Raw genomic sequence first — 54,836 nt, 5'->3', positions numbered from 1 at the left:
GTTCCAAGCTTCGGGCATGAACGCGCTCGCCCAGACCGTCCTGGTCCGTGTCCCGTCGGCCCTGCACGAACCGGTGCGCCTGTTCCACGGCGCCGCCGTCGAGCGCCCGGAGTGGGAGGCGCTCTCACTCCTGGAACGCCGGCGCCTGTTCGTCCGCGCACGGTACGGGTCCCTGGAGTCCGAGTGCGTCGTCTCGGGGACCTCGGCCGCGGCACTCTGGGGGTTGCCCGACTTCGACGCTGCCGACTGGAGGTTGCACGTGATCGACGTCCGGCTCGACAAGACGCACACCGGTCGGGGCGTCGTCCGTCACACCGGGCGGATCCGGAACGGCGAGCGCGTCGTGGTCGACGGGATCCCGACGACGTCCCTCGAGCGGACGGTCCTCGACATCGCACGTCGGCAGTCGTTCACCCACGCCGTCGTCGTCCTCCACCACGTGCTCCGGTTCGACATGCTCCGTCGCGAAGGACTCACCGGCGCATTCGACGCCCTCGGACGCGTGCGTGGATGCCGACAGGCCGCTGCGGCGATCGCCTTCGCGCTGGCCGAATCCCCGGGGGAGTCGATCAGCCGCGTCACCGCCCATCTCCTCGGGATTCCTGCCCCGGAGTTGCAGCACGAGTTCGAGACGCCGCGCGGCAGGTTCAGAACGGACTTCTGGTGGCCCGACGCCGGCGTGATCGGGGAGTTCGACGGTCGCCTGAAGTACGACGTCCCCCGAGCCCTCTGGGACGAGAAGACCCGTGAGGACACCCTCCGTCGACTGCCGGAGGTGCACGGGTTCGCGCGGTGGACGATGCGGGAGGCCGCGGATGCACGAGCACCGGCTGCGGTGCTGTCGGCTGCTGGGCTCCCTCTGTTCCGTGCAGCGCCGATCAGCGCACGTCGCCAGCCGGACTCGTGAGCAGCGGCCGGCGGAGAGCGCAAGACGCCGTCATGTGGGTTGGACGCCGCCGAGTCCCCGAAACGCCGCCGAATTCAGCGGTGTTTCGCGAGCACCGCGGCGTCGAAGTAACACGACGGCGTCTTGACCCCGCGCCCCCCGCAGTGCTGCGTTCCGCGGCGGTAGTGTCACCGCATGGTCAGCGCCGTCTCACACACCACGATCGACTCCCGCGACGCCTACGCCCAGTCCGAGTGGTGGAAGCAGGTGCTCGGGTACGTCGACCTGCCCGACGACCCGAACGCCCCCGGGCACGAGGAGTGCGAGATCACGGCACCCGACCGGTCCCACACGGTGCTCTTCATCCAGGTGCCCGAGGCGAAGACCGTGAAGAACCGGATCCACTTCGACCTGCGCCCCACCGACCGCACCCGCGATGAAGAGGTCGAGCGGCTCCGCGGCATCGGTGCCGTGGAGCTCGCCGACCTGCGCCACCCGGACGGCGGATGGGTGGTCTTCGCCGACCCGGAGGGCAACGAGTTCTGCGTCCTGCGGTCCCAGGCCGAACTCGACGAGGAAGCCGACCAGCCGAGCTGACCGGCCCGCCGGCCGGCCTGCTGGCCGGACCGCCGGCCGGCCTCCTGACCGGACCGCCGGCCGGCCTGCTGACCGGACCGCCGGCCGAGCTCCTACGCCGAACGCCAGTCGTTCGACGTGATGTGCGAGCCGCCGTGCGGGCCCATCTGCAGCATCCCGCCGTCCACCGGCAGGGACACCCCCGTGATGTAGGACGACGCGCGTGAGGCCAGGAACGCCACGGCTGCCGCGATCTCCCACGCGTTGCCCGGACGGCCGAGCGGTACACCGGGGCGGTCGATGGTGTGCGGGTCCTCGTCCTCGGCGCCGGTCATCCGGGTGGCGATCTCACCGGGGGCGACGGCGTTCACGGTGATGCCGTGCTCGGCGAGCTCGATCGCCATGGTCTTCAGCAGGCCGCCGAGCCCGTGCTTCGCGGCGTCGTAGGCGCTCGAGCCGTAGCGGGGCTGGTGCTCGTGCACGCTCGTGATGCCGATGATCCGGCCGCCGGTGCCCGCCTGCGCCATGTGCTTCGCCGCGGCCTGCATCGTGACGAAGGCCCCGTCGAGGTCGGTCGAGACGGTGTGGCGCCACTGGTCGAGGGTCATCTCGAGGAACGGCGCGTTGTCGCCGGTGCCGGCGTCGGCCACGAAGACGTCGACGCCGCCCAGCTGAGAGACCAGGCGGTCGATGACGGCCGCCGCGCCGGCGAGGTCGGAGACGTCGATCTGCTCGACGAAGGCCTGGCGGCCGGTCTTCCGGACCTCTTCCGCGGTCTCCTCGGCCCGGTCGGGCTCGGACAGGTAGGTGATGCCGACGTCCATGCCGGCTTCGGCGAGCGCGACGGCGGTCGCACGGCCGATCCCGGATTCGGAGCCGGTGACGATGGCTTTGGTGGGCTGGAAGTCGCTCATGCGGGGGAACGTACGCCGGGCCTCCCGGACGCCCTGCCGGACCATCCGCCTGGCGCAGGTCGGGTCGCCACCCCGGCACCGTCACGAACGTGCCGATCCCTGTCGCCGCGCACAGGAACGTCACGGCTCGGTAACGAAACACCTTTGCGTACCGCCCCGTCACACGGGCGAAACACATGGACCCTACGTTTCTCGACATCCAGTGGAGGCGTCGCATTCACCCGAAGCGGCACAGCCTCCGCGCAGAGAAAGGGCTCCACGGATGATCAGAACCACCCGTGCCACCGCGGCACTGGCGTTGGCGGGCGCAGCAGCCGTCCTCCTCGCCGCGTGTTCCACCACCGGCAGTGCTTCCCCCTCGAGCTCGGCGTCGAGCGATGCGAAGAAGGATCCCGCCGCCAGCTGCAAGGCCCCGGACACCCCCGGCACGGACGCGCTGAAGATCGGCACGATCCTGCCCCTGACCGGTTCGCTGGCCTACCTCAACCCGCCGGCCGAGTCCGGTGTCGGCCTGGCCGTCAAGGACATCAACGCCGCGGGCGGCGTCCTCGACAAGGACGTCACGATCGACCCGGCGACCGACTCCGGTGACAGCAACGACATGACCGTGTCGAGCTCCGCCGCGACGAAGCTCGTCAACGCGAAGGTCCCGGTCGCGATCGGCGCCGAGTCCTCGTCCGTCACGTTGAACGTCATCGACCAGCTGACGAGCAACTGCATCGTCGAGATCTCGCCCGCGAACACCGCGTCCGACCTCTCCGGCTACTCGTCGTACTACTACCGGACCGCACCGCCGGACTCGGTGCAGGGTTCCGCGCTCGGTCAGCTCGTGACCGGTGACGGCAACGCGAAGGTCGCCTTCCTGGTCTTCAACGACACCTACGGCACCGGCCTCCGCAACTCGGTGCAGTCGGCCGTCGAGGCCTCCGGTGGCCAGGTCGTCTACGGCGGCAAGGGCGAGGGCCAGGAGTTCCCGCCCGGCCAGACCACGTTCTCGTCCGAGGTGACCGCTGCCCTGGCCGCGAAGCCCGACGCGATCGTCGTCCTCGCCTTCGACGAGACGAAGTCGATCATTCCGGAGCTCGTCTCCCAGGGGAACGAAGCGAAGATCTACATGTCCGACGGCAACACGGCGGACTACTCGAAGGACTTCGACAAGGGCACCCTCAGCGGCGCCCAGGGCACCATCCCCGGCGCCTCGCCGAAGGACGACTTCAAGAAGCAGCTCGCCGCCTTCTACAAGGACTCGTCGGGCAAGACGCTCGCCGACTACTCGTACGCGGCGGAGTCCTACGACGCCACCGTCCTCGCGGCCCTCGCCGCGGTGAAGGGCAAGGGCACCGACTCCGGCACGATCCAGGCGAACATGGCTGCCGTGTCCGGTGCTGACGGCGGCACCGAGTGCGCCACGTTCAAGGAGTGCAAGACCCTCCTGGACGACGGCGAGGACATCCACTACACCGGCCCGTCCGGCATCGGTCCGTTCGACGACAACAACGACCCGTCGAGCGCCTACATCGGCATCTACAAGTTCGACGGCGACAACAAGCCCGTCTACCAGAGCGCCATCCAGGGTGCGGTGAAGAAGTAGGGCACAGCCCAGCACCGCTCGCGAAAGCGACAGTCCCCCGCGGAACCTCCGCGGGGGACTGTCGCTTTCGCTTCGGTGTCGGGGACGACCGGCAGGATGTGTCGCCTTCGCAGGACGGAGCGACGGGCGGCCTGGAGGCCCGTGGGGCCCGGGTCAGACCGGCTCGGCCGCGGCGGGTGCGAGCGCCAGGCGACGAGACGCCCGTGCGGCGGCGAACGAGTCCGCCGTCAGCACCACGAGCGCGAGCCACACGATGCCGAAGCCGAACCAGCGGCCCGCTGACATCTCCTCGTGCTGCACCAGCACTCCGACGAGCAGCTGCATCACGGGCGCCAGGTACTGGGTCAGGCCGAGGGTCGACAGGCTCACCCGACGGGCCGACGACGCGAACAGCAGCAGCGGCACCGCGGTCGCCGGCCCGGTCAGCACGGTGATGACCACGTGTCCCCAGCCCTCGCTCGTGAACGTCACCCCGCCGCCGAGCCCGGTCGCCCCGAGCACCACCAGCGCCACGACTGCGATCGGCAGCAGCCACACGGTCTCGAGTGTCAGGCCGCTCAGGGCGTCCACGGTGCCGCCGACGCGCTTCTTCACCAGGCCGTACAGCCCGAACGAGAACGCCAGGGCCAGCGAGATCCACGGCATCTGCCCGTACCCGATGGCGATGACGACGACGGCGACGACGCTCAGCCCGACGGCGGTCCACTGCGCCGGACGCAGGCGTTCACGCAGGACCACGACGCCGAGCGCGATCGTGACGAGTGGGTTGATGAAGTAGCCGAGCGCGGCCTCGACGGTGTGGCCGGTGGTCGTCGCGAGGACGTAAACGGTCCAGTTGACCAGGATCAGGACGGCGGCGAGCCCCATCACGAGCATCACGCGGCGCTGGGCCATCAGGGTGCGGGTGCGGAGCCACGACCGGGTGACGGCGATCGCGACCGCGCAGAACACCAGGCCGAAGACGATCCGCCACGACACGATCTCGAACGCCGCCGCGGGGGCCATGGCCGCGAACAGCAGGGGCATCAGACCCCAGAGCCCGTACGCCACGATGGCCTGCACCACGCCGACGGATGCCTCGCTGCGGACAGGTCGCGCGGGACTCGGTTCACTCACGGAACCATCCTAGGAACGACCGCCGACCCGTGGGACGCGCGCCGGGCCTCCAGGCGGGCTGATCAGGACCCCAATGCCCGGGTGACGGGCCCCGGGAAACACGTCACGCCCCGTCGGCCCGAAGGCCGGACGGGGCGTGACGTGTCGAGTACTCGACTCAGTGAACGATGACCGCGAGGACGTCGCGGGCCGACAGGACCAGCAGGTCCTCGCCCGAGTACTTGACCTCGGTTCCGCCGTACTTGGAGTAGATGACCTTGTCACCCACGGCGACGTCGAGCGGGACGCGGTTGCCGTTGTCGTCGATGCGACCCGGACCCACGGCGACGACCTCGCCCTCCTGGGGCTTCTCCTTCGCGGTGTCGGGGATGACCAGACCGGAAGCGGTGGTCTGCTCCGCCTCGACCTGGCGGATGACGATGCGATCCTCGAGCGGCTTGATGCTGACGGCCACGGTGACCTCTTCTTTCTCGGTACGGACTCGGTACAGATGAAAACCGGGTTGGCACTTCGCACAGGAGAGTGCCAACGCCAACTCTAGGGGGCCTCTGGCACTCGGTCAATCCGAGTGCCAGCAGATCCGGAGAACACGCAGCACCTGCGAGGATCGACGCATGGACGCCGCCGAACTCACCGCACTGCTGACCTCCGACGGGATGGCCCTGCTCGACCGTACCCCCGGCGTCTCCGACGGCGGCGAGATCGTCCGCGTGGTGTCCCGGCTGCGCGCCGAGGGCCACGATCCCCGGCTCGTCGCGGCCGTCCTCACCCAGGCGAAGCTGCGGCTGAAGGCCCGCGGCAAGTTCGGCGACTTCGCGTCCCGCATGCTCTTCACCGAGGCCGGGCTCGAGCAGGCCACCCGGCTGCAGGTCGCGGCCCAGCACGCGGGACGCTTCGCCGCGGCCGGGCTGACCCGTGTCGCCGACCTCGGCTGCGGCATCGGCGGGGACGCCATGGCGATGGCGGCGCTCGACCTCGACGTCACCGCCGTCGATCGCGACGAGGTGACCGCGGCCGTCGCGACCCACAACCTGGCGGTCTGGCCGAACGCGCGGGTGGAACTCGGTGATGCCGCGTCCTTCGACCTGTCCTCGGTGGACGGCGTGTGGATGGACCCCGCACGACGCACCTCCGGCCACTCGGACACCCGCCGGCTCGCCGACCCGGACGACTGGTCGCCCTCGCTCGACACCGTGTTCGCCGCGGCGACGACGACGCCGACCGGCGTGAAGCTCGGTCCGGGCATCGACCGCGACCTGATCCCGGACACCGCCGAGGCGCAGTGGACCTCCGTCGACCGCGAGGTCGTGGAGCTCGCCCTGTGGTTCGGCCCCCTCGCCCGCCCCGGGATCCGCCGCGCTGCCACCGTCATCGGCGCACACGGCATCGCCGAGATGACCGGAGCGGCCGACGCCGACGACGCCGAGGTCGGACCGCTCGGCGCCCACCTGTACGAGCCCGACGGCGCCGTGATCCGCGCACGGCTGATCGGCGACCTGGCACGCAGCCTCGACGGGCACATGTTGTCCGACGGCATCGCCTACGTCACGTCCGACCGCGCCGTCACGACCCCCTTCGCGCAGGGCTTCCGGGTGCTCGACACGATGCCGCTCGACGTCAAGCGACTGGCTGCGCGGCTCGCCGCCGACAGCATCGGCACCGTCGAGATCAAGAAGCGCGGCGTCGACGTCGACCCCGCCCAGTTCCGCAAGCGGCTGCGGTTGCGCGGGTCGGGTCGCGTCACGCTCGTGCTCACCCGCCTGGAGGGACGCCACACGGCGATCCTGTGCGAGCGGCTCACCGACACGGTCGGCTGACGGCCGGGGGCCGCGCGGTGCTCCGTCAGCGTCAGTTGACGAAGGCGCCGGAGCTCGAGCTGTAGTCGGAGTAGTCCGAGTAGTCCGACGCGTTCGCGATCGAGATCCACACCAGGGCGACGATCAGGATGAACAGGCCCGTCAGGATCCAGCCACCGATGATGCCGGCGAGCGCGAGGCCACGGCCGCCCTCACCGCTCTGCTTGATCTTGCCGAGGGCGATGTGGCCCATGATCGCGCCGGCCGGGCTCGTCAGGATGATGATCGGCCAGATGATGATGCCGCCGAACGCGAAGACGATCGACAGGATCGACAGGACGTTCGTCTTCGGGCGCTGCGCGTAGGGCTGGTAGGTGTACGGGTTCGACGCGTAGGGCTGCTGCTGACCGTACGGGTTCTGCTGCTGACCGTACGGGTTCTGCGGGGCGCCGTAGGCATTCTGCTGCTGCTGAGCCGCGTACGGGTTCTGCTGCTGTGCGTACGGGTTCGACTGGGACTGCGGTGCCGCGTACGGGTCCTGCTGCTGCGGCTGACCGTACGGGTTCGACTGCTGCGGCGCCGCGTACGGGTTCTGCTGCTGCGGAGCGCCGTACGGGTTCTGCGGCTGCTGCGGCGCCGCGTACGGGTCCTGCTGCTGGCCGTACGGGTGCTGGGGTGCTTCCGGGGCCGACGGGGCCTGCGGTGCGTCAGGAGCCTGCGGGGCGTCCGGGGCGGGCGTGCCGTCGGGCTGTCCGTTCACTGGTCCGTTCGGCGTCTCGCCCGGCTTCGGCCACTCGTTCTGATCGGACACCGTCCACCCCTCTCGGCGTCCGGTCTCTCCGACGCCAGGTTGAATCCTCCCACAGGCTCCCGAAGAAGGACCGGGGCAGAACTGGTCAGACCTGGACGGTCGTCACCGGCAGGGTCGAGTCCGCGGCGATGCCGAGGTCGCTCGGCGCGTGCCCCTCGGCGACCAGACGGGCTCCGACGGCGGCGATCATCGCGCCGTTGTCGGTGCACAGGTCGAACGGCGGGATCCGCAGCCGCACGCCCGCCGCCGCGCAACGCTCCTCGGCGACCTGGCGCAGTCGGGCGTTCGCGACGACCCCTCCACCGAGCAGCAGCCGGTCGACGCCGGTGTCGCGGCACGCGTTCAGGGCCTTGGTCAGCAGGACGTCGACCACGGCCTCGCGGAAGCTCGCGGCGACGTCGGCCACCGGCACCTCGCGGCCCTCGTCGCGGCAGCGCTCGACCCACCGTGCGACAGCGGTCTTGAGCCCCGAGAACGAGAAGTCGTACCGGTGCGCGGCCATGTCCTTCGGCAGCGTCAGTCCCCGGGGGAACCGGATCGCCGTCGGGTCGCCATCGGCCGCGGCTCGGTCGATCTGAGGGCCGCCGGGGTAGGGCAGCCCGAGCAGCCGCGCGACCTTGTCGAACGCCTCGCCCGCCGCGTCGTCGATCGTCTCGCCGAGCAGTTCGACGTCGCCGACCAGGTCCCGCACCAGCAGCAGCGACGTGTGGCCACCGGAGACCAGCAGCGCGATCGTCGGCAGCTCGATCTCGCTGCCGTCCTCACGCAGCACGTCGGCGCCGACGTGCCCGACCAGGTGGTTCACGCCGTACAGGGGCTTGCCGGTGGCCACGGCGAGCGCCTTCGCAGCGCCCACCCCGACCATGAGCGCCCCCGCCAGGCCCGGCCCGGCGGTGACCGCGACCGCGTCGAGTTCGTCGAGGGTGACGCCGGCGCGGTCGAGCGCCTCGTGCAGCGTCGGTGTCATCGCCTCCAGGTGGGCCCGTGCGGCGACCTCGGGCACGACCCCGCCGTACCGCGCGTGCTCGTCCATGCTCGAGGCGATCACGTTCGCCAGCAGGGTGCTCCCCCGCACGATGCCGACGCCGGTCTCGTCGCAGCTCGTCTCGATGCCGAGCACCAGTGGTTCAGTCGCGCTCACCGAGGGCCTCCTGTCCGATGGGTCCGACGCCCGACGACCGCTCGGCGTCCGGGCCGGGCAGTTCCGCCCGCATCACCCACGCGTCGACGCCGTCCGGTTGGTAGTAGCGCGGCCGGGTCGCGATGTGCTCGAACCCGAACGCCGTGTACATCGCCTGCGCCACGGGGTTGTCCGCGCGCACCTCGAGGAACACCTCGCGCACACCGCGGCGCCGGGCCTCGTCGAGCAGCTCCGTGAACAGGACCCGCCCGAGCCCCTTGCCGCGCTGGTCCGCGGCGACGGCGATGGTCTGCACGTCGGCCACCGGGTTGCCCGCGAGCGACGAGAGCCCGGCGTACCCGACGACCTGCGGCGCGGAGGCGTCGTCGACCGTCTCGATCACGACGTAGTACCCGTGCGGTGAGTACAGCTCGCCCGACATCTGAGACGCCGACCAGGCGTCCGTCGGGAACGAGACGTGCTCGAGCCACATGATGTCGTCGAGGTCCTGCGGGTGTGCTCGCCGCAGGCGGAGCCCGTCCGGCAGGCTCACTGCTTCACCCGCTTCGGCGCACCCGGCACCGTGACGTCGGGATCGCGCAGGTACAGGGGCGTGTCCTGGTCGAACGCCGCACCGGACGCGAGCCGGTCCGCGGCGAGCGAGCCGAGCCTCCAGGCCGGGATGGACGCGACCGTCAGGCGGTCCCAGCCCACCGCTTCGGGCCGGGAGGCACGGATCGCGTCGTCGAGATCGGCGGGCTTGGCGAGTCCGGGGCCGGCCACGCGGACGCCGTCGGCGTCGTAGGCGCTCCAGTAGACCTCGCGGCGTCGGGCGTCCGTGAGGACGACGAACGGCCCGTCGATGCCCGAGTCGCGCTGGTCGAGGGCCACGGCGTCGTGGCTGACGAGGGGCAGGACGGGGACGCCGCGGGCTGCGGCGAAGGTGCGGGCGGCGGCGATGCCGACGCGCAGGCCGGTGAAGGGGCCGGGGCCCATGCCGGCGACGACGCCGGTGACGTCGGCTCCGCTGATGCCGGCGTCGGCGAGGGTCTCGGCGAGGAACGGGCCGATCACCTCGGCATGCCGGCGGCTGTCCTCGGTGTCGCGGGTCGCGAGGGCCAGGCCGGTGGCCGGGTCGACGACGGCGACGGAGGTCCCGGCGGAGGTGTCGATCGCGAGCAGCACCCGTCCATCGTAGGCGGCTGCGACGGGCCGGACCGGCGGTCGGGCTACTCGAACCGGACCGTGCCCGTCGTCGAGGCCTCGGATGCATCCTGGAGGTGCCGCAAGCGTGAACGGATCGCGCCGTCCTGACGACGCAGGACGACGGCGACGTCAGGTACCGACATCCCGGCTGCGAGCATCGACTCCAACCCGGCATCCTCCTGCGGTGTCCACGGCGCGTAAGCGGCGGGTCGATCCAGCCGGGCGGCATCGACCTGCGGGTTGCCGGTCGGCGCCGCGCGCACCGTCATCGGCGAAGACACGTCGTCGGTACCCGTCGTCGTGACCCCCGTCACCGACGGACCTTGCTCCGGATCGGTCGCCCTCACTGCCAAGCGGGCGACCGCCGTGATGGGGTGGCGTGCCGCGACCACACCCGCGGACGACCGGAACACCAGCTCGGCGCCGTCGCGGTCGACGGTGCTGACCTCGAGATCGCTGAAGCCCCCGTTGTCGAAGACGATGCGCATCGCTCCCCCGTTCGCGCTGACCAGACCTGCTGCGAGGGTATCGGTCACTGCCCGTGCCGGTCGACGACCGCACGACGGACGGCGTCCACGGCGGCGGTGACCGCTCGCCCACGCGCCGAGGCGTCGTCGGACTCCGAGTCGTGCACGAACGCGGTGACGCCACGCCGAGCCCCGCAGAAGTCGACGATCCCGTGCACGACCTGCGTTCGGAGGGCCTCGCCGTACCCGTGCCGCTCGTACACGCCGGCGTCGTCACCCGCGATCGGGACCAGGTGGACGGTCAACCGTCCGAGGTTCCGGCGCATCGCGCCCTCGGCCTCGACGTCGAACGCCCACCCGTTCACGAACACCCGGTCCACCCACCCCTTGAGCAGCGCCGGCATCGACCACCACCAGACCGGGAACACGAGCACCAGGTCGGTTGCACGGTCGATCCGCTGCTGCTCGGCCACGATGTCGGGCGGGGCGACCGCCCCGGTCCGGTACGTCTGCCGGTCAGCCAGCGTGAACCCTGGGTCGAACCCTTCGTCGGCGAGGTCGGCGAGTTCTGCGGAACCCGACGGCAGCGCGTCGCGCAGCCGATGCGCGACGTGGTGCGTGAGCGACTCGGGGTCGGGGTGGGCGGTCACGATGAGCGTCTGCACACCTCATCTTCTCGAGGGTCCCTGGGCGGCGGCGGGATGGTCAGCCGGAAGTCTGCTCCCGGGCCCATGCGACCTCGTGGTCCAACTGCCCGGTCCGACGGAACAGGCGGACCTGGTGCGTGTCCGGCAGCACGGCAGCCAGTGCCTGTCGGTCGGCGGGCGTGAAGCCGAGCGACTGTCAGAACGGACAACGGACCGGAGCGACGCGAGAACGGCCGCACCGTCGGCTCGTCGAGGCCAGCGAGGGTCAGGTCCGCCCCGACGAGGAACGCACGGAGCGCCTCCACGTCGCCCGCGTCGACGGGCTGCAGGGTCAGAGGGCCGCGCCTTCCCAACGCGGGCCGATGGCGGTCACGACGACACGGCGGGGCTCGTCGGGCACGTCGTCCGGGTCCGTGTCGTGAGCGGCTGCGTCGTCGGCACCGGTGGTACGCGTGATCTCGACGTCGAGCACGCTGTCGCTGATGCCGTCGACCATGCCGCGACCCCACTCGACGACGACGATGGCGGCGTCCCAGTCGAGGTCGAGGTCGTCGAGCTCGACCGGGTCGGACAGGCGGTAGGCGTCGACGTGCACCAGGTCCGGGCCAGCGGTCGTCGGGTGCGTCCGGGCGAGGACGAAGGTCGGGCTGGACACCTGGCCGCGCGCGCCGAGTGCAGCCCCGAGCCCGCGCGTCAGGGTCGTCTTGCCGGCACCGAGCGGTCCGGTCAGCACGACGAGGTCCCCCGCGTGCAGCACCGCGGCCAACCGGGCGCCGAGCTCCCCCATCGCCTCGGTGCCGTCGACGGTGGTGTCGAGCAGGACGTGCGCCGACTCGGTCACGGCCGCTCGCCCCGCAGGTACTCCCCGACCCGTCCCTCGATGTCGTGGCCCTCATAGGACCGGGGCACACGGCTGCCGATCCGGCAGACGATCTCCTCGCCGATGGTCTCGAGCGCCGCGCCCCACTCGAGCACGGTCATCTCGTCGTGCTCGCCGGTGCCGAACAGCACGACGGTGTCACCGGTCTGCACGTCGTCCTCGCCGACGTCCACCAGGAACTGGTCCATCGCGACGCGGCCGGCGATCGGGTAGCGCTTGCCGCCGATCGCGACCTGGATGCGGCCCTGCGCCAGACGCGGGACCCCGTCGGCGTACCCGACGGGCACGAGGGCCAGGGTCGTCTCGGTCGCGGTGCGGTACGTGTAGTCGTAGGAGACGCCGGTGTCGACGGGGACGCGCTTCGTCTTCGCGACCGACGCGGTCAGGGTCATCACCGGCTCGAGGCCGAGGTCGGCCGCCGAGACGCCGTCGGCTCCGGGGATGCCGAACAGGTTCGCACCCATCCGGACCATGTCCTTCCGGAACTCCTTGCGCTCCAGCCCCGCGAGCGACGCGGCGACGTGCTCCATCGGGACGTCGAGCCCCAGGTCCTCGGCGATCTCGATCGCGGCGTCGAACACGGCGACCGCGGCGCTGTCCTCGTGGTCGGACGCCTCGGCCAGGTGCGTGTACGCGGCGACGACCTCGATGCGGCCGTTCCGCTGGGCGTCCCGGGCGAGCTCGACGAGCGTCGGCCAGTCCGCCGGGGTCGCGCCGTCGCGGTGCAGGCCGGAGTCGACGCCGAGGTGCACCCGGGCCGGTCGCTGGTCGACGGCGTCGATGATGCGCCGCAGCTCGGCGACGTTCGAGACGCCGAGGTCGACGGCCGAGTCGATGGCGTCACGGAAGTCCAGGTCGGGGTCGTGCTGCCAGGTGAACAGGTGGACGTCCTCGCCGACGCCGATCGCGCGCAGGCGCAGGGCGGCGGACACCGTCAGCACACCGATCCAGCGGATCCCGGCGTCGACGGCGGCGAGCGCGATCGGCTCGAGGCCGTGCCCGTACGCGTCGGCCTTCATGATCGCCATCACGGCGACCGGGTCCATCCACTCGCGGACACGGTCGAGGTTGGCACGGTAGGCGTCGAGGTCGATGCGCGCCTGACGCAGCGGTGCGGAGCTCACGTCGTCCTCCGTTCCACGCTGCGGCCGATCCGGGCGACCACCTCGTAGTTGATCGTGCCGATGGCGTCGGCCCAGTCCTCGACGGCGGGGTCGCCGTTCGCGGGGTCGCCCCACAGCACCGCCTCGTCGCCGACCTGGACGTCGGCGTCGCCGATGTCGACGTGCATGGCGTTCATCGCGACGCGTCCGACCACCGGGAACGTCCGGTCGCCGATCCGCACCGAGACCCGGTTGCCGAAGTCGCGGTCGAAGCCGTCCGCGTAGCCCAGGCCGATCACGGCGAGACGGGTGTCCGTCTCGGCGCGCCAGGTGTAGCCGTAGGAGACGCCGTCGCCCGCAGCGACCGGCACGGTGCGGAGCACGGCGGCGGTGACCCGCATCGCCGGGCGCAGCCCCAGGTCGGCCGAGGTGCGACCGTCGAAGGGGCTCAGTCCGTACAGGGCGAGTCCGACGCGGGACAGGTCGTGGCGGGTCTCCGGTACGGCGATGCTCGCGGCACTCGCGGCGAGGTGCACCACGTCCGGCACGATGCCGTTCGCGGCCAGGCCGTCCAGCGCCCGCTGCAGTGCGGCGTCCTGGTCGAGGTCGTCGGTGCGCGACGCGTTCGACAGGTGGGACATGAGCCCCTCGACCCGGGTGCGGTTGCCGGCTCGGGCCAGGGCGCCGGCGGTCGCGAAGAGCTCGGCCCACTCGGACTCGACCGCACCGTTGCGGCTCAGGCCGGTGTCGACGCACAGGTGCACGGCGCGGACGTCGGAGTCGGCTGCTGCGGAGAGCTGCTCGACGCTCGACACCGCGGGCGTGACGTCGAACTGGGCGGCGCGGCGGAAGTCCTCGTCGGGGGCGTGCAGCCACGCGAGGATCCGCACCCCCTCGTCGATGCCGCCCTGACGGAGCGCGACGGCCTCGTCGATGTCGGCGACCCCGAGCCACTCGGCCCCGGCGTCGACGAAGGCCTGCGCGGCGTCGAGGGCCCCGTGGCCGTAGGCGTTCGCCTTGACCACCGCGATGACCCCGGCCGGGGCGACCCGGTCGGCGATGGTCGCGTAGTTCTCGATCAGGGCTCCGCGATCGAGCGTGATGCCGGTGAACGCACTCACTGGATCGTTCCTTCCAGGACCACGTCTGTTCCTTCCAGGACCACGAACGCGGTCGCGATCCCTCCATCATGCGAGAGCGACAGGTGCACGCTCGTCACGCCACGCGCGTCCGCCACCTGCCGGGCGCCCTGGTGCAGGGTGAGCGACGGGTTCCGCTGGTCGTCGGACACGACCTCGAGGTCCTGCCAGCTCAGCCCGGCACTCGACCCGAAGGCCTTGATCAGGGCTTCCTTCGCCGCGAACCGTGCGGCGAGGGACGCGATCGGCCGGGGCTCGCCGTCACGGATCTGCTCGGACGGCGTGAACAGCCGCGCCCGCATCGCCGGTGTGCGCTCCAGCACCCGTTCGAACCGCTCCAGGTCGACCACGTCGACCCCGATCCCGATGATCACCGTCGCGACTACTCGACGGTGACCGACTTCGCGAGGTTGCGTGGCTGGTCCACGTCGAGGCCCTTGGCGGCGGCGAGCTCCATCCCGAACATGTGCAGCGGTGCCACGGCGAGCAGCGGCTCGAACAGCGGGGTCGCGAGGGGGATCCGCAGGACCTCGTCGGCGAAGGGCAGCACCGCGGCGTCGCCTTCTTCAGCGATGGCGATCACCCGGGCACCGCGGGCGCGGATCTCCTGGATGTTCGAGACGACCTTCGGGTGCAGCGATCGGGGGTCGCGCGGCGACGGCACGATGACGAAGACGATCTGGCCCGGCTCGATCAGGGCGATCGGGCCGTGCTTGAGCTCCCCGGCGGCGAAGCCCTCGGCGTGGATGTACGCGAGCTCCTTGAGCTTGAGGGCACCCTCGAGCGCGATCGGGTAGCCGACGTGGCGGCCGAGGAACAGCACGCTCCGGGTGTCCGCCATCCAGCGGGCCAGGTCCTTGATGCCGGCGGCGTCCTCGATGGTCTGCTGCAGCTTCGGCGCGAGCCCCTCGAGCTCGGCCACCTGCTCGGCGATCTGCTCGGCGGTGAGCGTGCCGCGCAGCGTCGCCAGGTGTAGCCCGAGCAGGTAGAGCGCGACGCCCTGGGCGATGAAGGCCTTGGTCGACGCGACGGCGACCTCGGGCCCGGCGTGCGTGTAGATCACGGCGTCGGACTCACGCGGGATCGTGGCGCCCTGGGTGTTGCAGATCGACAGGACCTGCGCGCCCTGCTCGCGGGCGTACTTGACGGCCATGAGCGTGTCCATGGTCTCGCCGGACTGGCTGATCGAGACGACCAGGGTGCGCTCGTTCAACACCGGGTCGCGGTAGCGGAACTCGTGGGCGAGCTCGACCTCGACCGGCACACGGGCCCACTGCTCGATGGCGTACTTGCCCAGGATGCCGGCGTAGGCGGCGGTGCCGCAGGCGATCACGATGACGCGCTCGACCGTCGCCAGGCGGTCGGCGATCGGGTCGAGGTCGGTCAGCGTGACGGCGCCGTCGTGGACGCGGCCGAGGATCGTCTTCGCGACGGCCTCGGGCTCCTCGCTGATCTCCTTCGCCATGAACGAGCTCCAGCCGCCCTTGTCGGCGGCGGAGGCGTCCCAGTTGACCTCGAACTCGGTCGGCGTGGCCGGGGTGCCGTCGAAGTGGATGACGTCGACGCCGTCGGGGCGGATCGTGGCGATCTCGTCCTGCCCGATCGACAGTGCGCGCTGCGTGTAGGCGACGAACGCGGCGACGTCCGAGCCCATGAAGTTCTCACCGTCGCCGAGCCCGACCACCAGGGGCGAGTTGCGACGGGCACCGACGACGACGCCGGGCTGGTCGGCGTGCACGACGAGGAGCGTGAAGGCCCCCTCGAGCCGCTGCACGGCCCGCTGCATCGCTGCGGTCAGGTCACCGGTCTCGCGGAAGGCGCGTCCGACCAGGTGAGCGGCGACCTCGGAGTCGGTCTCGCTGCGGAACTCGATGCCCTCGGCCTGCAGATCGGCGCGGAGCTCGGAGAAGTTCTCGATGATGCCGTTGTGGATGAGGGCGAGCTTGTCGCCGTCGGCCAGGTGCGGGTGGGCGTTGCCGTCGGTCGGGCCACCGTGGGTCGCCCAGCGGGTGTGCCCGATGCCGGTCGTGCCGTCCGGGATCGGCGACGACTCGAGCTCGTCGACCAGGGCCTGGAGCTTGCCGGCCTTCTTGGCCGACACGAGGTCCCCTGCTGGGTCGACGACGGCGATGCCCGCCGAGTCGTAGCCGCGGTACTCGAGGCGACGGAGGCCACCGAGGAGGACGTCCTGGCTGCTGTTGCTGCCGACGTAGCCGACGATTCCACACATGGAACCGATCCTACGGTCTGCCTGGACGCCGACCCTGCGAAGTCCCAGGGGTGGGGATAACGTTTCGGCCATGGGACGCTTCGACGACATCGCCATCACCACACTGCACGGCGAGGACACCACGTTCGGCGCCTACGCCGACAAAGCCGTACTGGTCGTGAACGTCGCCTCCCGGTGCGGCCTCGCTCCGCAGTACGAGCAGCTCGAGTCCCTGCAGAAGCAGTACGGCCCCCGCGGGTTCACGGTGCTGGGCTTCCCGAGCAACCAGTTCCTGCAGGAGCTCGGCTCGTCCGAGGCGATCGACGAGTACTGCTCCACCACGTGGGGTGTGACGTTCCCGATGTCCGAGAAGGTCAAGGTCAACGGCAAGAGCGCGCACCCGCTCTACCAGGCCCTCAAGGAGACCCCGGACGCCGACGGCAAGGCCGGCCGGGTCGCCTGGAACTTCGAGAAGTTCCTCGTCGCGCCCGACGGCACCGTCACGCGCTTCCGCCCCACCACCAAGCCGGACGCCCCCGAGGTCGTCGCCGCCATCGAGGCGGCCCTGCCCGCCTGACGCGTCGCGTCCTGCGGGCGCGCACCGAGCACTGGCCGGGAGGCCCGGGGCACGTGAGCCGACCGGCTCACGTGCCCCGGGCCTCCCGTCTGTACGCTCGATCCCATGCCGTTCTCGGAGACCGCCGTCGCGCACCCGACCCCGTTCGTGGAGATCCCGCGTGACGAGTGGTCCCAGCTCGCCCCGAAGGAGCACCTGTCGCTCACCGAGACCGAGATCGTGCAGCTGCGCGGTCTCGGCGACCGGTTGGACATGCAGGAGGTGCAGGAGGTCTACCTGCCCCTGTCCCGCCTGCTCACGCTCTACGCCGCCGGTGCGCGGAACCTGCACGCCGAGACGAGCCGGTTCCTCGGGGAGCGCGCCGGACGCACGCCGTTCGTCATCGGCGTCGCCGGTTCCGTCGCGGTCGGCAAGTCCACCGTCGCCCGTCTGCTGCGCGAGCTGACGAAGCGCTGGCCGGACACCCCTCGGGTCGAGCTCGTGACGACCGACGGCTTCCTGTACCCGAACGCCGAGCTGGAGCGCCGCGGGATCATGGACCGCAAGGGCTTCCCGGAGTCGTACGACCGCCGCTCCCTGCTGCGCTTCGTGAGCCAGGTGAAGAGCGGGGCGACCGAGGTCCGCGCGCCGTACTACTCGCACCTGGTCTACGACATCGTGCCCGATGCCGAGATCGTCGTCCGGCAGCCCGACGTGCTCATCGTCGAGGGTCTCAACGTGCTGGCGCCCCCGGTGCACGGGCGGCTCGCACTGTCCGACTTGTTCGACTTCACGATCTACGTGGACGCGAAGACGAAGGACATCGAGTCCTGGTACATCGACCGGTTCCTCGCCCTGCAGGAAGAGGCGTTCTCGAGCCCCGACTCGTTCTTCCACCGGTTCGCCTCGCTGTCGCGTGAGGACGCGGTGCGGACGGCGACCGAGGTCTGGCGGGCGATCAACGAGCCGAACCTGATCGAGAACGTGCTGCCCACGCGCTCCCGCGCCACCCTGGTGCTGAAGAAGGGCGCGAACCACAAGGTGAACTCGGTCCTGCTCCGCAAGATCTGAGCTGGGGCGACACGGAACCAGGTTCCGGACACCACACCAGGGAAGAACACGGTGCTGTGTCCGGAACCTGGTTCCGTGAGCGGCGAACGCCCCTACGCGACGTCGAGCGCCAGGCGGTCCTGCACGACGGCGGCGAGCTCCTCGGCGATGCGCTGGGCATCGTCCTGCGAGGCAGCCTCGACCATGACGCGCACAACCGGCTCGGTGCCCGACGGACGGAGCAGCACACGGCCGCTGTCCCCGAGCGCCTCGGTGGCGGCGGCGATGGCGTCCTGCACGCCCTGGTCGGCGAGCCCGTGGCGATCGACGCCCCGGACGTTGAGCAGCACCTGCGGGAACACGGTCATGCACGAGGCGAGCTCCTGCAGCGACTTCCCCGTCCGTGCCATCTCGGCCACCAGGTGCAGCCCGGTCAGGATGCCGTCGCCCGTGGTGGCGAACTCGTTGAAGATGATGTGGCCGGACTGCTCGCCACCGATGGAGTAGTCGCCCTCGGTCATCTTCTCGAGCACGTAACGGTCGCCCACGCCGGCCTCGATCACGGTGATGCCCGCGTCGGCCATGGCGCGCTTCAGCCCGAGGTTCGACATGACCGTCGCGACGAGGGTGTCGTCCTTCAGTCGTCCGCGCTCCTGCAGGGACAGCGCGAGGATCGCCATGATCTGGTCACCGTCGATCGCGTTGCCCGCGGCGTCGACCGCCAGGCAACGGTCCGCGTCGCCGTCGTGTGCGATGCCGACGTCGGCGCCGTGCTCGAGCACCGCGCGGGCGAGGTTGTCGATGTGGGTCGAACCGACGCCGTCGTTGATGTTCCAGCCGTCGGGGTCGGCGCCGATGAGCGTCACGCGGGCACCCGCGTTGACGAACACCTCGGGCGAGACGCCGGCGGCGGCACCGTTGGCGCAGTCGAGCACCACGTGGATGCCGTCGAGCCGGTGCGGCAACGTGCCGAGCAGGTGCACCACGTAGCGGTCCTCGGCGTCGGCGAACCGCGAGATGCGCCCGACGTCGATGCCGGTGGGGGTGGGTGCGGAGTGGTCGTGCATGGCCGCTTCGATGCGGTCCTCGACCTCGTCCGGAAGCTTGCGGCCACCCGTGGCGAAGAACTTGATCCCGTTGTCGGGAGCGGGGTTGTGCGATGCGGAGATCATCACGCCGAAGTCGGCGTCGATGTCCGCGACGAGGAACGCCGCGGCGGGGGTGGGGATGACCCCGGCGTCGAGCACGTCGACGCCGGCCGAGGCGAGCCCGGCCGCGACGGCGGCACCGAGGAACTCGCCGGAGACGCGCGGGTCGCGCGCGAGGACCGCGCGCGGGCGCGGTCGACCCGACGCCCGGCGGGCGTCGGCGTGGTGTCCGTGTGTGAGGACGGCCGCGCTCGCCTGGGCAAGACCCAGTGCGAGCGCGGCCGTCAGCTCGCCGTTGGCGAGACCACGAACCCCGTCGGTACCGAACAGACGCGGCATGGCGATCTTCAGCCGGTGACGACTAGCGCTTCGAGAACTGCGACGCCTTGCGGGCCTTCTTGAGACCGGCCTTCTTGCGCTCGATGACGCGGGCGTCACGGGTGAGGAAGCCGGCCTTCTTGAGGGTCGCGCGGTTGTTCTCGCGGTCGATCTCGTTCAGGGTGCGGGCGATGGCGAGGCGGAGCGCGCCGGCCTGACCCGAGGGGCCACCACCGGTGATGCGGGCGACGACGTCGTACGAGCCGAGGAGCTCGAGCACCTTGAAGGGGTCGTTGATGAGCTGCTGGTGCAGCTTGTTCGGGAAGTAGTCCTCGAGCGTGCGGCCGTTCACGACGAACGTGCCGGAGCCCGGGACGAGCCGGACGCGCGCGATGGCCTCCTTGCGGCGCCCGACGGCACCGCCGGAGACGTTGAGGATCTGACGGGGAGCGGCCTCGGCAGCGGCGGGTGCGCTCTCCGTGGTGAAGCTCTCCGGGGTCTGGTCGAGGGAATCAGCGATCTGAGCCATGAGTTTTCTGTGTCCTTGAAGTCGTCGTGGCCGGAACTACTGTGCGACCTGGTCGAAGATGTACGGCTTGGGCTGCTGCGCGGCGTGCGGGTGCTCCGCGCCGGCGTAGACCTTCAGCTTCTTGAGCTGCTCGCGGCCGAGGGTGTTCTTCGGCAGCATGCCGCGGATCGCCTTCTCGACGGCGCGGGTGGGGTGCTTCTCGAGCATCTCCGGGTAGGAGGTCGCCGTCAGGCCGCCCGGGTAGCCCGAGTGACGGTAGTAGACCTTCTTCGCGAGCTTCGAACCGGTCAGGGCGACCTTGTCGGCGTTCACGATGATGACGAAGTCACCCATGTCCATGTGCTGGGCGAAGGTGGCCTTGTGCTTGCCGCGCAGGAGCGCCGCGGCGTGGGTGGCGAGACGGCCGAGGACGACGTCGGTGGCGTCGATGACGATCCAGTCGTGCTGGACGTCTGCCGGCTTCGGTGAGAACGTGCGAGTCACAGGAGTGCTGCTTTCGTGTCGAGGTGAGGAGTCCGTGAATCCCACTCCGGTCGGGAGTTCCACGGGCAGAAGCACGGGGAACACCTCTGTTGGAGGGCTCATCTGACTGTCCGCGCGCGGGGCGCACAGACCAAGGTGAGAGCTTAGCCGACGCGGGGTACGTCGGTCAAACGCGCCCCGCTGTCGGCCTGGAGGCGCGGGGCGGCCCGCACCGTGCCTCCCGTCCGCCCTGGGGCCGGCCCCACCGCCCATGGTGTGCAGGAACGGTCGGGTCCCCACTGCGGACCCGACCGTTCCTGCACACCACCCACCCCCGTGGGGCGTGGGGACTACTCCGCAGCCACAGCCCGACGTCGGCGACGCACGACCAGCACACCCGCACCCGCCGCGAGCAGCAGGAACGCCACCACCGCACCGGCACCGAGGCCCGCAGCACCCGTGAACGCGAGCTGCCCATCCGTGGTGATCGTGATCGGGGTCCACCCGATCAACGACCCGTCCGCAGCCGTCACCACCAACCGGTGCACCCCAGCCGCGGTGCCCGCCGGGATCGTCACCCGCACCGTCCCGTCCGCAGCCACCACCGCGGTCCCGATCAGCGTCGGGGTCGAGAACAGCCACACGTTCACCGTGTCACCGGCCGACGCGGTGCCGACCGTCACCGTGATCGTCTCCCCCGCACGAGCCGACGACGGAGCCGACACCCCACCACGGCTCGCCTCCGTCAACAGCGACACCGACGGCGCCACCGGAGCAACCGGGGCAACCGGCGGCGTGCTCCCGTCGACCGGCGGCACCGGGGCCGGCGTCGGGTTCGGCACCGGCGTCGGGGTCGGAACCGGCGTCGGGTCCGTGCCCGGGTCGGTGCCCGCGGCGTCCAGGTCGAACCCGACCAGGATCGGGTCGTGGTCGCTCGCCCGGTACACGTCGTCGTTGTACAGGTTCGTCGCGTTGTAGTTGTAGCGGCTGTACTCCAGGCCCACCGACTCGATCGAGTTGATGTTCCAGATGTCCACGCCCGTGACCGTCTCGAGCGCGGCCTTCGACGCGAACACGTGGTCGAGCGAACCGCTCAGGCCGGAGAACACGTACGAGTACTCGGTACTGTCGAGCGCCGGGCCGAGGTCGGTGTAGCCGGCCTCGTCGAGGACCACCACCGGGTCCTCCTTGCTGTACGCGTTGAAGTCGCCGAGCATGAACACCTTGTCGGTGCCGTACTGCTCCTGCATGTCGGTGGAGAACGTCACGAGGGCCTTCGCCTGCTCGACGCGGTCGGCGTTCGACGCCCCCTGTCCGTCGCCCTGATCGGCGTTCTCGCCGGTGCCGGAGCCCTTCGACTTGAAGTGGTTCGCGATCACCAGGAAGTCGTCGTCCGCGGTGCCGCCGACCGGGCGGAACGCGTCCGCGACGGGCTGGCGGGCGTTCGTGAACGCGTCGTGGAGCAGGATCGTCGACTCGCCGACGGGCTCGACGCGGTCCTTCTTGTAGATGATGGCGAGGCGGATGACGTCTTCGCTCGCGGGCACGACGGCCGGGGACTTCGCGTAGGCCCAGGTGTCCTGGCCGGTGGCGGCGTTGAGCGCGTCGACCAGGGTGGCCACGGCGGCGTCGCGGTCCTGACCGAAGCGGACGGAGTTCTCGATCTCCTCGAGCGAGACGACGTCGGCGTCCAGGCCGTTGATCGCCTTGACGATCTTGACCTGCTGGCGCAGGAAGTCCTCCTCCTCGGCGGCACCGCGGGCATCGCAGCCCGAGTTCACCGTGACGGGGTCTCCGGCACGGTCCGTGTAGTACTTGCAGCCGGTGAGCTCGTCGCCCGTGGTCGGGAAGTAGTTGAGCACGTTGAAGCCGGCGAGCTTCAGGTCACCACCGACGTCCTGCGGTGCCGGCTGGCGCACCTTCGAGAACGACGCCGGCAGCTCGGCGGCCGGGGTCGCACCCGTGATCGGCGCGGTCGGCTGGAACTTCCACCCGTTGTTGCGGTAGTCGAGGACGACCGGCTCGGTGAAGGTGGCTGCGGCCCCGACGGTGACCGGGCCCTGGGTGAGCCACGACACGGGGATGCCCTGGTTCGCCTGGGTCAGGAAGTTGGTGCTCGCACCGTCGTCGAGCGTGACCTTGCGCGCGGCGTTGTCGGCCTCGACGGCCTTCGCCTCGGCGCTGCCCGGTCGGCCGACCTCGGTCGGCTGGACCAGGCGCTTCGTGCCGCTGGCGAGCACGACCTCGCCGTACTGGTTCGTCGTGTAGTTGTCCGCGACGGTGTACGCCCCCTGGGGAGCGACGAGCATGCTCTCGAGCGACTCGCGCTGGGCGTCGGACGACGGGAACGCGACCGCGGCCGGCTGCGGTGCCGCGACGGGGTCGGTCAGCTGCTGCACCGACGAGGCCCCGGACACCGTGAGCTCGGTCAGGCCGAAGTACTCGGAGACGGCGCCGGTGACTCGCACGTGGTCGCCCTCGTGCACCAGCCCGGCGGTGGCGGACGAGAAGACGAACACGGCGTCGGACGCGGTGTGGGCGGCGAGGTCGATCGCGCCGCCGGTGCCCGGGGTCTGGATCGTGTAGCCGTTGAAGCCGCCGGTGCCGTAGACCGCGGTGACGACGCCGTCCGTCGTGACGTTCTTGCCGACGTACGGCGAGGTGTCCGTGGTGCCCTGCAGCTGGGCGATGGTCACCGTCTCGGCGGGGGTGCCGGGCGTCGGGGTCCCGCCGTCACCCGGGTCGGTCGGTTCCGTGGGCTCGGTCGGTGCCGTCGTCTCGCCCGCGGCGTTCCGCGGGGTGAGCGTCGTCGTCACCGAGAAGTCCGCACCGTTGACGTCGGTGTCCGTGGTGCCCTGGCGGACCAGGCCGTTCGGCACGGAGTTGTCCCCGGTCACGGTGCGCACGGCCGACTCGAACGTGTTCGAGGCGCCGTAGCCGAGCAGGTCGACCACGCCGTCGGTGCCGGTGGCGACGGGTCCGGCGGCGAGTGCCAGGGGTGCGGTGGCGTCGGACAGCACGAGCGTGCCGGTGGTACCCGATGGGTTGAGCGTCGCGGTGTCGTCGGCGGCGGGCAGGTCCTCGCCGGCGGGGGTGGCCCCGCCGTTGCCCGCCATCGACACCAGGAAGGTGCCCTTCGCCGGCACGGTGCCCTGGAGCGCACTGGCCGAGAACGTGCCGGTGCCCGTGGCCGACCGGTACTGCAACGACCACCCGTCGAGCGACACGGCGGCGTCGGTCGGGTTGCCGATCTCGACGAACTTCTCGTTGTAGAACGCGCCCTTGCTCCCCGCCTTCAGGTAGGCCTCCTCGATGACGAGGTCGGTCCCCTCGGGGTTCGCGGTCGCTGCGGTGACGGTGACGAGTGGAGCCGCGAGGAGCGTCGCGGCCGCCGTGGCGCACAGCAGAGTGCGCCCGAGGGTGTTGGCCATGACCGCACGCTACCGACCTGCGGGGACATTCAGGTTGCGTCGAGGTAAATGATTGCGTTCGGCAACATCAGCCGATCGCGCGGCATCAGCCGATCGCGTTCTGCGGCACAGCCGATCGCGCGGCATCAGCCGAACGGCAGCCACGTCCCACCCACACGTCGGACGGCCGGTCCGTGTCCCGGCAGCACGAGAGCCGGGAACGGCAGCGCCCGTGCGGACTCGAGCGCGCGGTCCTGGTCGGCGGTGAAGAACGGTGTGATCATCCGCGGGCGCGGGGCCCACGACCCCGGCTGGGTGTCGTGCCGACTGACGACGGCGTCGCCGGTGACGATCGCGTCCGCCGCGGGCAGCAGGTAGGCGGTCGAGCCGTCGGTGTGGCCGACGGCCGGGAACGGCGAGATCGCCCGACCCGCGAAGTCCGCACCGGTGAACGCGCGAGCGGACGGCACGGTGGTGGGCCGCAGGGCGTCGGATCGGATCGCCCGCACCAGCCAGGCGAGCACACGGGGGCTGGCGAGCCGGCCGCCGATCTCCGCCGGGGTGACCTGCTGCCGCTCCGGTCCGCGCACGTTGGCGAGCTCGTCGGCGTGGGCGAGCACCTCGACGTCGGGGTACCGCTCGAGGATCCCGGGGATGCCGCCGACGTGGTCGACGTGTCCGTGCGTCACGTAGACGCGACGGAGATCGGCGGGGTCGTGTCCGGCGGCGCGCACGGTGTCGAGCACGAGGTCGGTGTCGGCCGGGTACCCGGCGTCGATCAGCGCGACGCCGTCCTCCTCCGCCAGCACCACCCAGTTGGACACCGGACCCTCGACGAAGACGACTCCGGGGGCGACGGACACGACGGAACGGGGTTCGCGCGGGCTCATCCCTCGACGCTACCGTCCACCGACCGTCGGGCCCGGGTCTGCTCCGCCCGCTCCGCGAGCTCCGCGTCCGCCGGGTACCCCACCTCGGTCAGGGTCAGTCCCTTCGCCGGCGCCGTCTTGAAGGCGCTCGTGCGTTCCTCGGCGACGCGGAGTTCCTCGAGGCGGTCCGGGCCGAAGCGGCCCTCGCCGACGGCGATGGTCGCGCCGACCATCGCCCGGACCATGGAGTGGCAGAAGGCGTCGGCCTGGAGGCGCGCCACCAGCACGCCGTCCGGCTCGCGGTCCCAGCGGAACTGCTGCAACGTCCGGATGGTCGTCGCCCCCTCGCGCGGCTTGCAGAACGTCGCGAAGTCGTGCAGCCCGAGCAACGTCAGCGCACCGCGCTCCATCGCTGCCGGGTCGAGCCGCGCCGCGTGCCAGACCGTGTGCCCGCGCCGACGTGGATCGCGCGGGGCGTCGGCGTCCGCGATCCGGTACTCGTACCGGCGCCAGAGCGGGGAGAACCGGGCGTCGAACCCGGCGGGCGCCACCGAGGCACCGGTGACGACGACGTCCCCCTCGGGTGCTGCGATGCCGTTGACCCGCTTGACCAGCCCGTCGAGCGGTGAGCGACCCGTCCCGCGCTTGGCGGTGAGCGCTGCCCACTGCTCCGCCGACAGGTCCAGGTGTGCGACCTGCCCCGTGGCGTGCACCCCGGCGTCGGTGCGTCCGGCGACGGTGAGCAACGGCGGTTCGCCCCAGCGGGTGAAGACGGTGGCGAGTGCGCTCTCGAGCGCGCCCTGCACCGTCCGGAGCCCGGGCTGCCGAGCCCACCCGGAGAACGCCGCCCCGTCGTAGGCGATGTCCAGTCGCAGCCGCACGTCACCCGTGCTGTCGGGGTCCTGGAAGCCGACCGTCTCGTCCACGTGACCACCGTAGCGGGGGTGATCCGTGCCTCCCGGCCCGCGCTCGGTCCGCCGGACGGCGACCGCCCGCACCCCTTCAGCCGCGCGGACGGCCGAACGCCGACGGACCGGTCCGGGTGTCGAGGTCGTCGGTGGCGCGCCGCTCGGACTCGACGATCCCGCGCAGGGCGACGAGCGCGGCCGAGGTGACCGCGACGTGGGAGGGGTTCTCACGCGATTCGTCGAGCGCGGTCTCGAGTCGTGCGATGGCCGCTTCGGCCTGGTCCTCCGGGGAGTCACCGCGGATCGTGCTGGCGATCTTCCGCAGCGCTTCGGCGATGGGGGTGGCGAACGCGGGGTCCGGACGCCCGACACCCTCGGAGACCGGACCGGAGCGCGCCACGAGCTCGGTGAGGTCGGTCGTGTACCAGGCGACGCGCTCCAGTGCCCGGAAGCGTCCGCCGTCCTTCTGGAGCCGCGCTCGCGACCCACGCAGTGCCCCACGGGGGTTGAGCCGGCGGCTCTCGTGCGCGATCGCCACCCGCGACCGGACGTCCGCGATCGCGCGGTCCAGGCGGTCCTGCTGGTGGTCCCACGCCTTCTCGTCGCGCTTGCCCTCCTCGAGCACGGCTGCCAGCCCGTCGAGGTGGTCCGCCAGCACACCGTTCACCGCGTCGATGCGGTGTTCGGCGTCCCAGAAGTGCAGCGGCGGGAACACCAGGAAGTTGACCAGCAGCCCGACGACGACACCCACGGCCATCTGCACGAGGTACCCGAGCGAGTAGCCCTCGGCGTGCGCGCCGCCGACGAGCAGCACGAAGAGCGCCGCGGTCGACACCCACGAGCTCCCCTCCCCCAGCACGCGGAACCCGCCGACCAGCACCCCGACGCCGACCGCGAGCGCGATCGCGAGGAAGCCGGGATCGCCGACCCACATCGTGAACGCGGCGATGAGGATGCCGAGGGCGATCCCGACCAGGGTCTGCACACCGCTCCGGATGCCCGCGAACACCGTGGTCTGCATCGCGACGACGGCGCCGAGTGGCGCGTAGTACGGGTACTCGGCCGCGACGCCCGGGATGTGCTGCGCCACGAGCCAGGCGATCACCGCAGCGGCGGCGGCCTTGCCGGCGTGCAGCAGGCGCGGCTGCGTGCCCGAGGTCCGGCTCCACCGCCAGACCCGTGTCCCCAGACCCGCAACGTGCTGGAACGCCATGACTTCCTTCCCTGTCGTACCGGTCGGCCACCCTACGCGGCGCGTCGCTCGTGCCGTGGAGTCCGTGCACGCGAGGAAGCCCCCGCGACCTGGGTCGCGAGGGCTTCCTCGTGGTGGTGCGGCGCCCCGGAGGGCACCGGACTACTTGGTGTCGGCGTCGTCCGACTTCTCGGCGGCGTCGGCCTCGACCTCGGCAGCAGCCTCGGTCTCGGACTCGGTCTCGACCGGGGCGGACTCCTCGGTGGTCTCGGTCTCCTCGACCGGGGCCTCCTCGGCGGTCTCGTCAGCGGCGGGCTCGTCGACCGGGGCGGCAGCAGCGGCCGGAGCCGAGTTGCGCTTGACCGGAGCGGGCGTGCTCGAGACGGGCTCGAGGACGAGCTCGATCGACGCCAGCGGAGCGTTGTCGCCCTTGCGGAAGCCGAGCTTCGTGATGCGGGTGTAACCGCCCTGGCGGTCCTCGACCTGGGGGGCGATCTCGGTGAACAGCGTGTGCACGACGGACTTGTCGCGCAGGATGCTGATCACACGACGACGCGCGTGCAGGTCGCCCCGCTTCGCGAACGTGATGAGACGCTCGGCGACCGGGCGGAGGCGCTTGGCCTTCGTCTCGGTGGTCGTGATGCGACCGTGCGTGAAGAGGGCGTTGGCGAGGTTGCTCAGGAGCAGGCGCTCGTGGGCGGGACCGCCACCGAGGCGGGGGCCCTTGGTGGGCTTCGGCATGTCAGTTCTCCAGTGGTGAAAGTGGTGCGCGCGGTGTCAGCGCGCTTGCGCGTGAGCGCGAGGTCAGTTGTTGGACTCGTCCTCGTCGTACCCGCTGTAGAAGTGGGCGCCGTCGAATCCGGGGACGGTGTCCTTGAGGGACAGGCCGAGCTCGGTGAGCTTGTCCTTGACCTCGTCCACCGACTTCTGACCGAAGTTGCGGATGTTCATGAGCTGCGTCTCCGACAGGGCGACGAGCTCGGACACCGTGTTGATGCCCTCCCGCTTCAGGCAGTTGTAGCTGCGGACCGACAGGTCGAGGTCCTCGATCGGGGTCTGCAGTTCGTTCGAGAGCACGGCGTCGACCGGCGCGGGGCCGATCTCGATGCCCTCGGCCGCCGTGTTGAGCTCGCGAGCGAGCCCGAACAGCTCGACCAGCGTGCGGCCGGCCGACGCGATGGCGTCGCGCGGCGTGATGGCCGGCTTCGCCTCGACGTCGACGACCAGGCGGTCGAAGTCCGTGCGCTCACCGGCACGCGTCGCCTCGACGCGGTAGGTGACCTTGAGGACCGGCGAGTAGATCGAGTCGATCGGGATCTGACCGGCTTCGCTGAACTCGGAACGGTTCTGCGTCGCCGAGACGTAGCCACGGCCACGCTCGATCGTGAGCTCGAGCTCGAACCGCGCGGTGTCGTTCAGGGTCGCGATGACGAGTTCCGGGTTGTGGATCTCGACGCCGGCCGGAGCGGAGATGTCCGCTGCGGTGACCTGACCGGCACCCTGCTTGCGCAGGTACGCCGTGATGGGCTCGTCGTGCTCGCTGGAGACGACCAGGCTCTTGATGTTGAGGATGATCTCGGTGACGTCTTCCTTGACACCGGGAACGGTGCTGAACTCGTGGAGGACGCCGTCGATGCGGATGCTGGTGACAGCCGCGCCGGGGATCGAGGAGAGGAGCGTGCGGCGCAGCGAGTTGCCGAGGGTGTAACCGAAGCCCGGCTCGAGCGGCTCGATGACGAAGCGCGAGCGGTGCTCGGAGATCGGCTCCTCGGTCAGGGTGGGGCGCTGTGCAATGAGCACTGTGGGATTCCTTTCGGCGAAGTGTCCGCTATATGACACTTGGCGGTACGACGGGGCCGCATGGGCCCCGACGGGTCTGTTGAGTTGTGATCACGCGCACACACGTGCGCGATCGAACGACCAGGAATGGCCGCGGGCCCTGCCCGCCCTCGCCGGAACGGATCCGGTCAGGGGACGAGCAGGGCGCGGCCGGTTGCTCCTCGCGTCAGACGCGACGGCGCTTGGGCGGGCGGCACCCGTTGTGCGCCTGCGGCGTGACGTCGTTGATCGAGCCGACCTCGAGGCCAGCGGCCTGGAGCGAGCGGATCGCGGTCTCGCGACCCGAACCCGGGCCCTTCACGAAGACGTCGACCTTCTTGACGCCGTGCTCCTGCGCCTGACGCGCAGCGGACTCGGCGGCGAGCTGCGCCGCGAACGGCGTCGACTTGCGCGAACCCTTGAAGCCCACGGCACCCGAGGACGCCCAGCTGAGGACGGCACCCGACGGGTCGGTGATGCTGACGATCGTGTTGTTGAACGTGCTCTTGATGTGGGCCTGGCCCACAGCGACGTTCTTCTTCTCCTTGCGGCGCGGCTTGCGCGCGGCAGTCTTGGGGGTAGCCATCGGGGTCTCCTATCGAGCCTTCTTCTTGCCTGCCACGGTGCGCTTCGGTCCCTTGCGGGTACGAGCGTTGGTCTTGGTGCGCTGACCGCGCACCGGGAGACCACGACGGTGGCGGAGACCCTCGTAGCTGCCGATCTCGACCTTGCGGCGGATGTCGGCGGCGACCTCACGGCGGAGGTCACCCTCGACCTTGAAGTTGCCCTCGATGAAGTCACGGAGGGCGACGAGCTGGTCGTCGGTCAGGTCCTTGACGCGGATGTCACCGGAGATACCGGTCTCCGTCAGTGCCTGGACGGCGCGGGTACGGCCGACGCCGTAGATGTACGTGAGTGCGATCTCCACGCGCTTCTCGCGCGGGATGTCGACGCCTGCTAGACGTGCCATGTGATGGCTGCTCCTGTTGTCGATGGAGGTGTGGCGCAGTACCGGTGCTCGGGCCTCCGCCCCGAGGTGTCCCCCGGCCGTCGTGCGACCGGGTTCTGGTACTGCGTTGTCGATCTTCAGTTGTGGGTCGTGCTCGAGCAGCCTGGTGTCCGATGGACACCGTCGGCGCCGGTCACGCGCCCGGGACTAGCCCTGGCGCTGCTTGTGACGCGGGTTGCTCTTGCAGATCACCATGACGCGGCCCTTGCGGCGAATCACGCGGCAGTGTTCGCAGATGGGCTTGACGCTGGGGTTGACCTTCATGGTTCTTTCCTCGTGCTCGCTGGCTTCGTGCTCGGCAGGATTGCCGTGCCGTTCCTTTCCAGCTCGCGGATCACTTGTAGCGGTAGACGATCCGGCCGCGGGTCAGGTCGTACGGGCTCAGCTCCACGATCACGCGGTCCTCGGGGAGGATGCGGATGTAGTGCTGGCGCATCTTCCCGGAGATGTGCGCGAGGACCTTGTGTCCGTTCGTCAGCTCAACGCGGAACATCGCGTTGGGCAGAGCTTCGAGCACCGAGCCTTCGATCTCGATGACGCCGTCTTTCTTGGCCATAGCCTCACTGTCGCTTGGTTGTGGAACTGGTGTGATCCCCGAACCGGTCTGCGGGTCGGTCGCCACACCCGAGAGGGCATGACACACCAAAGATCGATCTTATGTGGTAAACCCGCAATTGCCAAGTGGGGACGCGGAACACCCCACGTCTGGGGCTTCCGGAGCCGTGCCTGAGCGTTCCACAGTGGTTTGACGGCGCGCTCCGGGCGCGCACTTGCGCGCGAACCGTAGTTTTGCTCCGCAGCCACGTCCGCCGCACCAGCAGCTCGCGCCGGACCACCGAACGGAGAACACGTGCCCGACGCCACCCGACGCCCCTTCGCCAGCCACGGCAAGCAGGCCCGTCGTCGGGGTTGGGGCACGCTCGTCACCGTCGTCGCGGCCGCCGTCGCCGTCCTGCTCGTCAGCGGCACGAGCGTCGCCGCGATCGCAGGCGCGCAGCTCGCCGCCGCGCCGCAGACGGTCGCACTCAGCACCGACGACCAGAACACCGCCAAGACCGCGGACATCTCGGCGATCAAGGGCGGAGCGAACATCCTGCTCATCGGCAGCGACACGCGGGTCGGCCAGTTCGACTCCGACGAGGACGTCGAGGGCGCCCGCAACGACGTCACGATGCTCATCCACATCTCGGCGGACCACCAGCAGCTCACCGCGGTCAGCTTCCCCCGCGACCTGATGGTCCCGATCCCGGCCTGCACCAACCCCGCGACCGGCAGGACCTACCCCGCGTCCACCTCGGCGATGTTCAACACCGCGCTCGGCAACGGCGGTGTCTCCTGCGTCGTGGACACGGTCGAGAACCTGACCGGCCTGAGCATCCCCTACGCCGGGCTCATCACCTTCGACGGCGTGATCGAGATGTCGAACGCCCTCGGCGGCGTGGACGTGTGCGTTGCCGAGCCGATCGACGACACCTTCACCGGCCTGCACCTCACGACGGGCTCGCACTCCCTCGAGGGCTCGGACGCACTCGCCTTCCTGCGCACCCGCCACGGGGTCGGCGACGGCAGCGACCTCGCCCGCATCAGCTCGCAGCAGGTGTTCCTGTCGGCGCTCCTCCGCAAGGTCACCTCGGACGGCACGCTCTCGAACCCGATCACGCTCTACAAGCTGGCCGGCGCCGCCCTGTCCAACATGACGCTGTCCGACGGCCTGGCCCAGACCGGCACCCTGGTCAAGCTCGCCTCGGCGCTGCGCGGGATGAGCACGGCCAACATGCTCTTCGTGCAGTACCCGGTGGCCGACGACCCCGCCGACGATGCCCGGGTGATCGTCGACCAGGAGACGGCCCACACCCTGAACGTGGCGCTGCAGAACGACGTCCGGTCCTCGCTGAGCGACTCGAGCACCGGTCGCGCGTCCGAGGAGTCGCCGTCCAGCGGCGGGACGTCGAGCAGCACCGGGTCGTCCGGGACCTCGGGTCCGTCCGGCACCTCGGGTTCGTCAGGGACTTCGTCGTCCGCCGACGTGCCATCGGCGGCGCCGAGCGCCACCGCCACTCGGACGCCGACCGCGTCGGCGACGCCGCTGCCCTCGTCGATCACCGGGCAGAGCGCCTCCGAGGAGACCTGCTCCGTCGGCAACTGACACGACGCCACGGCGTCCGTCGGGCACTGATCGGATGGGTCCACCCGACGTGGGCGACACGGTGGACGCCAGCCGGGCCTCCCGGCCGTCGCATCGTGCAGATCCGCCGAGCGTGGGCACGGGATCCGGACCGGAGGCCCGTCCTACGGGATCGGGACGGGCGTCACACCCAGCGGGGCCAGGCCCCGAGCGCCGCCGTCGGCGGCCGTGAGCACCCAGATCCCAGCCGCGTGCACCGCGACACTGTGCTCCCAGTGCGCGGCGTCGGAGCCGTCGAGCGTCCGGACCGTCCAGTCGTCGTCGTCCGTCGAGCTGTCGATCGTGCCGGCCGTGACCATGGGCTCGATGGCGACCACCAGCCCCGGCTTGACGGCAGGGCCGGCGCCACGGACGCGGTAGTTGAAGACCGGCGGGTCCTCGTGCATCGACCGGCCGATGCCGTGACCGGTGTAGTCCTCGACGATGCCCCACGCGCCGGTCTCGTCGATCGCGTCTTCCACAGCGGAGCCGACCTCGTGCAGGTTCTTCGCGTGGGCGAGCGCGGCGATGCCGTGCCAGAGCGACCGCTCGGTCGTGTCGCAGAGCGTCTGCCGGGCCGCGGTGACCGTGGCGTCGCCACCGGGCACGACGGTCGTGAACGCGCTGTCACCGTTCCAGCCGTCGACCTCGGCGCCGGCGTCCACCGACACGATGTCGCCGGGCGCGAGCACGCGCTCTCCGGGGATCCCGTGCACGATCTCGTCGTTCACCGACACGCACAGCGTGTGGCGGTAGCCGGGCACGAGCTGGAAGTTCGGGATCCCACCGCCGTCACGGATGGTGCGCTCGGCGATCGCGTCGAGTTCGCCGGTCGTGATGCCCGGGCGGATCGCTGCCCGGACGGCGTCGAGCGCCTCGGCGGTCAGCAGGCCCGGCCGGACCATCGCCCGGAGCTCGTCCGGGGTCTTGTAGATCGAGGGCTTCTTGAACCGCACCACGCTGGTCAGACGGTCGCGGAGAGCCCGCGGCCCGCCAGTGCCGTCTGGATGCGGTCGCCGACCTCGTCGATCGCTCCGAGGCCGTCGACGTCGACCACCAGGCCACGCTCGCCGTACGCCGCCACGATGGGCGCCGTCTGCTCGGCGTACACCTGCTGACGACGACGGATCGTCTCCTCGTTGTCGTCGCTGCGACCCTGGTCCTCGGCACGCTTGAGCAGGCGCCCGACGAGCTCGTCCTGGTCGGCGACGAGCTGCACGACGGCGTCGATCGCGGTGCACTGCTCGGCGAGCAGCGCGTCGAGGTACTCGACCTGACCGACCGTGCGCGGGTACCCGTCCAGCAGGAACCCGCGCTCGGCGTCGGGCTCCCGCAGGCGGGACTTCACGAGCTCGTTCGTCAGGGAGTCCGGCACGTAGTCGCCGGCGTCCATGATCGCCTTCGCCTGCACGCCGAGGGGCGTGCCCTCTGCCACGTTCTTGCGGAAGATGTCCCCGGTCGAGATCGCGGGGATCCCGAAGGAGTCCGCGATGCGGCCGGCCTGGGTGCCCTTCCCGGCTCCGGGAGGTCCGACGATGATGAGACGTGCGCTCAACGGAGAAGCCCTTCGTAGTGACGCTGCTGCAGCTGCGAGTCGATCTGCTTCACGGTCTCGAGACCGACACCCACGATGATGAGGATGCTCGCGCCACCGAACGGGAAGTTCTGGTTCGCGCCGAACAGCGCCAGTGCTGCCAGCGGGATGAGCGCGATGAGACCGAGGTAGAGCGAGCCGGGCAGCGTCACCCGGGTGAGGACGTAGTCGAGGTACTCGGCGGTCGGACGACCGGCACGGATGCCGGGGATGAACCCGCCGTACTTCTTCATGTTGTCGGCGACCTCTTCGGGGTTGAAGGTGATCGCCACGTAGAAGTACGTGAACCCGACGATGAGCAGGAAGTACAGGACCATGTAGAACCAGTTGTCACCCGAGGTCAGGTTGTTCTGGATCCAGGTCACCCAGGCTGCCGGCTCGGAGCCGTCCGAGGGCTGGTTGAACTGCGCGATCAGGGCCGGCAGGTACAGCAGCGACGAGGCGAAGATGACGGGCACGACGCCGGCCATGTTCACCTTGATCGGGATGTAGGTGTTGTTGCCGCCGTACGTCCGCCGCCCGACCATGCGCTTGGCGTACTGCACGGGGATCCGCCGCTGTGACTGCTCGACGAACACGACGGCCATCATGATCACGAGTCCGACCAGGATCACGAACAGGAAGAGCTCGAACGACTGCGACTGCTCGATCGCCCAGAGCGCCGACGGGAACTGCGCCGCGATCGACGTGAAGATCAGGAGCGACATGCCGTTGCCGATGCCGCGCTCGGTGACGAGCTCGCCCATCCACATGATGAGGCCGGTGCCGGCGGTCAGCGTGACGACCATCAGCATGATGGCGTACCAGCTGTCGTTCGAGATGATCGAGGTGCAGGACGCGGAGGCGTTCGTGCCGAACAGGGCGCCGGAGCGAGCGACCGTAATCAGCGTCGTGGACTGCAGGACACCGAGCGCGATCGTGAGGTAGCGCGTGTACTGCGTCAGCTTCGCCTGGCCCGACTGGCCCTCCTTGTAGAGGGTGTCGAAGTGCGGGATGACCACACGCAGGAGCTGCACGATGATCGACGACGTGATGTACGGCATGATGCCGAGCGCGAAGACCGAGAGCTTCAGCAGCGCGCCGCCGGAGAAGAGGTTGATGAGGTCGTAGAGCCCGCCGGAGGACGACGCGCTGGCGAGACAGCTCTGCACGGCGGCGTAGTCGACGAACGGTGCCGGGATGTACGACCCGAGACGGAACAGCGCGATGATCGCGAGGGTGAAGCCGATCTTCTTGCGAAGATCAGGGGTGCGCATGATGCGCGCGACCGCTCTGAACACGATGACTCCGAACTTGTGGGACCGGGGCCGTCGATCGCGGCCGGACCGGTTTCGGTCGGCAGGGCCGACCCGGCTGGCGGATGCCGGCCACTGTCAAGGAAACCGTAACGGCGGCCCGTGCGCAAACGCACGGGCCGCCGACGGGGGTTACTGGGAGACGGTGCCGCCAGCAGCCACGATCTTCTCGGCGGCGGACGCCGAGACCTTGTCGACCGCGACCGTGATCTTCACGGTGATGTCACCCTGACCGAGAACCTTGACCTTCTCGTTCTTGCGGACGGCGCCCTTGGCGACCAGGCCCGCAACGGTGACGTCGCCACCGTCGGGGTAGAGCTCCGAGATCTTGTCCAGGTTCACGACCTGGTACTCGACCCGGAACGGGTTCTTGAACCCGCGGAGCTTCGGGGTGCGCATGTGCAGCGGCATCTGCCCACCCTCGAAGCCGACCCGGACCTGGTAACGGGCCTTCGTGCCCTTGGTACCACGCCCAGCGGTCTTGCCCTTCGAGCCCTCACCGCGACCCACACGGGTGCGGTCCTTCTTGGCGCCCTCTGCGGGACGGAGGTGGTGCAGCTTCAGCACCTGCACGCGCTCGTTCTTCTCGTCGCTCATGCGTCGACCTCCTCGACCTTCACGAGGTGCGCCACCGTCGCGATGTACCCGCGGTTCTGGGAGTTGTCCTCACGCTCGACCGAACGGCCGATGCGCTTGAGGCCCAGGCTGCGCAGGGTGTCGCGCTGGTACTGCTTCTCGCTGATAACGGACTTGATCTGCGTGATCTTCAGCATCGCCATCACGCACCTGCCTTCTCGGTCGCGGCACGCAGGGCTGCGGCCTCGGCCTGGAGCAGACGGGCCGGGACGACCCGCTCGACGTCGAGGCCACGACGGCTCGCGACGGCGCGGGGCTCCTCGAGCTGCTTCAGGGCCTCGACGGTCGCGTGCACGATGTTGATGGTGTTCGACGAGCCGAGCGACTTGCTCAGGACGTCGTGGATGCCGGCGCACTCGAGCACGGCGCGGACCGGACCACCGGCGATGACACCGGTACCGGGGCCGGCCGGACGCAGGAGGACGACGCCAGCGGCGGCTTCACCCTGCACCGGGTGCGGGATCGTGTTACCGACGCGGGGGACGCGGAAGAAGTTCTTCTTCGCCTCTTCGACACCCTTGGAGATCGCCGTGGGGACCTCCTTGGCCTTGCCGTAGCCGACGCCCACGAGGCCGTTGCCGTCACCGACGACGACGAGCGCCGTGAAGCTGAAGCGACGACCACCCTTGACGACCTTCGAGACGCGGTTGATGGTCACCACGCGCTCGAGGAACTGGCTGTCGCCACCGCGGTTGTTGCGGTCGCGGCCCTGCTGACGGTCACGACCGCCACCACGACGGCCACGGTTGTCGGCGGAGTCGCGGTTGTTGGACGCGGAGCCCGCGGCGGTCTCGACCGGACGCTCGGCGACGGCAGGTGCCTCCGCCTCCTTGCCGGTCTTGGCGCCCTCGGTGGTCGCCTCGGCGGTTGCCTCGGTGGCCGTGGCCTCCGTGCTCGCCTCGGTGGTCTCCGTGGCCTCGACGGCCTCGGTCTTGGCGTCTTCGTTGGTGTTCGCGTTGTCGCTCACAGGTTCAGCCCTCCTTCACGGGCACCATCGGCGATCGCGGCGACGCGACCGGCGTACTTGCTGCCACCGCGGTCGAAGACCACGGCCTCGACGCCAGCCGACTTCGCGCGCTCGGCGAGGAGCTCACCGACGCGACGGGCCTTGGCGGTCTTGTCGCCGTCGAACGAGCGGAGGTCTGCCTCCATCGTCGAGGCGCTGGCGAGGGTGTGACCCTTCGAGTCGTCGATGACCTGCACGAACACGTGACGCGACGAGCGGGTGACGGCGAGACGGGGACGAGCCTCGGTGCCAGTGATCTTCTTGCGGAGACGGTTGTGACGACGCGCCTTGGCGGCCGCCTTGCTCTTGCCTCGTGTCTTGAGGAGTCCCATGATCACTTACCTGACTTTCCGGCCTTGCGGCGCACGTTCTCGCCGGCGTAACGGACACCCTTGCCCTTGTAGGGCTCGGGCTTCCGGAGCTTCCGGATGTTCGCGGCGACCTCGCCGACAGCCTGCTTGTCGATACCGGCCACGGTGACCTTGTTGTTGCCCTCCACCGCGAAGCTGATGCCCGCCGGCGGCTCGACCGTGATCGAGTGGGAGTACCCGAGCGCGAACTCGAGGTTCGAGCCCTTGGCCGCGACACGGTAACCGGTGCCGACGACCTCGAGGCCCTTGGTGTAGCCCTGGGTCACGCCGATGATGTTGTTGGCGATGAGGGTCCGGGTCAGTCCGTGGAGCGAACGCGACTCGCGCTCGTCGTCCGGACGGGTGACGAGGACCTGGTTCTCCTCGACCTTGGCCTGGATGGGCTCGGCGATGACGAGCGCGAGCTCGCCCTTCGGGCCCTTGACCGCCACGTTCTGACCGTCAACGGAGACGGTGACGCCGGCGGGGATGTCGATGGGGAGACGTCCGATTCGTGACATTGTCGATCACCACACGTAGGCGAGGACTTCCCCACCCACGCCCTTCTGCTCGGCTTCGCGGTCGGTCAGGAGGCCGGAGGAGGTCGAGAGGATCGCCACGCCGAGGCCACCGAGGACCTGGGGGATCTCCGTCGACTTCGCGTAGACCCGGAGGCCCGGCTTCGAGACGCGCTTGATGCCGGCGATCGAACGCTCGCGCTCGGGGCCGTACTTCAGGTCGATGGTGAGGGTCTGCCCGACTCGGGCGTCCTCCACCTTCCACTCGCTGATGTAGCCCTCACGCTTGAGGATGTCGGCGATGTTCTTCTTGAGCTTGGAGCTCGGGAGCGCGACTGCGTCGTGGTGCGCGGAGTTCGCGTTCCGCAATCTGGTCAGCATGTCTGCGACCGGATCGGTCATCGTCATGATGTTCGTCCATTTCTCGCCTGGTTTCGACACCCGTTCCACGAATGCCGACCTGAGCGATCGAGTGATCCCGGGGCGGTTCCCCGAGATCGGTGTGTTCGTGCGTGCGGGCCGGAGGACGTGAATCCTCCGGCCCGCACCGCCCGAAGTAGTTTAGACCGTCTGCTCGTTGGAGCGGAACGGGAAGCCGAGCTGGCGGAGCAGCGCGCGTCCCTCGTCGTCCGTCTTCGCGGTGGTCACGACAGTGATGTCGAAGCCGCGGACACGGTCGATGCGGTCCTGGTCGATCTCGTGGAACACGGACTGCTCCGTGAGACCGAACGTGTAGTTGCCGTTGCCGTCGAACTGCTTGTCGCTGAGACCGCGGAAGTCGCGGATGCGGGGCAGTGCGAGCGTGACCAGGCGGTCGAGGAACTCCCACGCGCGGTCACCGCGGAGGGTGACGTGCGCGCCGATGGCCTGACCCTCGCGCAGCTTGAACTGTGCGATGGACTTGCGGGCGATGTTGACCTGGGGCTTCTGACCCGTGATCGCCGTGAGGTCCTTGATGGCCCCCTCGATGATCTTGGAGTCACGAGCGGCCTCACCGACACCGGTGTTCACGACGACCTTGACCAGGCCGGGGACCTGGTTGACGTTCGCGTAACCGAACTGCTCGGTGAGGGCCGACTTGATCTCGGCCAGGTACTTCTGCTTGAGGCGCGGCTGGATCTTGCCAGCGGGCGCAGCAGTCGTGTCAGTCATCAGAGCTTCTCACCAGACTTCTTCGCGTAGCGGACACGGACGGTCTTCTTGACGCCGTCCTTCTCCACCTCTTCGGTGCGGAAGCCGACACGCGTCGGCTTCTTCGTCTTCGGGTCGACGAGTGCGACGTTCGAGACGTGGATCGAGGCTTCGTGCTGCTCGATGCCACCGGTCTTCGAACCACGCTGCGTCTGACCGACGCGGACGTGCTTCGTGACGAAGTTCACGCCCTCGACGACGACGCGGTTCTTGTCCTTGAGGACCTCGATGACCTTGCCCTGCTTGCCACGGTCGCCGCCACGCTCCTGCGTCGCGCCCGTGATGACCTGGACGAGGTCACCCTTCTTGATGTTCGCCATGGCTTACAGCACCTCCGGCGCGAGCGAGATGATCTTCATGAACTTCTTGTCACGGAGCTCGCGACCGACCGGACCGAAGATGCGCGTACCGCGCGGGTCGCCGTCGGCCTTGAGGATCACTGCCGCGTTCTCGTCGAACTTGATGTAGGAGCCGTCCTGACGACGGGTCTCCTTCTTGGTGCGAACGATGACCGCCTTGACGACGTCACCCTTCTTCACGTTGCCGCCGGGGATGGCGTCCTTCACCGTGGCGACGATGACGTCACCGAGGCCGGCGTAGCGACGACCCGAGCCACCGAGCACGCGGATGGTCAAGATCTCCTTGGCACCCGTGTTGTCGGCGACCTTCAGGCGGGATTCCTGCTGAATCACTGCTGTCTCCTATTCCGAAGCAGGCCGAGGCCTACTTGGCCTTCTCGAGGATCTCGACCAGGCGCCAGCGCTTGGACGCGCTGAGGGGACGGGTCTCGCTGATCACGACGAGGTCGCCGACACCAGCGGTGCCGAGCTCGTCGTGGGCCTTCACCTTGGACGTGCGACGGATGATCTTGCCGTAGAGCGCGTGCTTCACGCGGTCCTCGACCTCGACCACGATGGTCTTGTCCATCTTGTCGCTCGTCACGTAGCCGCGACGCGTCTTGCGGTAGCCGCGAGTGAGGGCGGCGGAGTTCTTCTCTTCGTTCGCCATTACTTCTCCTCGGCGGTCTCGGCCTCGGTCGACTCGGCCGGCTTGTCAGCCTTCTTCGTCGTCTTCTTGGCCTTCGGGGCGGTCTCGACGGGCGCGGGAGTGGCACGGATGCCGAGCTCGCGCTCGCGGAGGACGGTGTAGATGCGGGCGATGTCGCGCTTGACGGCACGGAGACGACCGTGGCTCTCCAGCTGGCCGGTGGCCGACTGGAAGCGGAGGTTGAAGAGTTCCTCCTTGGCCTTCTTCAGCTCGTCAGCGAGACGCTCGTTCTCGAACGTGTCGAGCTCCGTCGGACGGAGCTCCTTGGAACCGATCGCCATTATGCGTCGCCCTCCTCGCGCTTGATGATGCGTGCCTTGAGGGGCAGCTTGTGGATTGCACGAGTCAACGCCTCACGGGCGATCTCCTCGCTGACGCCGGAGAGCTCGAAGAGCACCCGGCCCGGCTTCACGTTCGCGACCCACCACTCGGGCGAACCCTTACCGGAACCCATGCGGGTCTCGGCGGGCTTCTTGGTCAGCGGACGGTCCGGGTAGATGTTGATCCAGACCTTGCCACCACGCTTGATGTGACGCGTCATGGCGATACGAGCGGACTCGATCTGACGGTTGGTCACGTACGCCGGGGTGAGGGCCTGGATGCCGTAGTCGCCGAAGCTGACCTTGGTACCACCGGTGGCCTGACCCGAACGCTTCGGGTGGTGCTGCTTGCGGTGCTTGACTCGACGGGGAATAAGCATGGTTACGCCTCAACTCCTGCGCCGGCCGGCGCGTCCTGCGGGGCCTGCTGCGGGCGACGGTCACCGCGGTCGCCGCCACGACGGTCGCCGCCACGGTCGCCACGCTCACCGCGCGGGCCGCCACGACGCTCGGGGCGCGACGAACGCTGGTTCGCCTGCTCGCGAGCGAGCTCCTTGTTCGTGATGTCGCCCTTGTAGATCCAGACCTTCACGCCGATGCGGCCGAACGTGGTCCGGGCCTCGTAGAAGCCGTAGTCGATGTTCGCGCGGAGGGTGTGCAGCGGCACACGGCCTTCGCGGTAGAACTCCGAACGCGACATCTCGGCGCCGCCGAGACGGCCCGACACCTGGATGCGGACACCCTTGGCGCCGGCGCGCTGTGCACCCTGCAGGCCCTTGCGCATGGCGCGACGGAACGCGACACGAGCGGAGAGCTGCTCGGCGATGCCCTGCGCGACGAGCTGGGCCTCGGTCTCGGGGTTCTTGACCTCGAGGATGTTCAGCTGGATCTGCTTCTTGGTGAGCTTCTCGAGCTCACCGCGAACGCGCTCCGCCTCGGCGCCGCGGCGGCCGATGACGATGCCCGGACGAGCCGTGTGGATGTCCACGCGGACACGGTCACGGGTGCGCTCGAGCTCGATGCGTGCGACACCGGCGCGGTCGAGGGTCTTCTTCAGGTACTCGCGCACCTTGATGTCCTCGGCCACGTAGTCGGCGTAGCGCTGACCGGCCTTCTTGCTGTCGGTGAACCAGTGCGAGACGTGGTCCGTCGTGATCCCGAGACGGAAGCCGTACGGGTTGACCTTCTGGCCCATTACTTGCTCGCCTTCTTGCTCGTCGCGGCAACCTCGGCCTCGTCGGGCGTCGCGAGGACGACCGTGATGTGGCTGGTGCGCTTGTTGATGCGGAAGGCGCGGCCCTGGGCGCGCGGCTGGAACCGCTTCAGGGTCGTGCCCTCGTCGACGAAGACGCGGCTCACGTAGAGGTCGCGCTCGTCGAGGAAGCTGTTCGTCGAGTCCGCCTTGACCCGTGCGTTCGCGATCGCCGAGGCGACCAGCTTGTACACGGGCTCCGAAGCGCCCTGGGGGGCGAACTTCAGGATGGCGAGGGCCTCGTGGGCCTGCTTGCCGCGGATCAGCTCGATGACGCGACGGGCCTTCTGAGGCGTGACGCGGATGTGTCGCACGCGTGCGATCGACTCCACCATTTCGTTCCTCCTCTGCGTCGCCGCCTCAGCGGCGACGGCCCTTCTTGTCGTCCTTCACGTGACCACGGAAGGTGCGGGTCGGCGCGAACTCGCCGAGCTTGTGACCGACCATCGACTCGGTGACGAACACCGGGATGTGCTTGCGGCCGTCGTGGACGGCGATGGTGTGCCCGAGCATGTTCGGGACGATCATCGACCGACGCGACCACGTGCGGATCACGTTCTTGGTGTTGGCCTCGTTCTGCGTGACGACCTTGCGGAGCAGGTGCTCGTCGACGAAGGGGCCCTTCTTCAGACTGCGTGGCATCTTCTGAACTCCTACTTGCGCTTCTTGCCGGCGTTACGGCGACGGACGATGAGCTTGTCGCTCGGCTTGTTCGGCTTGCGCGTACGGCCCTCGGACTGACCCCAGGGGCTGACCGGGTGACGACCACCGGAGGTCTTGCCCTCACCACCACCGTGCGGGTGGTCGACCGGGTTCATGGCGACACCACGGACGGTCGGGCGGACGCCCTTCCAGCGCATGCGGCCGGCCTTGCCCCAGTTGATGTTCGACTGCTCGGCGTTGCCGACCTCGCCGATCGTGGCGCGGCAGCGTGCGTCGACGTTGCGGACCTCGCCCGACGGCAGACGGAGCTGCGCGTAGGGGCCGTCCTTGGCGACGAGACGCACCGAGGCGCCGGCGGAGCGAGCCATCTTGGCGCCGCCACCGGGGCGGAGCTCGATGGCGTGCACGACCGTACCCACTGGGATGTTGCGCAGCGGCAGGTTGTTGCCGGGCTTGATGTCGGCGCCGGGACCCTGCTCGATGACGTCGCCCTGCTTGAGCTTGTTCGGCGCGATGATGTACCGCTTCGTGCCGTCCACGTAGTGCAGGAGCGCGATGCGCGCAGTGCGGTTGGGGTCGTACTCGATGTGAGCGACCTTGGCGTCGACGCCGTCCTTGTCGGAGCGACGGAAGTCGATCACGCGGTACTGGCGCTTGTGGCCACCACCGATGTGACGCGTGGTGATGCGGCCGGAGCTGTTGCGACCACCGGTCTTCGGCAGCGGACGAAGCAGGGACTTCTCCGGAGTCGAACGGGTGATCTCAGCGAAGTCTGCGACCGACGAGCCGCGACGACCGGGGGTCGTCGGCTTGTAGTTACGAATAGCCATGATTTATCCCTCTGGTCCTCAGCCGACAGCCGTGAAGATGTCGATCGAACCGGACTTGAGCGTCACGATGGCGCGCTTGGTGTCCTTGCGCTTGCCGAGACCGAACTTGGTGCGACGGGTCTTGCCCGGGCGGTTCAGCGTGTTGATGCTCGCGACCTTGACGTCGAAGATCTTCTCGATGGCGAGCTTGATCTCGGTCTTGTTCGAGCGGGGGTCCACGATGAACGTGTACTTGCCCTGGTCGATGAGCGCGTAGCTCTTCTCCGAGACGACCGGCGAGATGATGACGTCGCGCGGGTCCTTGTTGAAGCCGCTCATGCGGTGATCTCCTTCGCGGTCTTCGACGCGATGAAGGCGTCGAGGGCGCTCTTGCTGAAGACGACGGCGTCCGAACGCAGCACGTCGTAGGCGTTGAGCTGGCCGTACGAGAGCGCGTGGACGTTCGACAGGTTGCGGATCGACTTGAGCGTCAGCTCGTCGTCCGTCTCGAGCACGACGAGCACGTTCTTGACGGGCGCGACCTTCTCGAGGAGCGTGCGGGCGGTCTTGGTCGACGGCAGTTCAGCCGCGACGAAGCCCTCCACAGCGGAGATGCGGCCACCGCGTGCACGGTCCGAGAGCGAGCCGAGCAGAGCAGCGGCGATCATCTTCTTCGGGGTGCGCTGCGAGTAGTCGCGCGGGGTCGGTCCGTGGACGACGCCACCGCCGGTGTGCTCCGGAGCACGGACGGAACCCTGACGGGCGCGGCCGGTGCCCTTCTGCTTGAACGGCTTGCGACCGGCACCGCGGACTTCGCCGCGGTTCTTGGTCTTGTGGGTGCCCTGACGCGCGGCTGCGAGCTGCGCGGTGACGACCTGGTGGATCAGCGGGACGTTGGTCTCGACGTCGAAGAGAGCTGCGGGGAGCTCGACGGTGCCGGACTTGGCACCCGATGCGTCGAGGACGTCGATCGTGGTTGCGGTCGTGGTGGCCATGATCACTTACCCTTCACGGCGGTGCGGACGAAGACGGAGCGGCCACGAGCACCGGGGACGGCGCCCTTGACGAGCAGCAGACCCTTCTCGGCGTCGACGGCGTGCACCGTGAGGTTGAGGACGGTCACGCGGTCGCCACCCATACGACCGGCCATGCGCATGCCCTTGAAGACGCGCGACGGGGTCGAGGAAGCACCGATCGAGCCGGGCTTGCGGTGGTTGCGGTGCGCACCGTGCGAGGCACCGACGCCGTGGAAGCCGTGGCGCTTCATGACACCGGCGAAGCCCTTGCCCTTGGAGGTACCGACGACGTCGACCTTCTGGCCCGCCGTGAACGTGCCGTCCACGGTGAGCTCCTGGCCGAGCGTGTACTCAGCGGAGTCGTTGGTACGGATCTCGGTGAGGGTGCGACGCGGGGTCACGCCAGCGGCCTCGAAGTGGCCAGCGGCCGGCTTGTTGACCTTGCGCGGGTCGATGGCGCCGGCGGCGATCTGGATCGCCTCGTAGCCGTCGCGCTCAGCGTTGCGGATCTGGGTGACCACGTTCGGGCCGACCTCGATCACGGTGACGGGGATGAACTTGTTGTTCTCGTCCCACACCTGCGTCATGCCGAGCTTCTTGCCGAGGAGGCCCTTGACGGTCTTGGTTGAGTTCGCCATTGGTCAGCCCCCTTACAGCTTGATCTCGATGTTGACGTCTGCCGGCAGGTCGAGTCGCATGAGCGAGTCCACGGCCTTCGGCGTCGGGTCGACGATGTCGATGACCCGCTTGTGCGTGCGCTTCTCGAAGTGCTCGCGCGAGTCCTTGTACTTGTGAGGGGAACGGATCACTGCGATCACGTTCTTCTCGGTGGGGAGCGGCACCGGGCCGACCACGGTTGCACCGGCACGGGTCACCGTGTCGACGATCTTCCGGGCCGACGTGTCGATGACCTCGTGGTCATACGACTTGAGCCGGATGCGGATCTTCTGTCCCGCCATGTGTCTCTTGTCCTCTCTGCGCCGCGCACCCTCTGGCCGCCTGACGCCGCTCGGTTCCGCATTCCTGCGGACCGTGCTGTTTTCCTGAACCAACCGGCCGCATCCACTGGGGATGACCGCTGTTCACCTGTCAACCTCGCGGGCGACCGTGGCCGTCCAGCGTGGGCAATCGACTGCCTCGTGATCCGGGCGCAGCAGTGGTGCACCGCGTCCGTCACATCTCGGGGAGTCGTGTTCTGCTGCCTGCGGCCCAACCCAGCCCTGCTGAACAAGGGGGTTGTGCACTGCCAGAGCAGTGATCCTGTGGGCATGCACCCACGGGGAATTCGGAACCGGACAAGTCTCGCATAGCCCCGGCCCACGTGCAACCCGGGCGTGTCGCGAATCGCCGGGCGTGTCCCGCGGGCTCGCTTGCCCGGATCCACGCGGATCGGACGGCCTGGAGGCGCGGCTCGGCCCCGCAACGCGGAGCACCCTCCGGACGTGGTCCGGAGGGTGCCTCGAAACGGGTCAGGAGACCGTCACTCAGCGGTCACCGGGGGCACGAACCACGGCGGGAAGACGGCCACTCGCGGAGCGTGTCCACCGTGGTCGGCGAGCACGGCGCGGACCGTCTGCCGGGCCTTGTCGTTGGGCACGCCGATGACCGCGACCGACGTGAACGGCACGCTCGGACCGGCGAGCAGCTCGAGGCCGTGCATCTCCGGGTCCGTGAAGTCGGTGCGACGGATCAGGTTCGTGGCGGCGTCGGGCCCGACGGCGAACCGGACGTCGTCGGCGTCGGCGTCCTGGTCGGCGACGATCACGGATGCCCCGAACGCCGAGACCGGCACGACGAGCACGACGTAGTCGATCGCCCGGGTGCGACGGGCGGCATCGGACCAGCGCTCGCCCTCGGCGCCCGTCCGGAGTTCGTCCCAGCGGGTGGCGTCGGGGGACAGCGTGAACGGCACGTGGCCGGCGATCGAGGAGCCGTCTGGTGCCTCGGCCTCGGCGCGGGCGGCGCGGGTGTCGGCAGAGCTCACGTCGACGACGGGCTCCGCCTGGTCGGACGCCAGGATCGCACCGGCGCCGACGATGCCGTCGAGGTTGTCGATGTGGGTGACGTGGTGGGCGCGGAGCGCTGCGAACTCACGCGCCTCGGGCAGGTCGGCGGACGACGAACGGAGCGACGTCGGCGACCGCAGCGACGTCCCGGGCCCGGAGGCTGGCGGGTCGACGCGCAGGTTGGTGGTGATGCGGGTCCGGCGTGGTGCCGGGGTGGCTGGGGTCTCCGACGCTTCGCGCTGCCGGGGTGCGCAGATGTCGCAGAGCTCGGTGGGGAAACCGTGGATGCACTCGTCGGTCACGACTGTTGTGGGTCCTTCCGTGCCGTGTGGGGGTGGTCCGGCACGTCGACCAACGCTACGTCATCCGGACGGCCCCCGGGTCATTGTCGGTAGAGCAGCGCCCGGACCTCGGCCTCGGCGGACGCCAGGCGGTTCGGATCGATGGTCTCCCCGTGGTCGTACGCGTCGAGCAACCGGGGGTCGATGTAGCTCTGTCGGCACACCGTCGGGGTGTTGCCGAGCTCCTCGCTGGCGGCCTTGACCGCGTGCGAGACGGCCTTCTTCCGCTTGGCCTGCGACGACTGCGGGCCGGTCTTCGCCAGGTCCACCGCAGCCGCGACCGTGCCGTGCAGGGTCCGGAAGTCCTTCGCGGTGAACTCGTCGCCAGCACGTTCCTTGACGTAGGCGTTGATGTCCTCGGCGGAGAGCGGCTCCCACTCCGCCCCGCGACGCTCGCGGAACGACAGCAGCCGCGCGTTCGGTCCGCGCCGCTTCATGCCCGCGATGACCCGCGCGAGGTCGTGGTCGTGGATCGACGACGACCACTCCTGCCCGCTCTTGCCGGGGAAGTCGAGCTCGATGTCGTCGCCGGAGACGTGGGCGTGCGCGCAGAGCAGCGTCGACAGACCACGGCTCCCGTGCTCGGTGGCGTACCGCTCGGACCCCACCCGGAGCGACCCCTGGTCGAGCATGCGGAACGCTGCGGCCAGTGCCCGGCGACGGTCCGGCTCGGGGCGACGGAGGTCCTGCGTGACGCCACGGCGGGCCACCGGCAGCGATTCGGCGAGTGCCAGCGCGCGGTCGTACTTGATGCGGTCCATCCGCTCCCGCCAGGACGGGTGGTACATGTACTGCCGCCGACCGGCGCCGTCCGTCCCGGTGGCGAGGATGTGTCCGTTGGGGTACGGCGAGATCCAGACGTCGTCCCACGCCGGCGGGATCACGAACTCCTCGAGCCGACGGCGCTCGTCCGGATCGGTCACCGTGTTGCCCTGGGGATCACGGTACGAGAAGCCGCTCCCGGATCGGACGCGGTGGTAGCCGCGACCGGAGGTCGCGGATCTGCGGAGGCGTGTCACGACGCCGAGCCAACTCCGTGACGCCTGTGACGGGTCACGGGGCGGACAGGAGGCGCGGCACCGGCCCGGCCCCGGGCCTCCGCTCCGGCGCCCTGTACGGCCCGTCAGCGGCCGGGGACGACGAAGCGGGGCCGGGCCCTGAAGGCCCGACCCCGCTGTCGCAAGGAACCGGAGTTACTTGATGATCTTCTCGACCGTACCGGCACCGACCGTACGACCACCCTCACGGATGGCGAAACGGAGGCCCTCTTCCATGGCGATCGGCTGGATCAGCTCGACGGTCATGGCGACGGTGTCACCGGGCATGACCATCTCGGTGCCCTCGGGCAGCGTGATGACGCCGGTGACGTCCGTGGTGCGGAAGTAGAACTGCGGGCGGTAGTTCGCGTAGAACGGGTTGTGACGCCCACCCTCGTCCTTGGTCAGGATGTACGCGTTCGCCTGGAACTCGGTGTGCGGCGTGACCGAACCCGGCTTCACGACGACCTGGCCGCGCTCCACGTCCTCGCGCTTGAGGCCACGGATGAGCAGACCGGTGTTGTCACCGGCGACCGCCTGGTCGAGCAGCTTGCGGAACATCTCGATGCCCGTGACGGTGGTCTTCTGCGTCGCGCGGATGCCGACGATCTCGACCTCCTCGTTCAGGTTGAGCGTGCCACGCTCGACGCGACCGGTGACGACCGTGCCACGACCGGTGATCGTGAAGACGTCCTCGATCGGCATCAGGAACGGCTGGTCGGTGGCGCGCACCGGGTCCGGCACGTGCTCGTCGACCTGGGCCATGAGGTCCTGGACCGACTTGACCCACTTCTCGTCGCCCTCGAGCGCCTTGAGCGCCGAGACCTGCACGACGGGGGCGTCCTCGTCGAACTGCTGCGAGCCGAGGAGCTCGCGGACCTCGAGCTCGACGAGCTCCAGGATCTCCTCGTCGTCCACCATGTCGGACTTGTTCAGTGCGACGACGATGTAGGGGACGCCGACCTGACGGGCGAGCAGCACGTGCTCACGCGTCTGGGGCATCGGGCCGTCGGTGGCGGCGACCACGAGGATCGCGCCGTCCATCTGTGCCGCACCCGTGATCATGTTCTTCACGTAGTCGGCGTGACCGGGGGCGTCGACGTGCGCGTAGTGACGCTTCTCGGTCTGGTACTCGACGTGCGAGATGTTGATCGTGATGCCGCGCTGGCGCTCCTCGGGAGCGTTGTCGATCTGCGCGAAGTCGCGGGCCTCGTTGAGGTCCGGGTACTGGTCGTGCAGAACCTTGGTGATCGCCGCCGTGAGCGTGGTCTTGCCGTGGTCGACGTGACCGATGGTTCCGATGTTGACGTGCGGCTTGGTGCGCTCGAACTTGGCCTTGGCCACTGTGGGTCCTCCTCAGGACTCGGAAGCGTCACCCCCGGCCGGCCCTGGATGGGCTCGGAACCGTTGGTGCGCGGTGTGTGTCTGTACTTTACTTGGTGGCGAGGGGCCCGTCGCCGGGCGCCCCCGCCTGTGGAGAAGCGCTGAGCGCTACTCCCCCGCGTTCTTCGCGATGATCTCCTCGGCGACCTTGGCCGGGACCTGGCTGTAGGTCTCGAAGGTCATCGAGTAGACCGCACGACCAGAGGTCTTCGACCGCAGGTCGCCGACGTAGCCGAACATCTCGGACAGCGGCACGCTCGCGCGGACCACCTTGACGCCCGAGGCGTCCTCCATCGAGGCGATCTGGCCACGACGGGAGTTCAGGTCACCGATGACGTCGCCCATGTACTCCTCAGGAGTACGGACCTCGACGGCCATGATCGGCTCGAGGATCGCCGGACCGGCCTTGCGAGCCGCTTCCTTGTAGGCGATCGAGCCGGCGATCTTGAACGCCATCTCGGACGAGTCGACGTCGTGCGCCGCGCCGTCCTTGAGGATGGCCTTCACGCCGACCGTCGGGTAGCCCGCGAGGATGCCGACCTGCATGGCGTCCTGGATACCGGCGTCGACCGACGGGATGTACTCGCGCGGGACACGGCCACCGGAGGTCGCGTTGACGAACTCGTAGACCTTCTCGCTCGTGACCTCCATCGGCTCGAGCGCGATCTGCACCTTCGCGAACTGGCCGGAACCACCGGTCTGCTTCTTGTGGGTGTAGTCGTAGCGCTCGACGATCTTGGTGAGCGTCTCGCGGTAGGCCACCTGGGGCTTGCCCACGCTCGCCTCGACGTGGAACTCACGCTTCATGCGGTCGACGAGGATGTCGAGGTGGAGCTCGCCCATGCCCTTGATCGTCGTCTGACCGGTCTCGGCGTTGAGCTCGACGCGGAACGTCGGGTCCTCTTCGGCGAGCTTCTGGATGGCCGTGGAGAGCTTCTCCTGGTCAGCCTTCGTGTTCGGCTCGATGGCGACCTCGATGACCGGCTCCGGGAACGTCATCGACTCGAGGACGACCTGGTTGGTCGGGTCGCACAGGGTGTCACCGGTGGTGGTGTCCTTGAGGCCGATGACCGCGTAGATGTGGCCAGCGGTCACGTTGGCGACCGGGTTCTCCTTGTTGGAGTGCATCTGGAAGATCTTGCCGATGCGCTCCTTCTTGCCCTTGGTCGAGTTGACGACCTGGGCACCGGACTCGATCGAGCCCGAGTAGACGCGCACGTAGGTCAGACGACCGAAGAACGGGTGCACCGCGACCTTGAACGCGAGGGCCGAGAACGGTTCGGACGCGTCGGGCTTGCGGATGATCTCCTTCTCCTCGTCCTTGACGTCGTGGCCGATCATCGGCGGCACGTCGAGCGGGGACGGGAGGTAGTCGATGACGGCGTCGAGCATCGGCTGGACACCACGGTTCTTGAACGCGGAACCGCAGAGGACCGGGTAGAGCGTGCTGCTCACCGTGAGGGCACGGATGGCTGCCTTGATCTCGGCGACCGAGAAGTCGGTGTCGCCCTCGAGATAGCGCTCCATGAGGACGTCGTCCGCCTCGGCCACGCGCTCGATGAGCTTCTCGCGGTACTCGGCGGCACGGTCCTGCAGGTCGGCCGGGATCTCTTCGATCTCGTACTTCGCACCCATCGCGACGTCACCCTTGGCGTCGCCGCGCCAGGTGAGTGCACGCATCTGGACGAGGTCGACGACGCCTTCGAACGAGCTCTCGGAACCGATCGGCAGCTGGAGCACGAGGGGCTCCGCACCGAGGCGGTTCACGATGGTGTCGACGGTGTAGTAGAAGTCGGCGCCCAGCTTGTCCATCTTGTTGACGAAGCAGATGCGCGGGACGTCGTACTTGTCGGCCTGACGCCAGACGGTCTCGGACTGGGGCTCGACGCCCTCCTTGCCGTCGAAGACGGCGACCGCACCGTCGAGGACGCGGAGCGAGCGCTCCACCTCGACCGTGAAGTCCACGTGACCGGGGGTGTCGATGATGTTGATCTGGTTGTTGTCCCAGAAGCAGGTCGTCGCGGCCGACGTGATCGTGATGCCGCGCTCCTGCTCCTGCGCCATCCAGTCCATCGTGGCAGCGCCGTCGTGGACCTCACCGATCTTGTGCGTGATGCCCGTGTAGAACAGGATGCGCTCGGTCGTCGTGGTCTTGCCGGCATCGATGTGCGCCATGATGCCGATGTTGCGGACCTTGTTCAGGTCGGTGAGCACGTCCTGTGCCACAGGGTTCCTCCGGAAGAGTTGTAGGAGATTGGTGGTCGGCCGGGCGCCGGGGGTTTTGCCCGTCGGCGCCCGGACCGATCAGCCAGCAGAGCCGGGACTACCAGCGGTAGTGGGCGAAGGCCTTGTTCGACTCGGCCATCTTGTGCGTGTCCTCGCGGCGCTTGACCGCGGCACCGAGACCGTTCGACGCGTCGAGGATCTCGTTCATGAGACGCTCGGTCATCGTCTTCTCGCGACGGGCCTTGGCGTACGAGGTGAGCCAACGGAGCGCGAGGGTGTTCGCGCGGTGCGGCTTGACCTCGACCGGGACCTGGTAGGTCGAGCCACCGACGCGGCGGCTGCGGACCTCGAGGGTCGGACGGACGTTGTCGAGCGCCTTCTTCAGCGTCACGACGGCGTCCTGCTGGTTCTTGGCGGAAACGCCCTCGAGTGCACCGTAGACGATGCGCTCGGCGAGGCCCTTCTTGCCGTCGAGCAGGATCTTGTTGACGAGCTGGCTGACGATCGGCGCACCGTAGACCGGGTCGGCGACGACGGGACGCTTGGGGGCGGGACCCTTACGAGGCATCTAACTCAACCCTTCTTCGCGCCGTAGCGGCTACGAGCCTGCTTACGGTTCTTGACTGCCTGGGTGTCCAGGGCGCCACGGATGATCTTGTACCGCACACCCGGGAGGTCCTTCACACGACCGCCACGGACGAGCACCATCGAGTGCTCCTGGAGGTTGTGGCCCTCACCGGGGATGTAGGCCGTGACCTCGGTGCCGTTCGAGAGCTTGACACGAGCGACCTTGCGCAGTGCCGAGTTCGGCTTCTTGGGGGTGGTGGTGTAGACGCGGGTGCACACACCACGCTGCTGGGGGTTCGCCTTCAGGGCGGGCGCCTTGGTCTTGGTGACCTTCGGCGTACGACCCTTGCGAACCAGCTGCTGAATAGTAGGCAACTGTTCTCCTGGTTCTTCGCTCGTGCTCTCTGGCCGGCGCGTTCCGCCGGCTTCCTCGTCCCGCGCTGATCACCGCCGGACGGCGGGTGTTCGAGTGGGGGACGGAGTGGTCCGGCTGGGCGATCCCGCTCGCCGGACTTTTCGGGCGCGCCCGAGGGCGCACACCCGGTAGAGACTACCCGCGTAACGGGACGAAATCAATCCGGGTCACCCCGGGAACCGACACCGTCATGAGCCGGTGTCGGAGGACCCGTTGCCCACCGCCGAGCGGAACGTGGCACCGTCGCTCGAGAAGCCGGTGACGTACCCGCTCGCGTTCACGTTGAGCGGCCCCGCGGACGCCGTTCCGGTGCCGGCCGCACCCGAGATGTCGGCCGTGTACTTCGCCCGTCCGAACGTCGTCGTCGTGATCAACCAGCCGTTCGTCGTCCAGTTGCCGACCCGGACCGTCGGCCGCGTCTCGAGTGTCCACTTCTGGTTCGAGTACGTGTACGCCGGGTTCTGCCCGTACGCGTAGAAGCTGCAGCCGGCGGGGGCGGCGTCGGTGGAGGCGATGCAGCCGTCCACCCAGTCGTCCACCGCTCGCTCGGCGGCCTGCTGCCCCGCGGTGGTCAGGGTCGTGGTCATCTGCACCGGGCTCGAGGTCGACCGCCCGAACCCGCTGACGCTGGCCGATCCCCCACTGGCCGTGGTCCACTTGTCGCCGTCGAAGGCGACGTCGTAGGTCCCGGGCAGCGCGCGGAGGCTCACCGTGCCGTCCTTCGCGGTCTTCACGTTGCTGCCGGCGACGGTGACCGCAGCACCGGACGGCCCTCGCACCGCGACGTCGACCGTGCCGAGTTCGGGGGCCTGCAGCTCCCAGATCGGGAACACGCCCCAGTCCGTCCCGGTCTTGTCGAGCGTGAAGGTCGCGGCGACGTCCTGCCCGCCCTGGCGCAGGTACGCGCGGACCGTGGCGGTGTCGCCCTCCGTCCGCGTCGCGGCGACCCGGTAGCCGGTGACCTTGTCCGATGCCTTCGCGTAGGCGGCTTCGCCGAGGAGCACGTCGGTCTTCTCGCGATCGATGCCCGCGTCGTCGAGGGCGTCGGCCACGCGTCCGGCCGTCAGGTCGTCGAGGAACGCCCGCACCGGGCGGTCAGCGGAATGCGTGGACGAGCCGATCAGGGAGCCGGCGATGCCGCCGACCAGGAGCAGCGAGAGCACCACGACGCCGGCGACGATCCCGGCGACTTGCCCACGGCGGAGCTTCCGACGAGGGCGCGCCCGCCGCGCGCCGAACTGCGCGCCGCCCCGCGGGTCCAGCGGGGTGCCGAGCGGCGCGTCCTGCGTCCCGCGGATCGTGGCGACGGGCGGCACCGAGCCCCAGCCGTGCTGGTCCGGATCCGCCGTCTGCTCGTCGCTCATCGTTCCCCCGTTGCGTGTCCGCGTACCCCGCGAGACTACCGCGCCGAGTGGTCCTCGCCCGCGACGGTGGACTCCGTCCGGGTGCCAGCCCCGTCGGTCGCGGTGCCGGTCCGCGCCTGGTGCCGGGCCATCGAGATCCCGCCGAGCACCGACAGGAGCGCCACCACGACGGACCCGACCACGAACGGCCCGAGGGCGTACCCCGCGGGGAAGACGAGGAGCTCCGTCGCGTCCGAGCGGACGAGCGCGTAGCCCACGGCTCCGACGCCGAGCATGACCAGGTAGACCGTCGCTGCGGCCACCAGGGCCGTCACGCCGGGGTTGCCGTCACGCGCACCCGCCGCGGTCGCGAGGAAGACCACCACCGCGGCGCCGACCACCATCGCGGGCCCGAGGTACGGGGTGGCGTCGGGCTGCGAGATGACCTCGACGTCGGCGAGCAGGGCTTCGAAGCCCGTGACGGCGATCACGAGCGCGATGAAGAGGACGGACGTCATCGTCGCGATCAACCACCGGGACATGCGCCGATCGTATCGCCGACCGGCTGGTCAGCGAGCGGGTTCGGCGTGGCCAGTGTCGTCCGCGTGCTCGCGACGGCCCGCCCGGTCGGACTGCTCGTGCGCTGCGGCGACCAGGGCGAGCGCGATCGTCGCCGTGATGATCGGGACGGTCTCGGTCATGGGGGCGGGCGCCTCCGGCACCGCGGCGGGTGCCGCATCCGGCTTCGTCGCGTCCGTCTCGTCCGTCGCGTCCGTCGGGTCGTCGGACTGGAGGCCCGTGGCGGCGTCCGCCTCGGCGGTGGCCTCCGGCTCGTGGTCGCGCAGCGCCGGGCCGATCACCGGCAGGACCCCGGTGGTCGCGGCCGGCTCAGCGTGCAGGACCGCCGGCTCGGAGGACACGGATCCGTCGCGCTTCGCCGCGCGACGCGCGCGGCCCATCCTCACCAGGACGACGACGGCGACGATCGCCCAGATCCCGTTGACGATCGTCGAGGGGACGGCGTGGTGCGCGGCGACGTTGATCGCCACCGCGAGGCCGCCGACCAAGTTGAGCAGCTGGTAGAGCGGACCGTTCGGGATCTTGCCGGTGGAGAACAAGATGTAACCCGCTAGAACGGTTACGGCACCGAACCAACCGAGGAATTCCACGATTCCGACCAACACGCGCGACTCCGGGCACGACGAGGAACGGCCGATTCGAGCCGACCGTTCGAGAGGGGATGAGCAGCCGCGATCACGGCGTCTGGTGCATCGTAATCACAACGACGGGTGTCGCGGAAGCGGGGTCGGCGTGGCGTGGCCGACCCCGGTCCGGGGGTCGTTCAGCCCTTCGCCGCGGTGTCCGACTCGGCGAGGACGTAGACCGATCCGGAGAGCGACCATGCCTGCGCGTCCATCGGGCTCGCTCCCGAGTCGGAACTCGTCGAGGCGATGCCGGTCACCAGGAGCAACCGCTGCCCGGACTGCACCGCCTTCGTGAAGGCGAGCGCCTGGTCGTACGAGCCCTGCACCGCCACGGTCACCGGGATGACGACGAAGTTCGATCCGTTGATCGCAGCGTCGGTCCGGGCAGTCGGCGCCGTCGGGGTCGGCTCGGCGCTCGGCGTGGCACTCGCCGGAGCCGCCGGCTCGTCGGAGGCTTGTCCGGCCGCCGGCTCGTAGGCCTTCGCGTCTCCGACGGTGATCGAGGTCACCGTGACGCCAGCGGTGGTCGCTGCACCGTTCAGTTCTCGGAGGAGAGCCTCCGTCGACGGCGTCGACGGCACCGAGACGCGGAGCGCGTCCAGTTTCGTCTTCGTCTCGGCGAGTGCATCACTCGCTTCCTGGAGCCGATCGAGCTCGGCCTGGTTCCGGGCGTTCGTGGCGTCGATGTCCGTCTGCTGCGAGGAGTTGTCCGCAGCCTGGGC

General features: G+C 69.5%; 67 protein-coding genes (1 of these 67 cut by a window edge). 7 read left to right on the top strand and 60 right to left on the bottom strand.

Annotation, left to right across the window (positions count from 1 at the left end):
* The first annotated feature begins 16 nt into the window (after positions 1–16).
* Both DEJ35_RS01185 and DEJ35_RS01180 read left to right on the top strand, forming a co-directional pair.
* Entirely contained in the window at positions 17–907 is an 891-nt protein-coding gene (locus DEJ35_RS01185; RefSeq protein ID WP_110859526.1) for a hypothetical protein, read from the top strand.
* 174 nt (positions 908–1,081) lie between these two features.
* Positions 1,082–1,483, top strand: coding sequence for a VOC family protein (locus tag DEJ35_RS01180; RefSeq protein ID WP_111191889.1), 402 nt, complete (start codon positions 1,082–1,084; stop codon positions 1,481–1,483).
* 92 nt (positions 1,484–1,575) lie between these two features.
* Here the strand turns inward: DEJ35_RS01180 and DEJ35_RS01175 are convergent, their stop codons facing one another.
* Complete coding sequence (locus DEJ35_RS01175) at positions 1,576–2,376, bottom strand: SDR family oxidoreductase (protein ID WP_110859524.1); 801 nt, start codon at positions 2,374–2,376, stop codon at positions 1,576–1,578.
* A gap of 262 nt (positions 2,377–2,638) precedes the next feature.
* On the opposite strand from DEJ35_RS01175, the gene DEJ35_RS01170 reads away from it, so the two are divergent.
* Positions 2,639–3,967 (top strand): ABC transporter substrate-binding protein, encoded by a 1,329-nt coding sequence (locus tag DEJ35_RS01170; RefSeq protein WP_111191888.1) that lies wholly within the window; start codon positions 2,639–2,641, stop codon positions 3,965–3,967.
* Positions 3,968–4,120: 153 nt separating this feature from the next.
* Here DEJ35_RS01170 and rarD read toward each other — a convergent pair whose 3' ends face one another.
* Both rarD and groES read right to left on the bottom strand, forming a co-directional pair.
* The gene (rarD, locus tag DEJ35_RS01165; protein ID WP_181435463.1) at positions 4,121–5,083 is read right to left on the bottom strand and encodes an EamA family transporter RarD; all 963 of its coding nucleotides are present in this window, start codon (positions 5,081–5,083) and stop codon (positions 4,121–4,123) included.
* A 157-nt stretch (positions 5,084–5,240) separates the two neighbouring features.
* The gene (gene groES, locus DEJ35_RS01160; protein ID WP_017885484.1) at positions 5,241–5,537 is read right to left on the bottom strand and encodes a co-chaperone GroES; all 297 of its coding nucleotides are present in this window, start codon (positions 5,535–5,537) and stop codon (positions 5,241–5,243) included.
* 160 nt (positions 5,538–5,697) lie between these two features.
* Between groES and DEJ35_RS01155 the strand changes: the two genes are divergently transcribed.
* Positions 5,698–6,900 (top strand): class I SAM-dependent methyltransferase, encoded by a 1,203-nt coding sequence (locus DEJ35_RS01155; RefSeq protein WP_110859521.1) that lies wholly within the window; start codon positions 5,698–5,700, stop codon positions 6,898–6,900.
* Positions 6,901–6,931: 31 nt separating this feature from the next.
* On the opposite strand, the gene DEJ35_RS01150 is transcribed toward DEJ35_RS01155, so the two are convergent.
* From DEJ35_RS01150 to glmS, 11 genes are all read right to left on the bottom strand, one after another.
* Positions 6,932–7,690 (bottom strand): DUF4190 domain-containing protein, encoded by a 759-nt coding sequence (locus DEJ35_RS01150; RefSeq protein WP_146238510.1) that lies wholly within the window; start codon positions 7,688–7,690, stop codon positions 6,932–6,934.
* Between the two features lie 85 nt (positions 7,691–7,775).
* On the bottom strand, positions 7,776–8,831 hold the full coding sequence (tsaD, locus tag DEJ35_RS01145) for a tRNA (adenosine(37)-N6)-threonylcarbamoyltransferase complex transferase subunit TsaD (protein WP_111191886.1): 1,056 nt from the start codon (positions 8,829–8,831) through the stop codon (positions 7,776–7,778).
* Positions 8,818–9,363: a ribosomal protein S18-alanine N-acetyltransferase gene (gene rimI / locus DEJ35_RS01140; protein WP_181435462.1), complete on the bottom strand. Its 546-nt coding sequence runs from the start codon at positions 9,361–9,363 to the stop codon at positions 8,818–8,820. Before rimI ends, tsaD begins: the two co-directional genes overlap by 14 nt.
* Entirely contained in the window at positions 9,360–9,995 is a 636-nt protein-coding gene (gene tsaB, locus DEJ35_RS01135; RefSeq protein WP_111191885.1) for a tRNA (adenosine(37)-N6)-threonylcarbamoyltransferase complex dimerization subunit type 1 TsaB, read from the bottom strand. Before tsaB ends, rimI begins: the two co-directional genes overlap by 4 nt.
* 44 nt (positions 9,996–10,039) lie before the next feature.
* Positions 10,040–10,504 (bottom strand): hypothetical protein, encoded by a 465-nt coding sequence (locus DEJ35_RS01130; RefSeq protein ID WP_111191884.1) that lies wholly within the window; start codon positions 10,502–10,504, stop codon positions 10,040–10,042.
* Positions 10,505–10,548: 44 nt separating this feature from the next.
* Positions 10,549–11,148 carry an NAD(P)H-dependent oxidoreductase gene (locus DEJ35_RS01125; protein WP_111191883.1) on the bottom strand — a complete coding sequence of 200 codons (600 nt, stop codon included), beginning with the start codon at positions 11,146–11,148 and terminating at the stop codon, positions 10,549–10,551.
* Positions 11,149–11,461: 313 nt separating this feature from the next.
* Entirely contained in the window at positions 11,462–11,971 is a 510-nt protein-coding gene (gene tsaE, locus DEJ35_RS01115) for a tRNA (adenosine(37)-N6)-threonylcarbamoyltransferase complex ATPase subunit type 1 TsaE (protein WP_220032931.1), read from the bottom strand.
* The gene (gene alr, locus DEJ35_RS01110) at positions 11,968–13,134 is read right to left on the bottom strand and encodes an alanine racemase (RefSeq protein WP_181420020.1); all 1,167 of its coding nucleotides are present in this window, start codon (positions 13,132–13,134) and stop codon (positions 11,968–11,970) included. The genes tsaE and alr (DEJ35_RS01110) overlap by 4 nt, the downstream gene beginning before the upstream one ends.
* Positions 13,131–14,234, bottom strand: coding sequence for an alanine racemase (gene alr, locus DEJ35_RS01105; protein ID WP_110859514.1), 1,104 nt, complete (start codon positions 14,232–14,234; stop codon positions 13,131–13,133). Before alr (DEJ35_RS01105) ends, alr (DEJ35_RS01110) begins: the two co-directional genes overlap by 4 nt.
* Positions 14,231–14,626 carry a holo-ACP synthase gene (locus tag DEJ35_RS01100; RefSeq protein ID WP_110859513.1) on the bottom strand — a complete coding sequence of 132 codons (396 nt, stop codon included), beginning with the start codon at positions 14,624–14,626 and terminating at the stop codon, positions 14,231–14,233. Before DEJ35_RS01100 ends, alr (DEJ35_RS01105) begins: the two co-directional genes overlap by 4 nt.
* An 8-nt stretch (positions 14,627–14,634) precedes the next feature.
* Positions 14,635–16,482, bottom strand: a complete 1,848-nt coding sequence (glmS, locus tag DEJ35_RS01095; RefSeq protein ID WP_110859512.1) for a glutamine--fructose-6-phosphate transaminase (isomerizing) — start codon at positions 16,480–16,482, stop codon at positions 14,635–14,637.
* A gap of 70 nt (positions 16,483–16,552) precedes the next feature.
* On the opposite strand from glmS, the gene DEJ35_RS01090 reads away from it, so the two are divergent.
* Positions 16,553–17,038, top strand: a complete 486-nt coding sequence (locus DEJ35_RS01090; protein WP_110859511.1) for a glutathione peroxidase — start codon at positions 16,553–16,555, stop codon at positions 17,036–17,038.
* Between the two features lie 105 nt (positions 17,039–17,143).
* Positions 17,144–18,088 (top strand): type I pantothenate kinase, encoded by a 945-nt coding sequence (gene coaA, locus DEJ35_RS01085; RefSeq protein WP_110859510.1) that lies wholly within the window; start codon positions 17,144–17,146, stop codon positions 18,086–18,088.
* Between the two features lie 92 nt (positions 18,089–18,180).
* Here the strand turns inward: coaA and glmM are convergent, their stop codons facing one another.
* The 13 genes from glmM to infA form a co-directional block, all read right to left on the bottom strand.
* A complete protein-coding gene (gene glmM / locus DEJ35_RS01080) occupies positions 18,181–19,554 on the bottom strand; it encodes a phosphoglucosamine mutase (protein WP_110859509.1) in 1,374 nt (457 codons plus the stop codon).
* A 22-nt stretch (positions 19,555–19,576) separates the two neighbouring features.
* The gene (gene rpsI / locus DEJ35_RS01075; RefSeq protein WP_027466716.1) at positions 19,577–20,062 is read right to left on the bottom strand and encodes a 30S ribosomal protein S9; all 486 of its coding nucleotides are present in this window, start codon (positions 20,060–20,062) and stop codon (positions 19,577–19,579) included.
* Positions 20,063–20,098: 36 nt separating this feature from the next.
* Positions 20,099–20,545 carry a 50S ribosomal protein L13 gene (gene rplM / locus DEJ35_RS01070; protein WP_027466717.1) on the bottom strand — a complete coding sequence of 149 codons (447 nt, stop codon included), beginning with the start codon at positions 20,543–20,545 and terminating at the stop codon, positions 20,099–20,101.
* Positions 20,546–20,874: 329 nt separating this feature from the next.
* Positions 20,875–23,955, bottom strand: a complete 3,081-nt coding sequence (locus DEJ35_RS01065; protein ID WP_181435461.1) for an ExeM/NucH family extracellular endonuclease — start codon at positions 23,953–23,955, stop codon at positions 20,875–20,877.
* 125 nt (positions 23,956–24,080) lie between these two features.
* Entirely contained in the window at positions 24,081–24,824 is a 744-nt protein-coding gene (locus DEJ35_RS01060; RefSeq protein WP_110859508.1) for an MBL fold metallo-hydrolase, read from the bottom strand.
* Positions 24,821–25,729 (bottom strand): tRNA pseudouridine(38-40) synthase TruA, encoded by a 909-nt coding sequence (gene truA / locus DEJ35_RS01055; protein ID WP_110859507.1) that lies wholly within the window; start codon positions 25,727–25,729, stop codon positions 24,821–24,823. The genes DEJ35_RS01060 and truA overlap by 4 nt, the downstream gene beginning before the upstream one ends.
* Positions 25,730–25,805: 76 nt before the next feature.
* A complete protein-coding gene (locus DEJ35_RS01050) occupies positions 25,806–26,924 on the bottom strand; it encodes an aromatic acid exporter family protein (protein WP_110859506.1) in 1,119 nt (372 codons plus the stop codon).
* Between the two features lie 141 nt (positions 26,925–27,065).
* Entirely contained in the window at positions 27,066–27,644 is a 579-nt protein-coding gene (rplQ, locus tag DEJ35_RS01045; protein ID WP_110859505.1) for a 50S ribosomal protein L17, read from the bottom strand.
* A 63-nt stretch (positions 27,645–27,707) separates the two neighbouring features.
* Positions 27,708–28,703 (bottom strand): DNA-directed RNA polymerase subunit alpha, encoded by a 996-nt coding sequence (locus tag DEJ35_RS01040; RefSeq protein WP_017885506.1) that lies wholly within the window; start codon positions 28,701–28,703, stop codon positions 27,708–27,710.
* 205 nt (positions 28,704–28,908) lie between these two features.
* Positions 28,909–29,307: a 30S ribosomal protein S11 gene (gene rpsK, locus DEJ35_RS01035; protein ID WP_017885507.1), complete on the bottom strand. Its 399-nt coding sequence runs from the start codon at positions 29,305–29,307 to the stop codon at positions 28,909–28,911.
* 9 nt (positions 29,308–29,316) lie between these two features.
* Positions 29,317–29,691, bottom strand: a complete 375-nt coding sequence (rpsM, locus tag DEJ35_RS01030; protein ID WP_017885508.1) for a 30S ribosomal protein S13 — start codon at positions 29,689–29,691, stop codon at positions 29,317–29,319.
* A gap of 186 nt (positions 29,692–29,877) precedes the next feature.
* Positions 29,878–29,994, bottom strand: a complete 117-nt coding sequence (gene rpmJ / locus DEJ35_RS01025; RefSeq protein ID WP_022903266.1) for a 50S ribosomal protein L36 — start codon at positions 29,992–29,994, stop codon at positions 29,878–29,880.
* 70 nt (positions 29,995–30,064) lie between these two features.
* On the bottom strand, positions 30,065–30,286 hold the full coding sequence (gene infA / locus DEJ35_RS01020) for a translation initiation factor IF-1 (RefSeq protein WP_017885509.1): 222 nt from the start codon (positions 30,284–30,286) through the stop codon (positions 30,065–30,067).
* Positions 30,287–30,580: 294 nt separating this feature from the next.
* On the opposite strand from infA, the gene DEJ35_RS01015 reads away from it, so the two are divergent.
* The gene (locus tag DEJ35_RS01015; protein ID WP_111191882.1) at positions 30,581–31,876 is read left to right on the top strand and encodes an LCP family protein; all 1,296 of its coding nucleotides are present in this window, start codon (positions 30,581–30,583) and stop codon (positions 31,874–31,876) included.
* A 143-nt stretch (positions 31,877–32,019) separates the two neighbouring features.
* Here the strand turns inward: DEJ35_RS01015 and map are convergent, their stop codons facing one another.
* From map to DEJ35_RS00850, 33 genes are all read right to left on the bottom strand, one after another.
* Positions 32,020–32,799 carry a type I methionyl aminopeptidase gene (gene map / locus DEJ35_RS01010; protein WP_250895737.1) on the bottom strand — a complete coding sequence of 260 codons (780 nt, stop codon included), beginning with the start codon at positions 32,797–32,799 and terminating at the stop codon, positions 32,020–32,022.
* 59 nt (positions 32,800–32,858) lie between these two features.
* The gene (locus tag DEJ35_RS01005; protein WP_111191881.1) at positions 32,859–33,449 is read right to left on the bottom strand and encodes an adenylate kinase; all 591 of its coding nucleotides are present in this window, start codon (positions 33,447–33,449) and stop codon (positions 32,859–32,861) included.
* Positions 33,446–34,768, bottom strand: coding sequence for a preprotein translocase subunit SecY (gene secY, locus DEJ35_RS01000; RefSeq protein ID WP_027466722.1), 1,323 nt, complete (start codon positions 34,766–34,768; stop codon positions 33,446–33,448). The genes DEJ35_RS01005 and secY overlap by 4 nt, the downstream gene beginning before the upstream one ends.
* Positions 34,769–34,915: 147 nt before the next feature.
* Complete coding sequence (gene rplO / locus DEJ35_RS00995) at positions 34,916–35,380, bottom strand: 50S ribosomal protein L15 (protein WP_017885514.1); 465 nt, start codon at positions 35,378–35,380, stop codon at positions 34,916–34,918.
* Positions 35,377–35,562, bottom strand: a complete 186-nt coding sequence (rpmD, locus tag DEJ35_RS00990; RefSeq protein WP_017885515.1) for a 50S ribosomal protein L30 — start codon at positions 35,560–35,562, stop codon at positions 35,377–35,379. Before rpmD ends, rplO begins: the two co-directional genes overlap by 4 nt.
* Complete coding sequence (gene rpsE / locus DEJ35_RS00985; protein WP_110859501.1) at positions 35,562–36,386, bottom strand: 30S ribosomal protein S5; 825 nt, start codon at positions 36,384–36,386, stop codon at positions 35,562–35,564. The genes rpmD and rpsE overlap by 1 nt, the downstream gene beginning before the upstream one ends.
* Positions 36,383–36,757 carry a 50S ribosomal protein L18 gene (gene rplR, locus DEJ35_RS00980; protein WP_027466725.1) on the bottom strand — a complete coding sequence of 125 codons (375 nt, stop codon included), beginning with the start codon at positions 36,755–36,757 and terminating at the stop codon, positions 36,383–36,385. The genes rpsE and rplR overlap by 4 nt, the downstream gene beginning before the upstream one ends.
* Before the next feature lie 2 nt (positions 36,758–36,759).
* Positions 36,760–37,296 carry a 50S ribosomal protein L6 gene (gene rplF / locus DEJ35_RS00975; protein WP_017885518.1) on the bottom strand — a complete coding sequence of 179 codons (537 nt, stop codon included), beginning with the start codon at positions 37,294–37,296 and terminating at the stop codon, positions 36,760–36,762.
* A gap of 6 nt (positions 37,297–37,302) precedes the next feature.
* The gene (gene rpsH, locus DEJ35_RS00970; RefSeq protein ID WP_017885519.1) at positions 37,303–37,701 is read right to left on the bottom strand and encodes a 30S ribosomal protein S8; all 399 of its coding nucleotides are present in this window, start codon (positions 37,699–37,701) and stop codon (positions 37,303–37,305) included.
* 153 nt (positions 37,702–37,854) lie between these two features.
* Positions 37,855–38,445 carry a 50S ribosomal protein L5 gene (gene rplE / locus DEJ35_RS00965; protein ID WP_110859500.1) on the bottom strand — a complete coding sequence of 197 codons (591 nt, stop codon included), beginning with the start codon at positions 38,443–38,445 and terminating at the stop codon, positions 37,855–37,857.
* Positions 38,445–38,804, bottom strand: a complete 360-nt coding sequence (gene rplX, locus DEJ35_RS00960) for a 50S ribosomal protein L24 (RefSeq protein WP_017885522.1) — start codon at positions 38,802–38,804, stop codon at positions 38,445–38,447. The genes rplE and rplX overlap by 1 nt, the downstream gene beginning before the upstream one ends.
* A gap of 3 nt (positions 38,805–38,807) precedes the next feature.
* Positions 38,808–39,176, bottom strand: a complete 369-nt coding sequence (gene rplN / locus DEJ35_RS00955; protein ID WP_017885523.1) for a 50S ribosomal protein L14 — start codon at positions 39,174–39,176, stop codon at positions 38,808–38,810.
* A 31-nt stretch (positions 39,177–39,207) separates the two neighbouring features.
* Entirely contained in the window at positions 39,208–39,492 is a 285-nt protein-coding gene (gene rpsQ / locus DEJ35_RS00950; RefSeq protein WP_017885524.1) for a 30S ribosomal protein S17, read from the bottom strand.
* Positions 39,492–39,812 carry a 50S ribosomal protein L29 gene (gene rpmC, locus DEJ35_RS00945; RefSeq protein ID WP_017885525.1) on the bottom strand — a complete coding sequence of 107 codons (321 nt, stop codon included), beginning with the start codon at positions 39,810–39,812 and terminating at the stop codon, positions 39,492–39,494. Before rpmC ends, rpsQ begins: the two co-directional genes overlap by 1 nt.
* Positions 39,812–40,231, bottom strand: coding sequence for a 50S ribosomal protein L16 (rplP, locus tag DEJ35_RS00940; RefSeq protein ID WP_017885526.1), 420 nt, complete (start codon positions 40,229–40,231; stop codon positions 39,812–39,814). The genes rpmC and rplP overlap by 1 nt, the downstream gene beginning before the upstream one ends.
* Before the next feature lie 2 nt (positions 40,232–40,233).
* On the bottom strand, positions 40,234–41,046 hold the full coding sequence (rpsC, locus tag DEJ35_RS00935; protein ID WP_017885527.1) for a 30S ribosomal protein S3: 813 nt from the start codon (positions 41,044–41,046) through the stop codon (positions 40,234–40,236).
* A complete protein-coding gene (gene rplV, locus DEJ35_RS00930) occupies positions 41,046–41,438 on the bottom strand; it encodes a 50S ribosomal protein L22 (protein WP_035809257.1) in 393 nt (130 codons plus the stop codon). Before rplV ends, rpsC begins: the two co-directional genes overlap by 1 nt.
* A 25-nt stretch (positions 41,439–41,463) precedes the next feature.
* Entirely contained in the window at positions 41,464–41,745 is a 282-nt protein-coding gene (rpsS, locus tag DEJ35_RS00925; RefSeq protein WP_017885529.1) for a 30S ribosomal protein S19, read from the bottom strand.
* Positions 41,746–41,756: 11 nt separating this feature from the next.
* Entirely contained in the window at positions 41,757–42,596 is an 840-nt protein-coding gene (gene rplB, locus DEJ35_RS00920; protein ID WP_027466728.1) for a 50S ribosomal protein L2, read from the bottom strand.
* An 18-nt stretch (positions 42,597–42,614) separates the two neighbouring features.
* Positions 42,615–42,914: a 50S ribosomal protein L23 gene (gene rplW / locus DEJ35_RS00915; RefSeq protein ID WP_027466729.1), complete on the bottom strand. Its 300-nt coding sequence runs from the start codon at positions 42,912–42,914 to the stop codon at positions 42,615–42,617.
* Positions 42,911–43,570 (bottom strand): 50S ribosomal protein L4, encoded by a 660-nt coding sequence (gene rplD, locus DEJ35_RS00910; RefSeq protein ID WP_027466730.1) that lies wholly within the window; start codon positions 43,568–43,570, stop codon positions 42,911–42,913. The genes rplW and rplD overlap by 4 nt, the downstream gene beginning before the upstream one ends.
* A gap of 2 nt (positions 43,571–43,572) precedes the next feature.
* On the bottom strand, positions 43,573–44,229 hold the full coding sequence (rplC, locus tag DEJ35_RS00905; protein ID WP_027466731.1) for a 50S ribosomal protein L3: 657 nt from the start codon (positions 44,227–44,229) through the stop codon (positions 43,573–43,575).
* Between the two features lie 12 nt (positions 44,230–44,241).
* Positions 44,242–44,550 (bottom strand): 30S ribosomal protein S10, encoded by a 309-nt coding sequence (rpsJ, locus tag DEJ35_RS00900; protein WP_017885534.1) that lies wholly within the window; start codon positions 44,548–44,550, stop codon positions 44,242–44,244.
* A gap of 521 nt (positions 44,551–45,071) precedes the next feature.
* Entirely contained in the window at positions 45,072–45,899 is an 828-nt protein-coding gene (locus DEJ35_RS00895) for a DarT ssDNA thymidine ADP-ribosyltransferase family protein (RefSeq protein WP_110859499.1), read from the bottom strand.
* A gap of 80 nt (positions 45,900–45,979) precedes the next feature.
* On the bottom strand, positions 45,980–46,957 hold the full coding sequence (locus DEJ35_RS00890) for a DNA topoisomerase IB (protein ID WP_110859498.1): 978 nt from the start codon (positions 46,955–46,957) through the stop codon (positions 45,980–45,982).
* Between the two features lie 174 nt (positions 46,958–47,131).
* Entirely contained in the window at positions 47,132–48,319 is a 1,188-nt protein-coding gene (gene tuf / locus DEJ35_RS00885; protein ID WP_110859497.1) for an elongation factor Tu, read from the bottom strand.
* 147 nt (positions 48,320–48,466) lie between these two features.
* On the bottom strand, positions 48,467–50,584 hold the full coding sequence (fusA, locus tag DEJ35_RS00880) for an elongation factor G (protein ID WP_110859496.1): 2,118 nt from the start codon (positions 50,582–50,584) through the stop codon (positions 48,467–48,469).
* A gap of 97 nt (positions 50,585–50,681) precedes the next feature.
* Complete coding sequence (gene rpsG, locus DEJ35_RS00875) at positions 50,682–51,152, bottom strand: 30S ribosomal protein S7 (protein WP_017885539.1); 471 nt, start codon at positions 51,150–51,152, stop codon at positions 50,682–50,684.
* Positions 51,153–51,157: 5 nt separating this feature from the next.
* Positions 51,158–51,526 (bottom strand): 30S ribosomal protein S12, encoded by a 369-nt coding sequence (rpsL, locus tag DEJ35_RS00870; protein WP_017885540.1) that lies wholly within the window; start codon positions 51,524–51,526, stop codon positions 51,158–51,160.
* Between the two features lie 228 nt (positions 51,527–51,754).
* Positions 51,755–52,930 carry a hypothetical protein gene (locus tag DEJ35_RS00865; RefSeq protein WP_111191880.1) on the bottom strand — a complete coding sequence of 392 codons (1,176 nt, stop codon included), beginning with the start codon at positions 52,928–52,930 and terminating at the stop codon, positions 51,755–51,757.
* A 35-nt stretch (positions 52,931–52,965) separates the two neighbouring features.
* Complete coding sequence (locus DEJ35_RS00860) at positions 52,966–53,451, bottom strand: DUF6121 family protein (protein ID WP_110859494.1); 486 nt, start codon at positions 53,449–53,451, stop codon at positions 52,966–52,968.
* Between the two features lie 27 nt (positions 53,452–53,478).
* A complete protein-coding gene (locus tag DEJ35_RS00855) occupies positions 53,479–54,027 on the bottom strand; it encodes a hypothetical protein (protein WP_111191879.1) in 549 nt (182 codons plus the stop codon).
* Between the two features lie 224 nt (positions 54,028–54,251).
* Positions 54,252–54,836 carry the 3' portion of a type 4a pilus biogenesis protein PilO gene (locus DEJ35_RS00850; protein WP_110859492.1) on the bottom strand. The gene runs 93 nt beyond the window's last position, so 585 of the gene's 678 nt are visible here — the last part of the coding sequence; its start codon lies off the right edge, out of view — the gene reads right to left on this strand; its stop codon occupies positions 54,252–54,254.

Source organism: Curtobacterium sp. MCPF17_051, from assembly GCF_003234595.1.
In the GTDB taxonomy this organism is placed as follows: Bacteria; Actinomycetota; Actinomycetes; order Actinomycetales; family Microbacteriaceae; genus Curtobacterium; species Curtobacterium flaccumfaciens.
The sequence above is the reverse complement of the archived record's forward strand: the minus strand, read 5'-3'. Positions and strand labels throughout refer to the sequence as shown.

What these genes read in the sequence shown, in the direction of transcription:
- rpsM (WP_017885508.1), bottom strand. Translation starts at nt 29,691, where the DNA reads ATGGCACGTCTAGCAGGCGTCGACATCCCGCGCGAGAAGCGCGTGGAG.
- rplR (WP_027466725.1), bottom strand. Translation starts at nt 36,757, where the DNA reads ATGGGACTCCTCAAGACACGAGGCAAGAGCAAGGCGGCCGCCAAGGCG.
- DEJ35_RS01130 (WP_111191884.1), bottom strand. Translation starts at nt 10,504, where the DNA reads ATGCGCATCGTCTTCGACAACGGGGGCTTCAGCGATCTCGAGGTCAGC.
- infA (WP_017885509.1), bottom strand. Translation starts at nt 30,286, where the DNA reads ATGGCCAAGAAAGACGGCGTCATCGAGATCGAAGGCTCGGTGCTCGAA.
- glmM (WP_110859509.1), bottom strand. Translation starts at nt 19,554, where the DNA reads ATGCCGCGTCTGTTCGGTACCGACGGGGTTCGTGGTCTCGCCAACGGC.
- rplC (WP_027466731.1), bottom strand. Translation starts at nt 44,229, where the DNA reads ATGGCGAACTCAACCAAGACCGTCAAGGGCCTCCTCGGCAAGAAGCTC.
- DEJ35_RS01175 (WP_110859524.1), bottom strand. Translation starts at nt 2,376, where the DNA reads ATGAGCGACTTCCAGCCCACCAAAGCCATCGTCACCGGCTCCGAATCC.
- rpmC (WP_017885525.1), bottom strand. Translation starts at nt 39,812, where the DNA reads ATGGCGATCGGTTCCAAGGAGCTCCGTCCGACGGAGCTCGACACGTTC.
- rpsC (WP_017885527.1), bottom strand. Translation starts at nt 41,046, where the DNA reads ATGGGCCAGAAGGTCAACCCGTACGGCTTCCGTCTCGGGATCACGACG.
- DEJ35_RS01050 (WP_110859506.1), bottom strand. Translation starts at nt 26,924, where the DNA reads ATGGCGTTCCAGCACGTTGCGGGTCTGGGGACACGGGTCTGGCGGTGG.
- rplX (WP_017885522.1), bottom strand. Translation starts at nt 38,804, where the DNA reads ATGGCGAACATCAAGAAGGGTGACCTCGTCCAGGTCATCACGGGCGCG.
- DEJ35_RS00865 (WP_111191880.1), bottom strand. Translation starts at nt 52,930, where the DNA reads ATGAGCGACGAGCAGACGGCGGATCCGGACCAGCACGGCTGGGGCTCG.
- DEJ35_RS01155 (WP_110859521.1), top strand. Translation starts at nt 5,698, where the DNA reads ATGGACGCCGCCGAACTCACCGCACTGCTGACCTCCGACGGGATGGCC.
- glmS (WP_110859512.1), bottom strand. Translation starts at nt 16,482, where the DNA reads ATGTGTGGAATCGTCGGCTACGTCGGCAGCAACAGCAGCCAGGACGTC.
- rplF (WP_017885518.1), bottom strand. Translation starts at nt 37,296, where the DNA reads ATGTCACGAATCGGACGTCTCCCCATCGACATCCCCGCCGGCGTCACC.
- rpmD (WP_017885515.1), bottom strand. Translation starts at nt 35,562, where the DNA reads ATGGCGATGCTGAAGATCACGCAGATCAAGTCCGTTATCAGCGAGAAG.
- rpsI (WP_027466716.1), bottom strand. Translation starts at nt 20,062, where the DNA reads ATGGCTCAGATCGCTGATTCCCTCGACCAGACCCCGGAGAGCTTCACC.
- DEJ35_RS01065 (WP_181435461.1), bottom strand. Translation starts at nt 23,955, where the DNA reads ATGGCCAACACCCTCGGGCGCACTCTGCTGTGCGCCACGGCGGCCGCG.
- rpsS (WP_017885529.1), bottom strand. Translation starts at nt 41,745, where the DNA reads ATGCCACGCAGTCTGAAGAAGGGCCCCTTCGTCGACGAGCACCTGCTC.
- DEJ35_RS01060 (WP_110859508.1), bottom strand. Translation starts at nt 24,824, where the DNA reads ATGAGCCCGCGCGAACCCCGTTCCGTCGTGTCCGTCGCCCCCGGAGTC.
- rplV (WP_035809257.1), bottom strand. Translation starts at nt 41,438, where the DNA reads ATGGTGGAGTCGATCGCACGCGTGCGACACATCCGCGTCACGCCTCAG.
- coaA (WP_110859510.1), top strand. Translation starts at nt 17,144, where the DNA reads ATGCCGTTCTCGGAGACCGCCGTCGCGCACCCGACCCCGTTCGTGGAG.
- rpsJ (WP_017885534.1), bottom strand. Translation starts at nt 44,550, where the DNA reads ATGGCGGGACAGAAGATCCGCATCCGGCTCAAGTCGTATGACCACGAG.
- DEJ35_RS00860 (WP_110859494.1), bottom strand. Translation starts at nt 53,451, where the DNA reads ATGTCCCGGTGGTTGATCGCGACGATGACGTCCGTCCTCTTCATCGCG.
- rpsG (WP_017885539.1), bottom strand. Translation starts at nt 51,152, where the DNA reads ATGCCTCGTAAGGGTCCCGCCCCCAAGCGTCCCGTCGTCGCCGACCCG.
- rplP (WP_017885526.1), bottom strand. Translation starts at nt 40,231, where the DNA reads ATGCTTATTCCCCGTCGAGTCAAGCACCGCAAGCAGCACCACCCGAAG.
- map (WP_250895737.1), bottom strand. Translation starts at nt 32,799, where the DNA reads ATGGTCCGGCCGGGCCTGCTGACCGCCGAGGCGCTCGACGCCGTCCGG.
- rplW (WP_027466729.1), bottom strand. Translation starts at nt 42,914, where the DNA reads ATGAGCGGCTTCAACAAGGACCCGCGCGACGTCATCATCTCGCCGGTC.
- rpsK (WP_017885507.1), bottom strand. Translation starts at nt 29,307, where the DNA reads ATGGCTACCCCCAAGACTGCCGCGCGCAAGCCGCGCCGCAAGGAGAAG.
- rpsQ (WP_017885524.1), bottom strand. Translation starts at nt 39,492, where the DNA reads ATGGCGAACGAAGAGAAGAACTCCGCCGCCCTCACTCGCGGCTACCGC.
- rplQ (WP_110859505.1), bottom strand. Translation starts at nt 27,644, where the DNA reads ATGCCGAAGCCCACCAAGGGCCCCCGCCTCGGTGGCGGTCCCGCCCAC.
- DEJ35_RS01180 (WP_111191889.1), top strand. Translation starts at nt 1,082, where the DNA reads ATGGTCAGCGCCGTCTCACACACCACGATCGACTCCCGCGACGCCTAC.
- DEJ35_RS01185 (WP_110859526.1), top strand. Translation starts at nt 17, where the DNA reads ATGAACGCGCTCGCCCAGACCGTCCTGGTCCGTGTCCCGTCGGCCCTG.
- DEJ35_RS01090 (WP_110859511.1), top strand. Translation starts at nt 16,553, where the DNA reads ATGGGACGCTTCGACGACATCGCCATCACCACACTGCACGGCGAGGAC.
- rplE (WP_110859500.1), bottom strand. Translation starts at nt 38,445, where the DNA reads ATGACTGACACGACTGCTGCGCCCGCTGGCAAGATCCAGCCGCGCCTC.
- rplD (WP_027466730.1), bottom strand. Translation starts at nt 43,570, where the DNA reads ATGGCCACCACGACCGCAACCACGATCGACGTCCTCGACGCATCGGGT.
- DEJ35_RS01170 (WP_111191888.1), top strand. Translation starts at nt 2,639, where the DNA reads ATGATCAGAACCACCCGTGCCACCGCGGCACTGGCGTTGGCGGGCGCA.
- rpmJ (WP_022903266.1), bottom strand. Translation starts at nt 29,994, where the DNA reads ATGAAGGTCAACCCCAGCGTCAAGCCCATCTGCGAACACTGCCGCGTG.
- rpsH (WP_017885519.1), bottom strand. Translation starts at nt 37,701, where the DNA reads ATGACGATGACCGATCCGGTCGCAGACATGCTGACCAGATTGCGGAAC.
- rplO (WP_017885514.1), bottom strand. Translation starts at nt 35,380, where the DNA reads ATGAGCGACGAGAAGAACGAGCGCGTGCAGGTGCTGAAGCTGCACCAC.
- rplB (WP_027466728.1), bottom strand. Translation starts at nt 42,596, where the DNA reads ATGGCTATTCGTAACTACAAGCCGACGACCCCCGGTCGTCGCGGCTCG.